The 56,901-nt window shown below is 70.9% G+C and carries 57 protein-coding genes, 1 pseudogene and 2 riboswitches (1 of these 60 only partly in view); of the genes and pseudogenes, 34 read left to right on the forward strand and 24 right to left on the reverse strand.

Annotation, left to right across the window (positions count from 1 at the left end; all coding sequences use genetic code 11):
• Together ACFWQG_RS02795 and ACFWQG_RS02800 are read left to right on the forward strand one after the other, a co-directional pair.
• Positions 1–267: pseudogene (locus tag ACFWQG_RS02795) on the forward strand (glucose-6-phosphate dehydrogenase (coenzyme-F420)); the annotation flags it as partial.
• A gap of 39 nt (positions 268–306) precedes the next feature.
• Positions 307–909, forward strand: a complete 603-nt coding sequence (locus ACFWQG_RS02800) for a suppressor of fused domain protein (protein WP_378506065.1) — start codon at positions 307–309, stop codon at positions 907–909.
• A 12-nt stretch (positions 910–921) separates the two neighbouring features.
• On the opposite strand, the gene ACFWQG_RS02805 is transcribed toward ACFWQG_RS02800, so the two are convergent.
• Complete coding sequence (locus ACFWQG_RS02805; RefSeq protein WP_378506066.1) at positions 922–1,431, reverse strand: nitroreductase/quinone reductase family protein; 510 nt, start codon at positions 1,429–1,431, stop codon at positions 922–924.
• Positions 1,432–1,525: 94 nt separating this feature from the next.
• On the opposite strand from ACFWQG_RS02805, the gene pta reads away from it, so the two are divergent.
• Both pta and ACFWQG_RS02815 read left to right on the forward strand, forming a co-directional pair.
• Positions 1,526–3,625, forward strand: coding sequence for a phosphate acetyltransferase (gene pta / locus ACFWQG_RS02810; RefSeq protein ID WP_378506067.1), 2,100 nt, complete (start codon positions 1,526–1,528; stop codon positions 3,623–3,625).
• A gap of 8 nt (positions 3,626–3,633) precedes the next feature.
• Entirely contained in the window at positions 3,634–4,812 is a 1,179-nt protein-coding gene (locus ACFWQG_RS02815) for an acetate kinase (RefSeq protein WP_378506068.1), read from the forward strand.
• 70 nt (positions 4,813–4,882) lie between these two features.
• On the opposite strand, the gene ACFWQG_RS02820 is transcribed toward ACFWQG_RS02815, so the two are convergent.
• From ACFWQG_RS02820 to ACFWQG_RS02830, 3 genes are read right to left on the reverse strand one after another with little or no spacing between them, the layout of a single operon-like run.
• Positions 4,883–7,159, reverse strand: coding sequence for a tetratricopeptide repeat protein (locus ACFWQG_RS02820; protein ID WP_378506069.1), 2,277 nt, complete (start codon positions 7,157–7,159; stop codon positions 4,883–4,885).
• Positions 7,160–7,167: 8 nt separating this feature from the next.
• Positions 7,168–8,148 (reverse strand): glutamate ABC transporter substrate-binding protein, encoded by a 981-nt coding sequence (locus ACFWQG_RS02825; protein ID WP_378506070.1) that lies wholly within the window; start codon positions 8,146–8,148, stop codon positions 7,168–7,170.
• Positions 8,145–9,476: a hypothetical protein gene (locus ACFWQG_RS02830; RefSeq protein ID WP_378506071.1), complete on the reverse strand. Its 1,332-nt coding sequence runs from the start codon at positions 9,474–9,476 to the stop codon at positions 8,145–8,147. The genes ACFWQG_RS02825 and ACFWQG_RS02830 overlap by 4 nt, the downstream gene beginning before the upstream one ends.
• A 166-nt stretch (positions 9,477–9,642) precedes the next feature.
• Between ACFWQG_RS02830 and ACFWQG_RS02835 the strand changes: the two genes are divergently transcribed.
• The gene (locus ACFWQG_RS02835) at positions 9,643–10,515 is read left to right on the forward strand and encodes an NUDIX domain-containing protein (protein WP_378506072.1); all 873 of its coding nucleotides are present in this window, start codon (positions 9,643–9,645) and stop codon (positions 10,513–10,515) included.
• 85 nt (positions 10,516–10,600) lie between these two features.
• Here ACFWQG_RS02835 and thiE read toward each other — a convergent pair whose 3' ends face one another.
• A complete protein-coding gene (thiE, locus tag ACFWQG_RS02840) occupies positions 10,601–11,311 on the reverse strand; it encodes a thiamine phosphate synthase (protein ID WP_378506073.1) in 711 nt (236 codons plus the stop codon).
• A gap of 26 nt (positions 11,312–11,337) precedes the next feature.
• A riboswitch (TPP riboswitch) is annotated at positions 11,338–11,449 on the forward strand.
• Here thiE and thiO point away from each other — a divergent pair.
• From thiO to ACFWQG_RS02885, 9 genes are all read left to right on the forward strand, one after another.
• Positions 11,438–12,523: a glycine oxidase ThiO gene (gene thiO / locus ACFWQG_RS02845; protein ID WP_378506074.1), complete on the forward strand. Its 1,086-nt coding sequence runs from the start codon at positions 11,438–11,440 to the stop codon at positions 12,521–12,523. (Overlaps the previous riboswitch by 12 nt.)
• Before the next feature lie 4 nt (positions 12,524–12,527).
• The gene (thiS, locus tag ACFWQG_RS02850; protein ID WP_378506075.1) at positions 12,528–12,743 is read left to right on the forward strand and encodes a sulfur carrier protein ThiS; all 216 of its coding nucleotides are present in this window, start codon (positions 12,528–12,530) and stop codon (positions 12,741–12,743) included.
• The gene (locus tag ACFWQG_RS02855; protein WP_378506076.1) at positions 12,736–13,491 is read left to right on the forward strand and encodes a thiazole synthase; all 756 of its coding nucleotides are present in this window, start codon (positions 12,736–12,738) and stop codon (positions 13,489–13,491) included. Before thiS ends, ACFWQG_RS02855 begins: the two co-directional genes overlap by 8 nt.
• Positions 13,492–13,531: 40 nt before the next feature.
• A complete protein-coding gene (gene ppk2, locus ACFWQG_RS02860; protein WP_378506077.1) occupies positions 13,532–14,530 on the forward strand; it encodes a polyphosphate kinase 2 in 999 nt (332 codons plus the stop codon).
• 107 nt (positions 14,531–14,637) lie between these two features.
• Complete coding sequence (locus ACFWQG_RS02865) at positions 14,638–15,573, forward strand: ABC transporter ATP-binding protein (RefSeq protein WP_378506078.1); 936 nt, start codon at positions 14,638–14,640, stop codon at positions 15,571–15,573.
• On the forward strand, positions 15,573–16,367 hold the full coding sequence (locus tag ACFWQG_RS02870) for an ABC transporter permease (RefSeq protein WP_378506079.1): 795 nt from the start codon (positions 15,573–15,575) through the stop codon (positions 16,365–16,367). Before ACFWQG_RS02865 ends, ACFWQG_RS02870 begins: the two co-directional genes overlap by 1 nt.
• A gap of 48 nt (positions 16,368–16,415) precedes the next feature.
• Positions 16,416–17,249, forward strand: coding sequence for an adenylate/guanylate cyclase domain-containing protein (locus tag ACFWQG_RS02875; protein WP_378506080.1), 834 nt, complete (start codon positions 16,416–16,418; stop codon positions 17,247–17,249).
• Between the two features lie 102 nt (positions 17,250–17,351).
• A complete protein-coding gene (locus tag ACFWQG_RS02880; RefSeq protein ID WP_378506081.1) occupies positions 17,352–17,792 on the forward strand; it encodes a PLDc N-terminal domain-containing protein in 441 nt (146 codons plus the stop codon).
• 42 nt (positions 17,793–17,834) lie between these two features.
• Positions 17,835–18,020 (forward strand): hypothetical protein, encoded by a 186-nt coding sequence (locus tag ACFWQG_RS02885; RefSeq protein ID WP_378506082.1) that lies wholly within the window; start codon positions 17,835–17,837, stop codon positions 18,018–18,020.
• Here the strand turns inward: ACFWQG_RS02885 and thiD are convergent.
• A complete protein-coding gene (thiD, locus tag ACFWQG_RS02890) occupies positions 18,008–18,874 on the reverse strand; it encodes a bifunctional hydroxymethylpyrimidine kinase/phosphomethylpyrimidine kinase (RefSeq protein WP_378506083.1) in 867 nt (288 codons plus the stop codon). The two genes, ACFWQG_RS02885 and thiD, sit on opposite strands and share 13 nt — an antisense overlap.
• An 11-nt stretch (positions 18,875–18,885) precedes the next feature.
• Positions 18,886–20,430 (reverse strand): phosphomethylpyrimidine synthase ThiC, encoded by a 1,545-nt coding sequence (thiC, locus tag ACFWQG_RS02895; protein WP_378506084.1) that lies wholly within the window; start codon positions 20,428–20,430, stop codon positions 18,886–18,888.
• Positions 20,422–20,549: riboswitch (TPP riboswitch) on the reverse strand. Its footprint overlaps the gene before it by 9 nt.
• A 132-nt stretch (positions 20,550–20,681) precedes the next feature.
• Here thiC and ACFWQG_RS02900 point away from each other — a divergent pair.
• Together ACFWQG_RS02900 and ACFWQG_RS02905 are read left to right on the forward strand one after the other, a co-directional pair.
• Positions 20,682–21,023: a GNAT family N-acetyltransferase gene (locus ACFWQG_RS02900; RefSeq protein WP_378506085.1), complete on the forward strand. Its 342-nt coding sequence runs from the start codon at positions 20,682–20,684 to the stop codon at positions 21,021–21,023.
• Between the two features lie 106 nt (positions 21,024–21,129).
• The gene (locus tag ACFWQG_RS02905) at positions 21,130–21,504 is read left to right on the forward strand and encodes a GNAT family N-acetyltransferase (RefSeq protein ID WP_378506086.1); all 375 of its coding nucleotides are present in this window, start codon (positions 21,130–21,132) and stop codon (positions 21,502–21,504) included.
• Positions 21,505–21,520: 16 nt separating this feature from the next.
• Here the strand turns inward: ACFWQG_RS02905 and ACFWQG_RS02910 are convergent, their stop codons facing one another.
• From ACFWQG_RS02910 to ACFWQG_RS02925, 4 genes are all read right to left on the reverse strand, one after another.
• Positions 21,521–22,582, reverse strand: a complete 1,062-nt coding sequence (locus ACFWQG_RS02910) for a methyltransferase (RefSeq protein ID WP_378506087.1) — start codon at positions 22,580–22,582, stop codon at positions 21,521–21,523.
• Positions 22,583–22,740: 158 nt separating this feature from the next.
• A complete protein-coding gene (locus tag ACFWQG_RS02915) occupies positions 22,741–23,556 on the reverse strand; it encodes an exodeoxyribonuclease III (protein ID WP_378506088.1) in 816 nt (271 codons plus the stop codon).
• Between the two features lie 85 nt (positions 23,557–23,641).
• Positions 23,642–24,697 (reverse strand): GNAT family N-acetyltransferase, encoded by a 1,056-nt coding sequence (locus ACFWQG_RS02920; RefSeq protein ID WP_378506089.1) that lies wholly within the window; start codon positions 24,695–24,697, stop codon positions 23,642–23,644.
• A complete protein-coding gene (locus tag ACFWQG_RS02925) occupies positions 24,690–25,280 on the reverse strand; it encodes a peptide deformylase (RefSeq protein ID WP_378506090.1) in 591 nt (196 codons plus the stop codon). Before ACFWQG_RS02925 ends, ACFWQG_RS02920 begins: the two co-directional genes overlap by 8 nt.
• Before the next feature lie 232 nt (positions 25,281–25,512).
• Between ACFWQG_RS02925 and ACFWQG_RS02930 the strand changes: the two genes are divergently transcribed.
• The 6 genes from ACFWQG_RS02930 to ACFWQG_RS02955 all read left to right on the forward strand — a co-directional run bounded on the left by ACFWQG_RS02930 (position 25,513) and on the right by ACFWQG_RS02955 (position 30,804).
• A complete protein-coding gene (locus ACFWQG_RS02930; RefSeq protein WP_378506091.1) occupies positions 25,513–25,839 on the forward strand; it encodes a DUF3263 domain-containing protein in 327 nt (108 codons plus the stop codon).
• Between the two features lie 91 nt (positions 25,840–25,930).
• On the forward strand, positions 25,931–26,491 hold the full coding sequence (locus ACFWQG_RS02935) for a LytR C-terminal domain-containing protein (RefSeq protein ID WP_378506092.1): 561 nt from the start codon (positions 25,931–25,933) through the stop codon (positions 26,489–26,491).
• Between the two features lie 109 nt (positions 26,492–26,600).
• Positions 26,601–27,272: a superoxide dismutase family protein gene (locus ACFWQG_RS02940; RefSeq protein WP_378506093.1), complete on the forward strand. Its 672-nt coding sequence runs from the start codon at positions 26,601–26,603 to the stop codon at positions 27,270–27,272.
• Positions 27,273–27,384: 112 nt separating this feature from the next.
• A complete protein-coding gene (locus ACFWQG_RS02945) occupies positions 27,385–28,503 on the forward strand; it encodes a glutamate--cysteine ligase (RefSeq protein ID WP_378506094.1) in 1,119 nt (372 codons plus the stop codon).
• A gap of 92 nt (positions 28,504–28,595) precedes the next feature.
• Entirely contained in the window at positions 28,596–29,846 is a 1,251-nt protein-coding gene (locus tag ACFWQG_RS02950; RefSeq protein WP_378506392.1) for a DUF5933 domain-containing protein, read from the forward strand.
• Positions 29,847–29,985: 139 nt separating this feature from the next.
• Positions 29,986–30,804 carry a DUF559 domain-containing protein gene (locus ACFWQG_RS02955; RefSeq protein ID WP_378506095.1) on the forward strand — a complete coding sequence of 273 codons (819 nt, stop codon included), beginning with the start codon at positions 29,986–29,988 and terminating at the stop codon, positions 30,802–30,804.
• A gap of 55 nt (positions 30,805–30,859) precedes the next feature.
• Here ACFWQG_RS02955 and mnhG read toward each other — a convergent pair whose 3' ends face one another.
• The 8 genes from mnhG to ACFWQG_RS02995 form a co-directional block, all read right to left on the reverse strand.
• Positions 30,860–31,207 (reverse strand): monovalent cation/H(+) antiporter subunit G, encoded by a 348-nt coding sequence (gene mnhG / locus ACFWQG_RS02960; protein ID WP_378506096.1) that lies wholly within the window; start codon positions 31,205–31,207, stop codon positions 30,860–30,862.
• Complete coding sequence (locus ACFWQG_RS02965) at positions 31,204–31,464, reverse strand: monovalent cation/H+ antiporter complex subunit F (protein WP_378506097.1); 261 nt, start codon at positions 31,462–31,464, stop codon at positions 31,204–31,206. The genes mnhG and ACFWQG_RS02965 overlap by 4 nt, the downstream gene beginning before the upstream one ends.
• The gene (locus ACFWQG_RS02970) at positions 31,461–32,018 is read right to left on the reverse strand and encodes a Na+/H+ antiporter subunit E (protein WP_378506098.1); all 558 of its coding nucleotides are present in this window, start codon (positions 32,016–32,018) and stop codon (positions 31,461–31,463) included. The genes ACFWQG_RS02965 and ACFWQG_RS02970 overlap by 4 nt, the downstream gene beginning before the upstream one ends.
• Complete coding sequence (locus tag ACFWQG_RS02975; RefSeq protein WP_378506099.1) at positions 32,015–33,631, reverse strand: Na+/H+ antiporter subunit D; 1,617 nt, start codon at positions 33,629–33,631, stop codon at positions 32,015–32,017. The genes ACFWQG_RS02970 and ACFWQG_RS02975 overlap by 4 nt, the downstream gene beginning before the upstream one ends.
• On the reverse strand, positions 33,628–34,293 hold the full coding sequence (locus ACFWQG_RS02980) for a Na(+)/H(+) antiporter subunit C (RefSeq protein WP_378506100.1): 666 nt from the start codon (positions 34,291–34,293) through the stop codon (positions 33,628–33,630). Before ACFWQG_RS02980 ends, ACFWQG_RS02975 begins: the two co-directional genes overlap by 4 nt.
• On the reverse strand, positions 34,290–37,121 hold the full coding sequence (locus ACFWQG_RS02985; protein ID WP_378506101.1) for a Na+/H+ antiporter subunit A: 2,832 nt from the start codon (positions 37,119–37,121) through the stop codon (positions 34,290–34,292). Before ACFWQG_RS02985 ends, ACFWQG_RS02980 begins: the two co-directional genes overlap by 4 nt.
• Positions 37,122–37,353: 232 nt before the next feature.
• Positions 37,354–38,643, reverse strand: coding sequence for a hypothetical protein (locus tag ACFWQG_RS02990; protein WP_378506102.1), 1,290 nt, complete (start codon positions 38,641–38,643; stop codon positions 37,354–37,356).
• Positions 38,640–39,995, reverse strand: a complete 1,356-nt coding sequence (locus ACFWQG_RS02995; RefSeq protein ID WP_378506103.1) for a hypothetical protein — start codon at positions 39,993–39,995, stop codon at positions 38,640–38,642. Before ACFWQG_RS02995 ends, ACFWQG_RS02990 begins: the two co-directional genes overlap by 4 nt.
• A gap of 96 nt (positions 39,996–40,091) precedes the next feature.
• Here ACFWQG_RS02995 and ACFWQG_RS03000 point away from each other — a divergent pair, with 96 nt between their 5' ends.
• Positions 40,092–40,844 carry an isocitrate lyase/phosphoenolpyruvate mutase family protein gene (locus ACFWQG_RS03000; RefSeq protein WP_378506104.1) on the forward strand — a complete coding sequence of 251 codons (753 nt, stop codon included), beginning with the start codon at positions 40,092–40,094 and terminating at the stop codon, positions 40,842–40,844.
• A 12-nt stretch (positions 40,845–40,856) separates the two neighbouring features.
• Here the strand turns inward: ACFWQG_RS03000 and ACFWQG_RS03005 are convergent, their stop codons facing one another.
• From ACFWQG_RS03005 to ACFWQG_RS03025, 5 genes are all read right to left on the reverse strand, one after another.
• Entirely contained in the window at positions 40,857–43,034 is a 2,178-nt protein-coding gene (locus ACFWQG_RS03005) for an AAA family ATPase (RefSeq protein ID WP_378506105.1), read from the reverse strand.
• Positions 43,035–43,044: 10 nt separating this feature from the next.
• Positions 43,045–44,163, reverse strand: coding sequence for an alpha/beta hydrolase (locus ACFWQG_RS03010; protein ID WP_378506106.1), 1,119 nt, complete (start codon positions 44,161–44,163; stop codon positions 43,045–43,047).
• Between the two features lie 5 nt (positions 44,164–44,168).
• On the reverse strand, positions 44,169–45,038 hold the full coding sequence (locus tag ACFWQG_RS03015) for a CDP-alcohol phosphatidyltransferase family protein (protein ID WP_378506107.1): 870 nt from the start codon (positions 45,036–45,038) through the stop codon (positions 44,169–44,171).
• Positions 45,035–45,748, reverse strand: a complete 714-nt coding sequence (locus ACFWQG_RS03020) for a phosphatidylserine decarboxylase (protein WP_378506108.1) — start codon at positions 45,746–45,748, stop codon at positions 45,035–45,037. Before ACFWQG_RS03020 ends, ACFWQG_RS03015 begins: the two co-directional genes overlap by 4 nt.
• A 119-nt stretch (positions 45,749–45,867) precedes the next feature.
• Entirely contained in the window at positions 45,868–46,338 is a 471-nt protein-coding gene (locus ACFWQG_RS03025) for an SRPBCC family protein (RefSeq protein ID WP_378506109.1), read from the reverse strand.
• A gap of 198 nt (positions 46,339–46,536) precedes the next feature.
• On the opposite strand from ACFWQG_RS03025, the gene ACFWQG_RS03030 reads away from it, so the two are divergent.
• From ACFWQG_RS03030 to ACFWQG_RS03080, 11 genes are all read left to right on the forward strand, one after another.
• On the forward strand, positions 46,537–46,701 hold the full coding sequence (locus tag ACFWQG_RS03030) for a hypothetical protein (protein WP_378506110.1): 165 nt from the start codon (positions 46,537–46,539) through the stop codon (positions 46,699–46,701).
• A 57-nt stretch (positions 46,702–46,758) separates the two neighbouring features.
• Positions 46,759–47,208 carry a helix-turn-helix transcriptional regulator gene (locus tag ACFWQG_RS03035; protein WP_378506111.1) on the forward strand — a complete coding sequence of 150 codons (450 nt, stop codon included), beginning with the start codon at positions 46,759–46,761 and terminating at the stop codon, positions 47,206–47,208.
• Positions 47,209–47,218: 10 nt separating this feature from the next.
• Entirely contained in the window at positions 47,219–47,632 is a 414-nt protein-coding gene (locus tag ACFWQG_RS03040; RefSeq protein ID WP_378506112.1) for a VOC family protein, read from the forward strand.
• The gene (locus tag ACFWQG_RS03045; protein ID WP_378506113.1) at positions 47,629–48,255 is read left to right on the forward strand and encodes a glyoxalase; all 627 of its coding nucleotides are present in this window, start codon (positions 47,629–47,631) and stop codon (positions 48,253–48,255) included. The genes ACFWQG_RS03040 and ACFWQG_RS03045 overlap by 4 nt, the downstream gene beginning before the upstream one ends.
• A gap of 70 nt (positions 48,256–48,325) precedes the next feature.
• A complete protein-coding gene (locus ACFWQG_RS03050; protein ID WP_378506393.1) occupies positions 48,326–50,707 on the forward strand; it encodes an ATP-binding cassette domain-containing protein in 2,382 nt (793 codons plus the stop codon).
• Between the two features lie 120 nt (positions 50,708–50,827).
• Positions 50,828–51,178, forward strand: a complete 351-nt coding sequence (locus ACFWQG_RS03055) for a GntR family transcriptional regulator (protein WP_378506114.1) — start codon at positions 50,828–50,830, stop codon at positions 51,176–51,178.
• Positions 51,175–52,170 carry a DUF1648 domain-containing protein gene (locus tag ACFWQG_RS03060; RefSeq protein ID WP_378506115.1) on the forward strand — a complete coding sequence of 332 codons (996 nt, stop codon included), beginning with the start codon at positions 51,175–51,177 and terminating at the stop codon, positions 52,168–52,170. Before ACFWQG_RS03055 ends, ACFWQG_RS03060 begins: the two co-directional genes overlap by 4 nt.
• A gap of 49 nt (positions 52,171–52,219) precedes the next feature.
• Positions 52,220–52,999 carry an HAD-IIA family hydrolase gene (locus ACFWQG_RS03065; protein ID WP_378506116.1) on the forward strand — a complete coding sequence of 260 codons (780 nt, stop codon included), beginning with the start codon at positions 52,220–52,222 and terminating at the stop codon, positions 52,997–52,999.
• 179 nt (positions 53,000–53,178) lie between these two features.
• Complete coding sequence (locus ACFWQG_RS03070) at positions 53,179–53,718, forward strand: DUF6764 family protein (RefSeq protein ID WP_378506117.1); 540 nt, start codon at positions 53,179–53,181, stop codon at positions 53,716–53,718.
• Between the two features lie 333 nt (positions 53,719–54,051).
• A complete protein-coding gene (gene groL / locus ACFWQG_RS03075) occupies positions 54,052–55,677 on the forward strand; it encodes a chaperonin GroEL (protein ID WP_378506118.1) in 1,626 nt (541 codons plus the stop codon).
• A 286-nt stretch (positions 55,678–55,963) separates the two neighbouring features.
• Positions 55,964–56,901 carry the 5' portion of an alpha/beta hydrolase gene (locus ACFWQG_RS03080; RefSeq protein WP_378506119.1) on the forward strand. It continues 91 nt past the right edge of the window, so 938 of the gene's 1,029 nt are visible here — the first part of the coding sequence; the start codon lies at positions 55,964–55,966; its stop codon lies beyond the right edge, outside the window.

Consider the following 56,901-nt stretch of genomic DNA (forward strand, 5'->3'; position numbering starts at 1 on the left):
TGGGCGCCGTTGTCGTTGACTCCGGAGCAGAAGCATTCGATTGAGGATCCGATCGAGATGGAGGCGGCGGCGGATGCGTTGCCGATTGAGCAGGTCGCGAAGCGGTGGATCGTGGCGTCGGATCCGGATGAGGCGGTCGCGAGGGTGCGGGATTATGTCGATGCCGGGCTGAACCATCTGGTGTTTCATGCGCCCGGGCATGATCAGCGGCGGTTCTTGGAGTTGTTTGAGCGGGATCTGGCGCCGCGGCTGCGCGCCCTGGGCTGACGCCGGTATCGGGCGGGCGGCTCACTAGGCTGACGTGTCATGGATGCCAGCGACGACGTCATGGAAGCCGCCCGCCGACTCGGCGAGGTGTTCGGAGCGTTGCCGCAGGTGCTGCGGTTCCGCGCGGGCGTCGACCCGGAGGCCGACGGCGAGAAGCCGGACGAGGTGTCGATCGCGATCGGTGACGGCTGCCCGGGCCCCGGGTACGCCTCGTACGCCACGCTGGACATGGTCCGATATCCCACCAATGTCACCACCGACGACGGGCGGCCGATCCGCACCGAACTGATCACCGTCGGCCGCGCCGACCACCGCGCCCTCGCCGACGTGCTGGCGCAGTGCGCCTTCGCGGTCGCGTCCGGGTCGTTCCACGTCACCCCGAACACGATCGTGCCCAACGCGGTCCACGAGGCCGACCCGGGCCGCGGCACCAAGCACGTCCTGCTCGTCGTCCCGTTCATCTGGCCCGACCTCGAGATCCTCGTCGACCGCGAGGAGGACGTCACCACCTGGCTGCAGGCGGTGCCGATCACCGACGCCGAACTCGAGTTCGCGTCCCGCAACGGGACGGACGGCCTGTTCGCCCGCCTCGAGTCCGCGGGCGCCGACGTGTCCGACATCGACCGCCCCTCCGTCGTCTAACGACGACCCGGTCTACCGCACGGACAGCGCGAACATCCGCAGATCCCGGTCGGTGCGGCCCCGGTACACCTCGTACGCCCCGGCCAACTCGACGAACGCGGTGTACAGCCGGTCCTTCTCGGCGCCGGTGACCGGGGTCGCCAGCACCTCGATCTCGCGGCCCGCCATCGTCACGCTGGCCTGCGGATCGGCCAGCAGATTGCCCGTCCACGCCGGATGATGTGCCTGCCCGAAGTTGCTGCCCACCACCACGAGCCGATCGCCGTCCCGGAGGTAGAGCAGCGGGCTGGTGCGCCGCAGACCCGACTTGCGTCCGGTCGAGTTGAGCAGCACCGTCGGCAGTCCGATCGGCCCAAGCACCGTGAAGCGGCCACGGCTGCGTTCGAGCAGCGTCCGATCCACGCCGGCCAGGCTGCGGATCATCCACGATCCGAACCGGGTCGACCCGAAAGCGGTGGCCGGACCGCGCAGGATGCTGCTCTCGGACCCCCAGCGGACGTCGGGGAAGGAGGAGTCGCTCATGGATGTCGATTATGCAGCGCCGCCATTCGCCTCGGCCCGCGACGCCGTCCCTGCCGGACCTACGGGACCGACCGCACTGGCTAGGGTGGACGCCATGGCCTCCGCAGCGTCCGCAGTCTCGAGTGTCTACATCGCCTCCCCGGAGGGCGACACGGGGAAGTCGACGATCGCGTTGGGCGTGCTGCAGATGTTGTGCGGGTCGACGGCGCGGGTGGGGGTGTTCCGGCCGATCGCCCGCTCCACCGACGAGCCCGACTACATCCTCGAATTGCTGCTCGACCACACCACCGCCGACCTGACCTACGAGCAGAGCCTCGGCGTCACGTACGAGGCGGTGCACGCCGACCCCGAACTGGCGCTCGCGGAGATCGTCGCCCGGTATCACGAGATGGCGCAGCAGTGCGACGCGGTCGTCATCGTCGGCAGCGACTACACCGATGTGGCGAGCCCAAGCGAACTGGAGTTCAACGCGAGGATCGCCGTCAATCTGGATGCGCCGGTGCTGCTTGCCCTGCGCGGTTCGGGTCGCACCGCCGACGAGGTGTTGCAGCTCGGCCAGATCTGTGCGGCCGAATTGCGGTCCCGCCATGCGCATCTGGTGGGTGTGGTGGTGAACCGTTGCGCACCCGACGACCTCGACGCGGTGCGGGTCGCGCTGGCTCCGCTCGCGGTGCCGGTGTGGAGTCTGCCCGAGATCCCGCTGCTGGTTGCGCCGACGGTCGCCGAACTGCGCCGGGCGATCGGCGGTGAACTCTACAGCGGGGACACCGAATTGCTGCAGCGGGAGGCGCTGCGGGTGATGGTCGGGGGCATGACTGCCGAGCACATCCTCGAGCGGCTCACCGACGGAATGGTCGTGATCGTCCCGGCCGACCGCTCCGATGCTCTGCTTGCTCTCGTCAACGCCCATGAGGCGGAGGGTTTTCCGTCGATCGCCGGGATCATCATGAACGGGGGCCTGCTGCCGCACCCGGCCGTCGCGAAGCTGATGGCGGGATTGCGGCCGAGTCTGCCGATCCTGACCACCGACCTCGGGACCTTCGACACCGCGTCCGCGGCGGCGGTCACCCGGGGGCGGGTGGCCGTCGGATCGCAGCGCAAGGTCGACACCGCGTTGAGCCTGATGGAGCAGCGGGTCGATGCCGCGGACCTGCTGGCCTGGCTGCGGGTGGAGCGGCCCGAGGTGGTCACACCGCAGATGTTCGAGTACCAGCTGATCGAACGGGCGCGCGCCGACCGGCGGCACATCGTGCTCCCGGAGGGTAGCGACGACCGGATCCTGCGGGCCGCGGGACGGGTGCTGCAACGCGGCATCGCCGACCTGACCATCCTCGGGGACGAGACGGCGATCCGTCGTCGGGCCGCAGACCTCGGCGTCGACCTCGACGGCGCCGCGGTCCTCACCCCGTCGGACTGCGAGCACACCGAACGGTTCGCGGTCGAGTACGCGCGGTTGCGGGAGCATAAGGGGATGACCGTCGACCGGGCGCGGGAGGTGATGGCCGACGTCTCGTACTTCGGAACGATGATGGTGCACACCGGAATCGCGGATGGCATGGTGTCCGGCGCCGCGCACACCACCGCGCACACCATCCGCCCCTCGTTCGAGATCATCCGGACCGAACCGGGGGTGTCGACGGTGTCGAGCATCTTCCTGATGTGCCTGGCCGACCGGGTGCTTGCCTACGGCGACTGCGCCGTTGTCCCCGACCCGACGGCCGAACAGCTCGCCGACATCGCGATCTCCTCCGCGCGCACCGCCGCCCGCTTCGGCATCGACCCGCGGATTGCGATGCTGTCCTACTCGACCGGCGATTCCGGCGCCGGGATCGAGGTGGACAAGGTGCGGATGGCGACCGCGCTGGTCCGGGAGCGGCGCCCGGATCTGTTGGTGGAGGGCCCGATCCAGTACGACGCGGCGGTCGAGCCGACCGTGGCGACGGCGAAGCTCCCCGACTCGCAGGTCGCGGGCCGGGCGACGGTGTTTGTGTTCCCCGACCTGAACACCGGGAACAACACGTACAAGGCGGTGCAGCGCAGCGCGGGTGCGGTCGCGGTCGGCCCGGTGCTGCAAGGCCTGAACAAGCCGGTCAACGACCTGTCGCGGGGGGCGCTGGTGCAGGACATCGTCAACACGGTTGCGATCACCGCGATCCAGGCGCAGGGCATCGAGTCGGGGGAGGCACGGTCGTGAAAGGATCGGTGCTGGTAGTCAATTCGGGATCGTCGTCGATCAAGTATCAACTGGTCGACCCGGACGGCGGGGAGGCGATCGCGGCCGGACTTGTCGAACGGATCGGGGAGCCCGACGGGCTGGTCACGCACCACCACCGCGGCACGGACCGGGAACACCGCGGTCCGATCAGCGACCACGCGCACGGACTGCGGCTGGCGTTCGGGATGTTCGCCGAGGCGGGCGTCGATCTGGTGACCGCGGGCATCGCCGCCGTCGGCCACCGAGTGGTGCACGGCGGAGAGGTCTTCCACCGCCCGACGCTCATCACGCCCGACGTGATCGACGAGATCACCCGACTGTCGGAACTCGCCCCGCTGCACAACCCGGCCAACGTGATCGGCATCGAGGGTGCGATGCTGGCGCTGCCGTTCGTGCCGCACGTCGCGGTCTTCGACACCGCGTTCTTCCACACCCTGCCCGCCCGGTCCCGCACCTACGCCCTCGACGCCGAGGTCGCCGCAGCGCACGGTATCCGCCGCTACGGGTTCCACGGCACCTCCCACGAGTACGTGTCGGCGCGGGTGGCGGAGGTGCTCGGTCGCGACCCGGCCGAGCTGAACCAGATCGTGCTGCACCTGGGCAACGGGGCGTCGGCATCGGCGATCGCGGGTGGCCGCGCGATTGACACGTCGATGGGACTCACCCCGCTCGAGGGGCTGGTGATGGGAACCCGCAGCGGCGACATCGACCCCGGCATTCTGATGCACCTGCGCCGCAGCGCCGGGCTGGAGGTCGACGCGATCGACGACCTGCTGAACCGGCGTTCGGGACTCAAGGGACTCAGCGGGGTCAACGACTTCCGGGAGCTGCGGCAGCTGATCGACGCGGGTGACCCGGCCGCGACCCTCGCCTACGACGTCTACATCCACCGGCTCCGTAAGTACGTCGGCGGCTACCTGGCGGTGCTCGGTGGTGCCGATGCGATCACGTTCACCGCCGGGGTCGGGGAGAACGCGGCGGAGGTGCGGGCCGACGCGCTCGCCGGGCTGCAGCGGCTCGGTATCGAGATCGATCCCCGACGGAACGCGGTCCGCGGTCACGACCCCCGCATCATCTCCACCGACGAGTCCGCGGTGACGGTGCTCGTCGTGCCGACCAACGAGGAGCTCGCGATAGCCCGCTTCGCCCGCGACTTCGCGAGATAGGCGCCTCCGGCGCCCGTGAGCGGATTTGGCCCCGGTGCAGGCCATAAGGACTCACGGGTGGCGCAGCCGCCTACCACCAGGTGCGGGGCCGGACCCGGTTCGCGAGGTCGACCAGGGCGTGCCGGTGCGCGGTCCGGGACGTGTTGCGCGCCAACGCCCGTAGCGCGGTCTCGGTGCCGGTGCGCAGACCGTCCTCGGTGAACGGGACGCCGAGCAGCGGTCCCCCGTCCCGGTCGGGGACCTTCCCGGACAGCACCCAGTCGAGGGCGGTGCCGAGGACAACGGCCCGCATCTGTGGTGCCCGCCCCTCGTCGGGGGGCAGCATCTCGACCCGGCGCGCGGCGTCCCGCAGTGCCCCCTCGTCGAGCCGCGCGATCGGCGCCCCGGACAGTCGGGTCAGCGCCGCCGTCATGCGGGCGGTCGTGAACAGGCGTGAGGTCGCCGGGATCTGATCGAGGGCGGCGATCGCGCCTGCGATGTCGCCCTGCTCGGCGAGTTCGCGCGAGAGCCCGAACGCCGCGCTCACCACCCCGCGGTCGCTCCGCCACACCGTGCGGTAGTACTTCTCGGCGAAACTGCGCCACTGCCGCGGATCGTCGGTGTGCCAGTGCTGCAGGATCAGCTCGGCGGTCGCGGCCAGCGCCAGCTTCGGGGCGATCTCGCCGGGCAGGGCGGCGAGGGTGCCGTCGAAACACGTCATCGCCGCCTCATATTCGCCGCGGAGCAGTGCCACCATGCCGCGATACCAGTCGATCCGCCAGTCGTCGCCCCCGGTCTCGGCGACCACGTCGAGCACGGCTGCCGCTGCGTCGTCGTCACCGAGATCGAGGAGGGCCTTCACCTCCGCGTATGCGATCTCCGCGGTGAATCCGGGTGCACCGTCGGCACCGGGGTCGAGGCTGTTCGCGCGGGCCCGTCGGATCGCGTCCAGGGTCTGAGCGGGTTCGGCATGCACCGTCGCCGCGATCAACGGGGAGCTTGGATCGGTCAGATCGATCAGGGGGACGGCCAGTGCGGCAACGACCTCCCGCGCATCGACGGCGACGCCGTGGCGGGCGCCGTCGAGGTAGACGTCCGTTCCGCGGATCGCTAGATCGGTTCCGAAGACCGTCCTGCCGGGGCTGAACCGCTCGGACAGGCCGGGATGCTCGTCGCCGGTCTGCCGGGACAGCACCTCGCGCAGGACGCCGGTCAGCTGGCCCGCGGTCGCCACGGCGTCGCCGAATCGCCGGTCGGGGTCGGTGTCGGTGGCGCGCAACAGGAATCGGTACAGCGACTCGTGCTCGGCGAGCAGGGGAGCGTCATCCGGGGAGGGGATACCGGGCCGGTAGTGCCCGTGCTCGGCCGGCAAGTTCAGGCACAGCACGGCCAGCGTCCGGCCGACCGTGTAGATGTCGCTGGCGACGGTCGGTCCGGTGCGGAGGATCTCGGGTGCCTGGTATCCGGGGGTGCCGTACAGATAGCCGAAATCCTCCAGCGCGGCCACCGCCCCCAGATCGATCAGCTTGACCTGGTCCTCGGTGATCATGATGTTCTCGGGCTTGAGGTCGTTGTACGCCAGTCCGATCGAGTGCAGGTACTCCAGGGCGGGCAGCACCTCAAGGACGTAGGCGATGGCCTGCTCCACCGGGAGCCGTTCGGGGCGCTGCCGGGTCCGCAACGCATCGCGCAGCGAATGTCCGCCGACATACTCCATCACGATGAAGCCGATGGTGCTGCCGTCCGGCTGCGGATGTTCGACGAAGTTGTAGATCTTGACGATCCCCGGGTATTCGACCTCGGCGAGGAACTGGCGTTCGGCGAGCGCGACCGCCTGGGCCTCGGCATCCCCGGCGTGCAGCAGTCCCTTGAGCACCACCCACCGATCGCTGACGTTGCGGTCGACGGCCAGGTAGATCCAGCCGAGCCCGCCGTGTGCGAGACACCCCTGGACCTCGTACTGGGCGGCAACCATGTCCCCCGCGGCCAACCGGGGCGCGAAGTCGAATCCGGCGGTGCAGAAGGGGCAGTGCCCCGCGGTGTCTTCCGGCCCGCCCCGCCCCACCGGCTTGCCGCACTTCCAACAGTACCGCTTGTTCTCGGCGACAACGGGATTCGTCATCACCACGGTGGCGGGGTCGGGCATCGTCACGGCGGGGACCTCGACGAGACCGCCGCCGATGCGGCGACGGGCGCTGCGGGAACGCTGCGATCGGCTGCGTCGTCCGCTGCTTCGCGCCGAGGAGGTCCGGGCCGACGTGCCCCCGGGGGCGGTCTCCGGTCCCGTGCTCGCATCCTGTGGTGCCGCCGCCGCTTGGGTCGGCTGCGCGGCCTGGGTGGGGGGTGCGTCGTCGGGGGAGTCGGTCATCGCGGCGGTCAGTCCTCGTAGTGCGGTGTCGGTGGTGCGGGGGCAGGCCCGATCACGGACAGCCACCGATCGTGGATGCGTTCCCACGTGCCGTCCGTGCGGATCCGCTCCAGGGTGCGATTCACCTGGCGGACCAGGTCCGCGTCGGCCTTGTTGAGGCCGATCCCGTACGGCTCGGAACTGAAGGCGGGGCCGACCAATTCGACGTTCGGGTCCTGGGACGCGAGCCCGGCGAGGATCGCGTCGTCCGAGGTCACCGCGTCGACCTGCCGTTGCTGCAGCAGCACCAGACAGTCCGCCCAGTTCGGCACCGTCAGCACCGTGGCGTCGGGCTGCATCTGCTGGATGCGGTGCAGGTTCGTCGTCCCCGCTGCCGCACACACCCGGCGGCCCGCCAGGTCGGACGCGTCCCGGATCCCCGCCCCCCGCATCGCGAGCACCCGCTGCCCGGCCTGGTAGTACACCGTCGAGAACGCCACCCGGTCCCGTCGCTCGCAGGTGATCGACATCGTCTTGACGACCACGTCCACCAGCCGGCTGTCGAGGGCCGCGATCCGATCCGCCGAGGACAGGATCCGGAACTCGATCCGGTTGGGATCGCCGAACAGGTCGCGCGCGATCTCCCTGGCGATGTCGACGTCGAAACCCTCGATGGTGCCGGTCGCGGGATTGCGGAAGCTGAACAGGTTGCTGCTGGTGTCGAGTCCGACGACCAACCGTCCGCGCGCCCGGATCCGGTCCACCGCGGGGGTCGGCGTGGTCGCGTCCGCCGGCGAGGGGCGCAGGCTCGCGGTCGGGTCGCCGCAGTCCGGCTCGGGTTCGGGCGAGGCGGGTGGCGGTGCGGTCGCCACGCCCGACGGCATCGGTGGCGCCAGGTACGCGGTCGGATGCTCCGGCAGGTCGAACACCGTGTCGGTGGCGCAGCCGGCGACCGCGGCGGCGACCGCACCGACCGCGACCCGGCGGCGCCACCGCGCGCCCCGCGTCACTGGTACTCCCGCAGTCGTGGCCACAGTCCGATCACCACCCCGGTCACCGCGATCACCCCAAGCCCGGCGGTCCCCGGCGCCAACCCGGTCAGCGTCGTCAGTGCGCGGCCGATGCCGTCCCTCAGCTCCGCGCGCGTCGCCGCGATCGCACTCGTCAGTTCGGTGTCGGCCGCCGCATAGTGGGCGGTGGATCCGGCCCCGCCCGCCGCGATCGCAATGGTGACGGCGCCGCGCCAGTTGCCCTCGGCGAGGTGCGTCATCAACTGTGCGTGCGCGCTCGACCAGGCCACCCTGGCGCGGTCCGCGGCCCCGATCCGTGCAGCCACCGGCGGGTCCCGCCGCTCGATGTCGGCGAGGACCGACCCGAGCCGATCGAGGTGCCGCTGGAAGTCGGCGTCGTAGCGCCCGGTGAAGTCGCGCCGCACCAACCCGAGCGTCTCGTCGGCGCGGGCCTGCTGCGTCAGGATGCGGGCCGTCGTCAGCTCGGCGAGCGGCCGCGCGCCGAGGTCGAGCGCGCGGGCGGTGGACGAGGCCGAGACGAATCCGGCGACCACCAGCCAGCCAAGCGACACGGTCACGGCGAGGCAGGCCAGGATCAGGCCGGCGTTCAACCGGCGGCGGGTCCAGCGGGCAAGCAGGTACGACGCCACCACCAACGCGGCAAGCAGCAGCATCAGCAGCGCGATCGCCAGCCACGGCGGGGTCGCGAACTCCGCCTGCAGCGCCACCACGCGCGCGGCCTGCACGGTGTGCAACTGTTCGGCCAGCGGCAGCAGCGTCGTCTGCAGCATCGTCGACGCCTCGCTCAGGTACGCCGACCCCACCGGATGGCCGTCCCGATGGTTGGCGCGTGCCGTCTCGATCAGGCCGGTGTAGACGGGCACGCCGACGGACAGCTTCGTCAGCAGGTCGTGGGCCGTTGTGTCGGTCGGGTCGGTGCCCGCCGCCGCGTCGACGAGGTCGACGCCCGCGTCGGTGATCGCCCGGGTGTAGCGGTCGCGCACGTCGACCGGTTCGATCCCGCCGGAGAGGAACGCCGTCGTCGCGGCGGCGTCCGCGATGGACAGCGAGCTGTAGATGTCCTGGGCGGCGTAGGCGAGCGGCTCGATCTCGGTGTGCAGCACGTCGAGGGTGCGTTGCCGGTCCATCACCTGGGTCGCGGCGACCGTCCCGGACACGATCGCGAGCAGCACCAACCCGATCCCGAGCGCCGTCATCCTGGCGGGGGTGGTGCGCGCCAGGGTCCGCAGTCGCGCAGCCGTGCCGACCGGGGCGCCCGATGCCTCGACGCCTCGCGGCTGCGTCGAGGGGGCCACCCGAACTGTCACACCGCACCCCTTCGCACCTGGCTGGATCCCCCGACAGTGGGCAGCATATAAGCAGTATCCGTGCTTCGGGCCGAGTGACTGGCTAAGTTCGGAGACGGATCGTTCGGTGGGCGCACGATGCGTTCGCGCGGGAATTCCGAGGACACGGAGTAGGTGGGCGAAGTCGATGCGCGGTGACGGCGACGGCTGGGCGACGAGCGACGACGGCAACCGGTACTGGGGCCGGTTCGGCGCCGCTGGCCTGCTGCTGCGCGCTCCGCTGCCCGACGGTGGATCGGCGGTTCTGCTCCAGCACCGGGCGGCGTGGAGTCATCAGGGTGGGACCTGGGCGCTGCCCGGTGGCGCGAGGGACTCGCACGAGAGCACCACCCATGCCGCGGTCCGGGAAGCGGAGGAGGAGGCCGGGATCGGTGCCGCCCAGTTGAGGGTGCGGGCCGAACGGGTCACCGCGCGCGTCGTCGGCGGCGACTGGACGTACACCACGGTGATCGCGGACGCCGAGCACCCGCTGGCGACGGTCCCGAACGGGGAGAGCACCGAACTGCGCTGGGTGCCCGAGGATCGGGTGCCGGACCTGCCGCTGCATCCCGGGTTCGCGGCCAGCTGGGCGGCGCTGCGGGCCGCCCCGGTGCGCCTGCTGCTCGACACCGCGAACGTCGTCGGCTCCCGCCCCGACGGGTGGTGGCGGGACCGCGCGGGCGCCACCGGCAGGCTGCTCGCGGGCATCGCGGCGACCCTGCCGAGGACGATCGAACTCCCCGACGGCGGCTTCGGCTGGCTGCCGCGGGTCGAGGCGGTCCTTGAGGGACGGGCGGCGCAGGTCGCCGCCGTCGACACCCGGGTGCCCGTGCACGTCGCGTCGGGCAGCGGGGACGACACGCTGGCGGAGCTCGCGGGTGGCCCCGCCGCGGTGGGCACGCTCACCGCGGCGCCCGGCGAACTGACCGTCGTCGTCACCGCCGACCGCGGGCTCCGCGACCGGCTGCCCGCCACCGTGCTCCGGCTGTCGCCGTCCACTGTCCTGTCCTGGCTCGACTAAGGTTCCGCGCCCCGCGGGTTCCCTAATGTCACATCGAGTATCGCTAAGTGAGCCAATGTGACATTAGGGAACCCGAGGAGGCGGGTTAGCGGGATGCGGCGGCGTTGCGGTCGAGGGCGTCGCCGAGGGCGCGGGCCGCGGCCTGCGGGTCGCGGGCCTCGGTGATCGCGCGGACCACGCAGATCCGGGTGGCGCCCGCCTCGAGAACCTCCGGCAGCCGCCGCTCGTCGACCCCGCCGATCGCGAACCACGGCAGCGTCGGCTCCGCGGCCGCGACCTCCCGGACCAGCTGGAGGCCCGCGGCGCCCCGGCCCGGCTTGGTCGGGGTCGCCCACACCGGCCCGGTCGCGAAGTAGTCGACGCCCTCCTCGATCGCGGCGAGCTGCGCCTGCGCGCGGCTGCCGGTGGACCGGCCGATCACGACGTCGGGTCCGACGATCCGGCGCGCGTAGTGCACGGGCAGATCGCCCTGCCCGAGGTGCAGAACGTCGGCGCCCGCCGCCAGGGCAAGGTCTGCGCGGTCGTTGACGGCGAGCAGCGCGCCGTGCCTGCGACAGACCGCAGCAAGTTCGGCGAGCGCGGCCAGTTCCTCGCGCGCCTCGATCCGGCCGAACTCCCGTTCCCCGACCGATCCCTTGTCCCGGAGCTGGATGATGTCGACGCCGCCGGACAGCGCCGCGTCGGCGAACTTCGCCAGGTCGCCGCGCTCCCGTCGGGCGTCGGTGCACAGGTACAGGCGCGCGGTCGCGAGACGTTCGCGCGGGGCGGGGCGTTGAGCGGCATGCGAGGTGGGCACGTGGCCAACGGTAGTCTCTGGGGGAACGATTGAGACACGGGAGTCCCGGCGGACGCGGGGCTGAGAGGGGGCGTGCGCGCCCCGACCGTCAGACCTGACCCGGATCATGCCGGCGCAGGGAGTGAGGTGGATGTGGTGAACGGAACCGTTGCGGTGGTCGGCGGCGGCGTGATCGGCCTGTCGATCGCGTGGCGCGCAGCCCGGTCCGGGTGGTCCGTGACGCTCTACGACCCGGCCGTCGGGTCGGGGGCGTCGTGGGTGGCGGGCGGGATGCTGGCCCCGCTGTCCGAGGGCTGGCCCGGCGAGGACGCGGTGCTCGCCGCCGGATCCGCGTCGCTGGACCGGTGGCCCGGCTTCGGCGGGGAACTGGAACGGTCGACGGGCGAGACGCTGTTCACCTCGCAGAGCTCGATGACGGTCGCGTTGGACGCCGCGGACGCCGCGGACCTGCGCACCGTCGCCGACTGGCTCGCCGGGCACGGCCACGACCTCGACCTGCTCACCCGGGCGCAGATCCGGGCCGCGGAACCGTCGCTTGCCCCGGCGATCCGGCTGGCGCTGGTCGCCCCGACCGAGCTCGCGGTCGACAACCGTGCGCTGGTCCGGGCCCTGCGGGCGGCCGCCACCGACGCGGGTGTGACGTTCCGGGCCGACACCGTCACCGACCTGGAGGCCCTGCCCGACGACCAGGTGGTGCTCGCCGCGGGGACCGCGTCCGCCCGGTTGTGGCCGGGGCTGCCGGTGCGCCCGGTGAAGGGGGAGGTGCTCCGGCTGCGGCACCGGCCGGGGGTGGCGCCCGCGCCGAGCCGAACCGTCCGGGCCAGCGTGCACGGTCGCCCCGTCTACCTCGTTCCGCGGGGGGACGGACTGGTGCTCGGCGCGACCCAGCACGAGTCTGGTGACGACACCGCCGTCACCGTTGCCGGGGTGCGGGACCTGATCGCCGACGCGCAGGCCCTGATGCCGAGCATCGGCGAGTACGAACTGCACGAGACGACCGCGGGACTGCGGCCGATGAGCCCCGACAACCTGCCGATTCTCGGCCGCGTCACGGACCGGGTTGTCCTTGCCGCCGGGCACGGCCGCAACGGCATCCTGTTGACGCCGCTGTCCGCGGACGCGGTGGTTGCCGAACTGGACGGGACACCGCTGCCGGAGGCGGTGTCCTGCCTGCCCGACCGTTTCGGCACACTGGTGTCGACGCACGAGTGAGGAAATGACGACCATGGTGAACATCGGCATCACCGTCAACGGCGAGGACCATCAACTGTCCGAGCCGATGACGGTGGCACAGCTTCTCACCCACCTCGACCTGCCCGACCGAGGGGTCGCGGTGGCAGTGGACGGCGCCGTCGTGCCCCGCTCGTCGTGGGATCGGAACGTCGAAAAGGGTTGGGAGATCGAGATCCTGACGGCGGTGCAGGGTGGGTGACCAGCTGACGATCGCCGGCCGCACGTTCGGGTCCCGGCTGATCATGGGGACCGGCGGCGCCGCAAACCTGACGGTGCTCGAGGAGGCACTGGTCGCGTCGGGCACCGAACTGACCACCGTCGCGATGCGCCGGGTGGACGCCGTCGGCCGCACCGGGGTGCTGGACCTGTTGCGGCGGTTGGACATCGCGCCGTTGCCGAACACGGCGGGCTGCCGGGGTGCCACGGAAGCGGTGCTCACCGCGCAACTGGCCAGGGAGGCTCTCGAGACCGACTGGGTCAAGCTCGAGGTGATCGCCGACGATCGCACCCTGCTCCCCGACGCCATCGAACTGGTCAGCGCCGCAGAACAACTCGTCGACGACGGCTTCACGGTGTTGCCGTACACGACCGACGATCCGGTACTCGCGAAGCGGCTGGAGGACGTCGGGTGCGCGGCGGTGATGCCGCTCGGTGCGCCGATCGGCACCGGACTAGGCATCTGCAATCCGCACAACATCGCGATGATCGTCGAGCAGGCCGGGGTTCCGGTCGTCCTGGACGCGGGCATCGGCACGGCCAGCGACGCGGCCCTGGCGATGGAACTCGGCTGCGACGCGGTGCTGCTCGCGACCGCCGTCACCCGGGCGAAGGATCCGGTGTCGATGGCGTCCGCGATGGCATCCGCCGTCACCGCCGGGCACCTCGCACGGCTGGCGGGGCGGATTCCGAAGCGGTTCTGGGCGCAAGCATCCTCCCCCGACCTGTAGATCCCGCCGAGGTCGTCGGTCCGGCGGTAGGCTCGACAGCGTGAGCGAGCAGCACGGGCAGTCGCGCGACGGGCACGCACCGGACGGGGTGTTCGAGCCGGCCGCACCGACGCAGATCGACGTCACCCCGGAGATCGACGAGATCGGCGAGTTGCTGCGCAAGTCGGGGCGGGTCCGGCCCGACGACGGGCCGGAGGCGCCGTGGCGGCACGGCTACCCGTACGACCGGAAGATGACCCGGCGCCAGTACGAGTTCCGTAAACGTGCCCTGCAGATCGAGATGCTCAAACTGCAGGCCTGGGTCAAGGAGAACGACGAGAAGATCGTCATCATCTTCGAGGGCAGGGACGCGGCGGGGAAGGGCGGTGCGATCAAGCGGTTCACCGAGCACCTCAACCCCCGCGGCGCGCGGGTGATGGCCCTCGAGAAGCCCACCGAGCGCGAACGGACGCAGTGGTACTTTCAGCGGTACGTCGCGCACCTGCCGGCGGGCGGGGAGATCGTGCTGATGGACCGGTCCTGGTACAACCGGGCCGGTGTCGAGCGGGTCATGGGTTACTGCACCCCCACCGAGTACCTCGAATTCACCCGCTCAGCACCGGAATTCGAGCGGATGTTGGTCCAATCGGGCATTCACCTGATCAAGTTCTGGTTCTCCGTCGGACGCGAGGAACAGCACGCCCGGTTCGTGGCGCGCAGCACCGACCCGGTCAAGCAGTGGAAGCTCTCGCCGACCGACCTCGCCAGCCTCGATAAGTGGGACGCCTACACCGAGGCCAAGGAGAACATGCTGTTCTACACCGACACCCCGCACGCGCCGTGGACGATCGTCAAGTCCAACGACAAGAAGCGTGCCCGCCTCGAGGCGATGCGGTGGGTGCTGGCGCGGTTCGACTACGCAGGCAAGGACCCGCGCGTCGTCGGAACACCGGATCCGCTGCTGATCGGGCCCCCGCAGTCGGTGTACGACGAGGGCGAGAACCCGGCGGACCGGTTCCCGACGACCCCGGATACCGTTGGCGGGAACGGGTCGCACTGACCCTGACGGCTCGGGGAAAACCCTGACGGCCTGTCAGCCCCACGGATGACACGGCGCGCCACCAGGGAATGATGTGCGCCTCCGGTTTTTCGGGAATGCTGGTGGTCATGATTGAAGTGAGGGGACTGACCAAGACATTCGGGGACGTGCGGGCGGTCGACGACCTGACCTTCACGGTCCGGCCGGGGATCGTCACCGGGTTCCTCGGGCCGAACGGCGCGGGCAAGTCGACGACCATGCGGATGATCCTCGGGTTGGACCGGCCGACCGCGGGCGTGGCACTGATCGACGGCAAGCCGTACCACGATCTGCCGCAGCCGCTCCGGACCGTCGGCGCACTGCTCGACGCCAAGTGGGTGCACCCCAACCGGTCCGCGCGGGCACACCTGCAGTGGATGGCCGCCTCCAACGGGATTCCGTCGTCCCGGGTCGACGAGGTGCTGCGTCTGGTCGGTCTCACCGAGGTCGCCGGGAAGAAGGCGGGCGGGTTCTCGCTCGGCATGGCGCAGCGGCTCGGGTTGGCCGGTGCGCTGCTCGGCGATCCGCAGGTGCTGCTGTTCGACGAGCCGGTCAACGGTCTCGACCCCGAGGGCATCGTCTGGATCCGCAAGTTCATGCAGCGCCTCGCCGGCGAGGGTCGGACGGTCCTCGTCTCGAGCCATTTGCTGTCCGAGATGGCTTTGACCGCAGAGCATCTCGTCGTGATCGGGCGAGGTCGGCTGGTATCCGATTCCCCGGTCAAGGAATTCGTCGACCGGTCCTCGGAGGCGTCGGTGCGGGTGCGCAGCCCGCAGCTCGAGGTGCTGCAGGCGGCCCTCGTCGGGCAGGGCCTGTCCGTGGAGTCCGACGGCGCGGGCCCGGACGGTGATGCCGCGTTGATCGTGCGCGGCGCCACGACCGACACCGTCGGGCAGATCGCCGGCGGGCAGGGCATCGTGCTGCACGAGTTGGCGGCGCAGCGCGGGTCGCTTGAGGACGCATTCATGAAGATGACAGGGGACGACGTGCAGTACCACGCCGACGTGATGGGAGGGACGCTCTGATGGGTGTCGTTGCAGCGGAACGCATCAAGCTCACCTCGACGAAGTCGCCGTGGTGGTGCACCGCCGCGATCGTCGTGTTGGGGCTCGTCCTTGCCGCCGTGATCGGCGTGACGGCGAAGGTGGGGCTCAGCGCATACCACGATCAGGTCGCGACCGGCGAGGACCCCGGCTACGACCCGTTCCTGCCGACCCTCGCGGACTCGGTCGGCGGCGTCAGCGGGTTCGGCGTTCTTATCCTGATGATCATGGCCGCGCTCGCGGTGACCAGTGAGTACCGGTTCGGCCTCATCCGCACCACCTTCCAGGCGGTGCCGAAGCGGGACACGGTGCTGCTCACGAAGGCCGGCCTGATCGGGGTCTTCGGTGCGGTGCTGACCTTCGGGCTGACGTTCGGTGCGTACGCGATCGCGAAGGCCACCGCGGGGAGCGAGGCGGGCGCGCTGCTGACGCTGTCCGGATCCGAATCCTGGCGAGCGATCTACGGGGTGCCGATCTATGCGCTGCTGTGCGTCGCGCTTGCCGTCGCGGTCGGGTCGCTGGTGCGGCAGTCCGCTGGCGCGATCACGCTGCTGTTGCTGTGGCCGCTGCTGATCGAATCGCTGTTCGGACTGTTCGGCAGGGTGGGCCGCGAGATCCAGCCGTTCCTGCCGTTTGCCAATGCGAATCATTTCCTCGGCTCCGACCAGGGCATCGACTGGCACTGGGGTCCGTGGGGGAGCCTCGTCTACTTCGCGGTGTTCGTCGCCGTGGTGTTCGGGGCCGCGCTGTTCGTCGTCAACAAGCGCGACGCGTAGGCGCTGCGCCGCAGGCTCCTGTCTGTGACGGGTGGTTACACTTTGCCGGTGACCGAGGAGCCTGCGGCCGGGCAGTCCGGCGACGGTGCGCGCCGCGTCGCGTCCGCGCTGGCCTGGCTGCGCGCGGTGGACAGCGCACCCGCCGTGGTCGACACGGTCCGGCGGGTCCGGCGCGCCCTGCCCGGCGATGCCAGCTTCGGGGACCCGCTCTCCACCGCGGGACCGGGCGGGGTGCGGGCGGTTGCCCGGGTCGCCGACCGGCTGCGGGGCGAACGGCCCGGCGCCGCCCGCGAGGCCGGGTTCGGCGCGCTGCAACTGTGGCAGGCGGTGCTCGAACGCACCGGTCACGGCCGGGGCACGCGGGAGATGACGCTCGTCTTCACCGACCTCGTCGGCTACTCCGACTTCGCGCTCGCCGCGGGCGACGAGGCGACGATCGACCTGCTCCGCGAGGTGGCCCGCGCGATCGAACCTCCCGTCGTCGAGCGCGGCGGACTCGTCGTCAAGCGGATGGGCGACGGGATGATGGCCGTGTTCGCCCGCCCCGACCGCGCCATCGAAGCCGTGTTCGCCGCCCGATCGGCGTTGGGCGGGGTGGAGTGCCACGGCCACCGCCCCCGGATGCGGGTCGGCGTGCACACCGGCATTCCTCGCCAGGTCGGCGCCGACTGGCTCGGGGTCGACGTCAACATCGCCGCCAGGGTGATGCAGGCAGGCGCCGACGGCCACGTGATGGCCTCCGCGGCGACCGTCGACGCGCTCGGCTCCGAGCGGCTTGCCGAGCTGGGCCTGCTTGCTCGACCGTTCCGTCGTGGACTGTTCTCGTCCGCGCCGCGGGGCGTGCCCGCGGACCTGCGGATGTACACAGTTCAGCGGGACTGACCCCGCGGTCGTCCGCCGCGGCCCGTAACGCGCCGGGGCCCGGCGTGGATGAAACTCCTGGGTCCGGTTTGTCCGGAGGAGGAACGTGGGAAGGGGCGGCGCGTGCCGTATCTCGGGTTGATCGTGATGGTGCTGTGGGTGGGGTGCCTCGTCGACGTGATCTGCGCAGACGAGCACCGGGTCCGGCACCTCCCGAAGATCCTGTGGCTGATCGTCGTGATCCTGGTGCCGCTGCTCGGATCCGTGCTGTGGCTGCTACTCGGGCGTCCACAGGGCGGCGTCGGTGTGCAGGCCCCGGCCCGGGTCACCGGCTTCCCGGAGTACGACCGGCCCGGTCGGCAGGCGGGCGTCAGCAGTGAGTCCGACGAGGAGTTCTTGCGGCGCTGCCGCGAACGAGCCGAGGAGCAGCGCCGCGTCGCGAAGGAGCAGCAGCGGCGCAGTGCCAACGAGCGGCACCGCCGCAGTGCCAACGAGCGGCACCGCCGCGGTGACGACGAGCGGCACCGCCGCGGTGACGAGGCCGACGGCGATCAGGCCGAATGACCGGCCATTGCGACCGCCGCTGTCCGCGCGGACACTGATGGTATGGCTGATCGGGAACAGCGGACGCCCCTGTACGGGATGGTGCTCATCCTGGCCGCAATGTTCGGCGCGTTCGCGGTGAACTACTACGAAGTCGGTCCCTACTGGTTCCGCATAGCGGTCTACATCGTCGCGGCGGCGGTGATCCTCGTCGCGGCCGTGATGACCTTCCGGGACTACTCGCACTGACCTTCCGCAGCGCCCGGATGCAGCCGCCACAGCGGGGAGACGGGGCCGTGTCCCGCCCCGAGGTCGTAGGACGCCGCGAGGCAGCGGGTCACCCACTGCTTCCCGAACGCGACGGCCTCGGGCATCGATCGGCCGTGCGCGAGCGCGCATGCGACCGCGGCGGCGAGGGTGTCCCCGCCGCCGTGGTCGTTGCCGGTGTCGATCCGCGGGCCGGTGAACTGGTGGAACGTTTCGCCGTCGAAGAGCAGGTCGGTCGATTCCGTTGAGGTACGCAGGTGACCGCCCTTGACCAGCGCCCACTGCGCGCCGAGCCCGTGCAGCGCCTCCGCTGCCCGGCGAGCCGACGCGTCGTCGACGACCTCGATGCCGGTGATCAGCCGGACCTCGTCGAGGTTCGGCGTGACCAGCGACGCGATCGGGATCAGCGTGTGCCGCACCGCGTCGAGGGCCTCCGCGTGCAGCAGTGGGTCGCCGTGCATCGATGCGCACACCGGGTCCACCACCAGCGGCACCGGCCTGCCCTTGCCGATCCCGACCTCGCCGCACACCTGCGCGACCGACTCGATGATCGCGGTGGACGCCAGCATCCCCGTCTTCGCGGCGCTCACCCCGATGTCGCCGACCACCGACCGCACCTGATCGGCCACGATCTGCGGCGGGATCTCGTGAAAACCGCTCACCCCCACCGAGTTCTGCACCGTCACCGCGGCGACGGCGACGCAGGCGTGCACACCGAGCAGCGCCATCGTGCGGGAGTCGGCCTGAATGCCAGCGCCGCCGCCGGAATCGGTACCGGCGATGGTGAGGGCACGGACGGGGGTCTGTCCGTCGGGGGTCAGCGGCAGCAGGTTCACGAGCAAGGAGCCTATCGACCCGCCGGAACGGTGGGCAGGTACACCTGGCGGACGTCGGCGGAGATCCGCATCGAGCAGAACTTCGGCCCGCACATCGAACAGAAGTGTGCAGATTTCGCTGGCTCGGCGGGCAACGTCTCGTCGTGATACTCCCGGGCGGTGTCCGGGTCGAGCGACAGCGCGAACTGATCGTGCCAGCGGAACTCGAACCGGGCCGTCGACAGTGCGTCGTCGCGTTCCTGCGCCCGCGGGTGCCCCTTGGCCAGGTCGGCGGCGTGCGCGGCGATCTTGTAGGTGATGACGCCGACCTTCACGTCGTCCCGGTTCGGCAGCCCCAGATGCTCCTTCGGGGTCACGTAGCAGAGCATCGCGGTCCCGGCCTGCGCGATCATCGCCGCGCCGATCGCGGAGGTGATGTGGTCGTAGGCGGGCGCGATGTCGGTGGCGAGCGGGCCGAGGGTGTAGAACGGTGCCTCCTCGCACAGCTCCTCCTCGAGGCGGACGTTCTCCACGATCTTGTGCATCGGCACGTGCCCCGGGCCCTCGATCATCACCTGCACGCCATGGGATTTCGCGATTGCGGTCAGTTCGCCGAGGGTGCGGAGCTCGGCGAACTGCGCCGCGTCGTTGGCGTCCGCGATGGATCCGGGGCGCAGCCCGTCGCCGAGCGAGAAGGTGACGTCGTAGCGGGCGAGGATCTCGCACAGCTCCGCGAAGTGGGTGTACAGGAACGACTCCCGGTGGTGCGCGAGGCACCAGGCGGCCATGATCGACCCGCCGCGCGAGACGATGCCGGTGACCCGCTTCACGGTCAGCGGGACGTGCCGCAGCAGCACCCCGGCGTGCACCGTCATGTAGTCCACGCCCTGCTCGCACTGCTCGATCACGGTGTCGCGGTACAGCTCCCAGGTCAGTGCTGCCGGGTCGCCGCCAACCTTCTCCAGCGCCTGGTAGAGCGGCACCGTCCCGACCGGGACGGGGGAGTTGCGCAGGATCCACTCCCTGGTCTCGTGGATGTTCCTGCCGGTGGACAGGTCCATGATGGTGTCGGCGCCCCAGCGGGTGGCCCACACCATCTTCTCGACCTCCTCGGCGATCGACGAGGTGACCGCCGAGTTGCCGATGTTCGCGTTGATCTTCACCCCGAATCGCTTGCCGATCACCATCGGTTCGAGCTCGGGGTGATTGCGGTTGGCCGGGATCACCGCCCGACCGGCGGCGACCTCGTCGCGCACCACCTCCGGCGACACGCCCTCGCGGGCGGCGCAGTAGCGCATCTCGGCGGTGACGACGCCCGCGCGCGCCCAGCCCAGTTGGGTGCTGGCCCCGGCAGGCCGCGGCCAGCCCGACCGCACCGGCGGCAGGCCCGCCTCAAGGTCGATTCGCGCGTCGTCCTCGGTGTACGGGCCGGACGTGTCGTACAGGTCCAGATGATCGCCGGTGGTCAGGTGCACGCGGCGCACCGGCACCGACAGCCCGTCGACGTCCAGGTACCGCTTGCTGCTGCCCGCGATCGGTCCCGTGGTGACGGCCGTGGTGACAGAGGTGTCCCTCATTCGAATACTCCCTACGCCGGCATTACCCGGTCAGGTTCATACGGTCGACGGCCCTCATCGCTCGCGAAGGAGCTAGCCGTCCTCTCAGCCCGCTGGTGCGAGCCCCCGTGGGTGTTCAGTTGTCGCCGGAGACCCTAGCCCAGTTTCGCCCGATCCCTGTTGCGCACCCGCCAGCCGACCTATAGTGGCGTGGATCACATTTCTGTTACGGGCAGGCTGCCCGGCGCTTCACCCAGAAGGAGACAGGACCGATGCTCGCGGACAAGGCGACGGCCGAGGTGACGAACAATGCCGCTCAGAGCCGTTTCGAGCTGTGGCTCAACGGCGACCTCGTCGGCATTCTGGGCTACTACGACCTCGAGTCGAACGATGGAGCCGCCAGGGGCCGACGGCGGTCGACGGCGCCGGTCGTCTCCTTCCTGCACACCGTGATCGTCGAGGACTTCGGGCACCGGGGGCTCGCCGCGCTGATGGTCCGGCGGGCGCTCGACGCGGCCCGCGGGTACGGATGGAAGATCCGGCCCGTGTGCACCTACCTGCAGCGATTCGTCGCCGCGAACCCCGAGTACCGCGACATTCTGGTCCCGGTGTGAGCGCCGGGCGGCGATTCGGCCACGATTCGACGAAGGATGGGCGACAACTTGTCGACGGGGCCCGTCCCGGGCAGCGGCCCGGCCCGGATGCTGCTTGCATGGCGGCATGTTCAAGCGGAACCAGCACCGGACGGCGGCGGTGACCGCCGTCGCGGCCCGCGCCGACGCGGCGCGGGCTCAGGTTGAGGACAACCCCGCGCACTCGCGCTTCGACCTGTGGGTCGACGGCGAACTGGTGGGCATCCTCGGATACCGCCGCCTGGACGGCGTCGACTGCGCACCGGCGGACGGCGCCGCTGTCGCGTTGATGCACACGGTGGTCAAGGAGGAGCACGGCGGCCGCGGATGGGCGGCGGTGCTGGTCCGGGAGGTGCTTGAGGAGGCGCGGGTGCGCGGATGGCGGGTGCACCCGGTCTGCACCTACGTGCGACGCTATCTCGGCACCCACACCGAGTACCTGCCGCTGCTCGACGACGCCTGACGCGACGACGTCGCGGTCAGCCGTCGCGGGCCGCGAGCCGCCAGAGGGACACGACCTCTGCCGCCCGGACGGCCGCCAGCGGATCTTCGGGACCCCGGCTGCGTTGGCCGCGACCGCCGGACGCCCGCGGGTGCCGCGGGTGGACATCGCTGCGGCCGAGCACGATCAGTCCGGACCGATCGAACAGGTCGGTCAGCTGGGTGCGGGTGCGCAGGCCGAGACGCTCCGCAAGATCGGAGAGCACCAGCCATCCCTGCCCGCCCGCGGTGAGGTGGCCCGGCAGTCCGCGGACGAACTCGGCGAGCATCTGGCCCTTGCGGTCGAAGACCCCCAACTCGATCGACGACGTCGGCGCGGCAGGCACCCACGGCGGATTGCACACCACCAGGTCGGCGCGCCCGTCCGGATATCCGTCGGTGTGGACGATCTGCACCCGGTCCGCCAGCCCGAGACGGTCGATGTTGTCGGTGGCGCAGGCGACCGCGCGCGGTGCGATGTCGGTCGCGATCACCCGCTCGGCGCCGCGTCGGGCGAGCAGTGCGGCAAGCACTCCGGTGCCGGTGCCGATGTCGAACGCCGTGCCGACGCGTGCCGGGAACTCCGCCTCCGCGACCAGGTCGACGTACTCGTTCCGGGTCGGTGCGAACACCCCGTAGTGGGGGTGGATGCGGGCATCGAGCGCCGGGATCTGCACGCCCCGCCGCCGCCACTCGTGTGCACCGACGACCCCCAGCAGTTCCTGCAGGGACACCAGGCTGGCCTCCGAGGCGTCGCCGTACGCCTCGCGGCACGCCAGCCGGATATCGGGTGCCCGCCTCAGGTCGATGGCGTAGTCCGGGCCGAGTTCGATGACGATCATGCTCAGGATCCGGGTGCGGTGCGCCCTGGCCTGCCGGTGTCGGTGGAAGGTCAGCGTGAGGTCCGGGCCCGCCTGCACTCGCAGCCGATCAAGCCGCCGCTTCAGCGCATCGAGCAGTTGCCGGGCGCCAGGAAAGTCGCCTCGCCACAGCATGGCGGTGCCCTCGGACGCGAGCCGCATCGCGTCGTCGGCGCGGAGTTCATCCCCGGCGATGACCACCGTCTTCGGCGGCTTGAGGTCGCCGTTGGTGCGCCAGCGGGCCGATCGGTGTTGACCGTTCTCGACCCAGGCGGCGTCTATCCGGTCGGGTTGGTCATTGGCGGTCTCGACGGTGGACTCCTGAGGGAAGGGGGTGCGGCGGACGGACGAGCGCGAACCTAATCCAGGTCGACGATCACCGGGGCGTGATCGCTCGCGCCCTTGCCCTTGCGTTCCTCCCGGTCGATCGACGCATCGGTGACGCGGGCTGCCAGCGCGGGGGAGGCGTACTGGAAATCGATCCGCATGCCCTGCCGCTTCGGGAACCGCAGCTGCGTGTAGTCCCAGTAGGTGTACACCCCGGGCCCGGGGGTGTGCGGCCGGGTCACCTCGGCGAACCCGACCTCCTCGAACGCGGCGAACGCGTCCCGCTCCGGGCGCGAGGTGTGCGTCTTGCCCTCGAACAGCGCCGGATCCCACACGTCCTCGTCGGTCGGCGCGACGTTCCAGTCGCCGACCAGCGCGATCTGCGCGTTCGGGTCGTCGGCCAGCCACTTCGCCGCATCGTCGCGCAGGGTCGCGAGCCAGTCCAGCTTGTACGTGTAGTGCGGGTCCGACAGCTCGCGGCCATTCGGCACGTACAGGCTCCACACCCGCACGCCGCCGCAGGTCGCGCCGATCGCGCGGGCCTCGACGACCGGCGGGACGACGTCGAGGCTGTCCGGGGCCTGCTTCGCGAATCCGGGCTGGCCCTCGAAGCCGACCTGAATGTCGTCGAGGCCGACGCGGGACACGATCGCGACCCCGTTCCACTGGCTAAGGCCGACGTGCGCGACCTGGTAGCCGAGTTCGGTGAACCGTTCGGTCGGGAACTGGTCGTCCCGGCACTTGGTCTCCTGCATGGCGAGCACGTCGACGTCGGTCCTGGTCAGCCAGTCCACGATCCGGTCGGTCCTGGCCCGAACGGAGTTCACATTCCACGTCGCCAATCGCATGCCCGCAGCGTAGTGCGCTGCTCCGACAGCCCGCCCCGCCGGGTGAAGGGCACCTGCGCCCCGCCGGACCGGCTGAAGGTGCCCTTCACCCGGACCGGGCGGGCGCGGTGGCGTAGCGGTAGCGGTGGTGATCGATCAGCCCGAGGGTCCGGTACAACTCGAGGGCGCCGGGATTGTCGGCCCGGACCTGGACGTAGGCGTGCGTCGCGCCGTGGTCGCGGCCCCAGCGGATCATTTCCGCGCACACCAGCATCCCCAGCCCGCGCCTGCGGTGCGCCGGTGCGACCTCGACCGCGGTCAGCCCCACCCAGCGCCTGCCGTCCGGTGCCTCGGTGATCGCGGCCCGGGCGATGCCGAGTGGTTCCGACCCCGCGGCGCCGAGGACCCCGAATCCGAGTTCGCCGTCACGGACCGCGGTCAGCACCGCAACCTCCCGGTCCGACACCCCCGTTCCGGGTCGGCGCAGCGACCGCCAGCCCGCCCCCGGCGCCGGATCGACCGTCACCATCGACTCGCCGTCCGGCAACGTCAGATTGGTGATGTCCGCCGCCATCACCTGAACCTCCGCCGACACGGTCCAGCCGTCGGGGGCCGCCCCGAGGCGGTCCGGCAGCAGCAGCGTCAGCGGCAGTCGCCGCTCCGCGTACCAGGCGTGCAGCCGGTCCAGGGTGTCACCGGAGTGCAGGTCACCGATCCGGTGCGCCCGACCGAGCGGGGCGGCGGAGTTCGCGCGGCCGGTGATCCCCGCGCCCGCCCGTGCCAGCCAGCCGTCGATCCAGGACTGGTCGGTCCCCGGCCAGCCGTCCGCCGCCGCGAGTTCGAGCGCCCGGATCTCGCGGGTCGCGACCGGGCGCGCCCCGATCTCCTTCAGCGCGACGACCTGGCCGCGCTCGACCTGCGCGACCCGACCGTCCTGGGCGCGCACCACGACCGCGGGCGTCAGCGCGACGAGTTCGCCGATCATGTCGGTCAGCGGCTGCGGATAGCCGGGCGGCAGCTTGTAGCGCAGCACCACCCGGCTGCCGAGGCGGGGCGCGGTCCTGGCCCGGTGCGGCACCGTTTCGGGACCGGGGGTGCCGCCCCCACCCGGCACGGGCGGCGGGCGGTGGTGCCTGCCGCTGCCCGCCGGGTCGTCAGTCATCGTGACCGAACGGGTCCTCGACCGTGCCGGGCGTCCAGGACAGGCCGGGGACACCCCAGCCGGACCGCTTGATGATCTTCTTCGCGGCGCGGGCGTTCCGCCCGATCAGCACATCCGTGTAGAGGAAGCCGTCCAGGTGCCCGACCTCGTGCTGCAGCATCCGGGCGAAGAAGCCGGTGCCCTCGATCGTCACCGGATCGCCGTTCACGTCGACCCCGGTCACCTTCGCCCAGTTCGCGCGGCCGGTGGGGAACTGCTCACCCGGGACGGACAGGCAGCCCTCCTCGTCGTCGTCGGGGTCCGGCATCGACTCGGGGATCTCCGAGGTCTCCAGCACCGGATTGACCACCTCGCCGCGACGCCGCTCCCCGTCCGGGTTCACGTCGTAGTCCGGGCAGTCGTACACGAACACCCGCAGGCCGACGCCCACCTGATTGGCGGCAAGGCCGACGCCGTTCGCGGCGTCCATCGTGTCGTACATGTCGGCGACGAGCTCGGCGATCTCGGACAGCGGCTGCGTCACCGGCGCAGTCGGCTGATGGAGAACCGGGTCACCGACGATCACGATAGGAAGAATTGCCATGCGACCGAGAATAGTGGTGGCGATCGGTGCGCCCTGTTGCCGGATGCCGCCGGGCCCCGCATCGCGACGCGCCAGCACCGCGAACCGGGGAACGGGTGCGGTCACCGTGGTTCAATAGCCGTCGGAAGTACAGGGTTGTCATTCGTCGCCGGATCGGTGCACCCGGATCTGTCGGTGGGGAGCTTTAGCCTTCGCTGATGGATGGGGCGAGAGTTCGACGTTGAGGAGTGAGATGGACGGCGCAGTCGCGCGTAGCCGGAATTCGCAGCCCACCGACCAGCCGGAGAGCGCCGGGGTCGGAGCGGACGGACTCACCCGCCGCGATCACGACATTCTGACCTTCGAACGCCAGTGGTGGAAGTACGCGGGCGCGAAGGAGGATGCCATCAAGGAACTGTTCGACATGTCGGCGACCCGCTACTACCAGGTGCTCAACGCGCTCGTTGACCGGCCGGAGGCCCTTGCCGCGGATCCGATGCTGGTCAAACGGCTGCGTCGGCTGCGCGCGAGCAGGCAGAAGGCGCGCGCCGCCCGCCGCCTCGGTTTCGACGTCACCTAGCCATGTCGCCCGATCCTCGTGGTGCGGCCCGCGCGATCGGCCCGCGTGCCCAGATGACGCAGATGGGGCCCCGACCCGTATGGTCGAACCCGTGAGCACCCCGCAGCCGGCACCGTCGGGACCCCCACTACGCGCACTCGCGATGGTTCTCATCGCCCTGGCCATCGCGTTCGCGGGCATCGGAGCGTTGACCCTGTCGAACTCCGGGTCGGACACCCGCTCGTCCGAGGTGCTGCCCAGCGTGGCCCCGGTCACGGGGGCGCCGAACGCGCCTGCGGCGTCGGCTCGGGCAACGACACCGGCGCCCGTCTCGCCGACCACCCTCGCTCCGGTCGCCGCTGCGGCGACGCCGACCACCGCCGCCGTCGACCGGTCGGCGGTCCCGGTGCGGGTCTTCAACAACAGCACCGTCAGCGGTCTTGCCGCGCAGACCGCGGGCACCCTCGAGTCGGAGGGCTGGACGGTGGCCGAGACCGGCAACTACAGCAGCGGCAACGTCGCGAAGACGACCGCCTATTACAGCGCGAACTCGGCGGCGGAGCGGCAGGCGGCGCAGCAGATCGCCGCGGATCTCGGCATCACCGCCGAACAGCGGTTCGGCGGGATCGCGACGGCGTCCCCCGGCGTGATCGTCATCGTCACCTCCCAGTAGACGAGGGGCGGAGCCGCTCAACTATGCGGCGTCGTAGACCACCGGTCGGCCGGTTCGCCCGGCTGGCTATGATCAGTGCACTTCCAGCCCATCTCGAAGGAGCGGTTTGATGGCCTTGCTTACCCGACGCGATTCGCAGACGACCCGGTCACGCCGCGTGTCCCTGCGCGTCGTCGCCCCGATGGTTGCGATCGCGGCCGTTGGCCTCACCGCCTGCAGCCCGCCGAACGAGGTGGCGAGCGACGTTCAGGGCACCACCCCTGCCGTGTGGACCGGCGCGCCCGCACCCGAGGGTGACGCAGGCGAGGGCCACGGCGCCGAGCATGCCGACCGGCTCAACACCGTGCTCAAGGGTGCGGACGGCAAGGCGGCCGGGACCGCGACGTTCGTCGGCTCCGGTGAGAACGTGGTCGTGACCGTCGCGGCGAACGGCCTCGAGCCCGGCTTCCACGGCCTGCACATTCACTCGGTCGGCAGCTGCGAGGGCGACTTCGTCTCCGCCGGTGGGCACCTGCAGGTCGAGGGCCACGGCGGCAACCCGGCCAGCGGCGACCTGCCGTCGCTGTTCGTGCGTGCGGACGGTACCGCGAACCTGACGACCACCACCGACGCGTTCACGATCGAGGATCTGCAGAACCACGGTGAGGGCACCGCGATCGTCGTGCACGCCGGTGCCGACAACTTCGCGAACATCCCGACCCGGTACGCCCCCGCGCCGGATCAGGCCACCCTGGACACCGGCGACGCTGGCGCCCGCGTCGCCTGCGGTGTGATCAAGTAACACCACCGCGCAGCGGAACCCGAGCTCGACCACCCGCCGCGATCGGAGACCTCGGCCACAGGCCGGTTTCCGGTCGCGGCGTCGTCGTCGGGACTGTGGTTGGATTCGGGCTGTGGCAGTCCATTTCGCCGGTTCGCCCCGGCCCACGATCGGCGTCGAGTGGGAGGTCGCGCTGGTCGACCCGGACACCCGCGACCTGTCCAACAGCGCCGCGCAGGTCCTGGCCGCCGCCGCGGACCTCGCGGACGCGCCGCGGTTGCACAAGGAGTTCCTGCGCAACACCGTGGAACTCGTCACCGGGATCTGCGACACCACCGCGGAGGCGATGGCGGACCTGCAGGAGACGATGACGCTGCTGCGCCGGGCGGCGCACCGCGAGAACGTCGAGCTGATGTGCGCGGGCACCCACCCGTTCGCGCAGTGGTCCACCCAGCAGGTCACGCCCAATCCGCACTACGACGAGATGATCGAGCGGACCCAGTGGTGGGGTCGGCAGATGCTGATCTGGGGGGTGCACGTCCACGTCGGGGTGTCGTCGGCGCACAAGGTGTTCCCGATCATCAACGCGCTGCTGGTCAAGTATCCGCACCTGCTCGCGTTGTCGGCGTCGTCGCCGATGTGGGCGGGCGTCGACACCGGATACGCCAGCAACCGGGCCCTGATGTTTCAGCAGCTCCCGACCGCCGGGCTGCCGTTCCAGTTCGAGACGTGGGCGCAGTTCGAGGGCTTCGTCCACGACCAGATGAAGACCGGGGTGATCGAGCGGCTCGGTGCCCTGCACTGGGACATCCGGCCCGCCCCGCAGTGGGGCACGATCGAGGTCCGGGTCTGCGACGGCGTCTCCACCCGCGGTGAGTTGGAGTCCCTGGTTGCGCTGATCCACTGCCTGGTCGTCCACTTCGACCGGCAGCTGGAGGCGGGCATCGAGCTGCCGGGGATGCCGCCCTGGCATGTGCAGGAGAACAAGTGGCGGGCCGCGCGGTACGGCCTCGACGCCGAGATCATCCTGGACGCCGCCAGCAACGAACGCCTCGTCACCGACGACCTCGACGATCTGCTCGAGCAGCTCGCGCCGCTCGCGGTGGAACTCGGCTGCGCGGACGAATTGGCCAGGGTCGCGGACATCCCGCGACGGGGGGCGTCCTATCAGCGGCAGCGGGCGGTCGCGGCGGGCAACGGTGGCGATCTGACCGCCGTCGTGGACGCACTCGTCACCGAACTGGAGCGTTAAAGCGCAGTTCACGCACCGTTTACTATGTACGGGTGCTGACTGACAACTCGACCGCCAGTGCGGCGTGGCGGGCGGGTGGACGGCGGGTCCTCGTGCCCGCCGCGGTGGCCACCGTCGTGGTGGCAATGCTGGTGCTGCAGGTCGTCGCGACCCGATCCGGGTTCGAGGGGCCGGTGCAGTCACTCGCCAGGGACTTCGTCGGCACCCCCAAGTCGATGTCGGTGCCGTGGGCCGGGCTGGCGCTTGGCCTCGTCGGGTTGACGAACCGGCAGCGCGTTGCCGCGGTCGCGGCGGCCGTCGGCATCGACCTGGTGTTCCTCGCGGGTCGGCTGCTGCAGGGCGGGCCGTTCGCGGTCGGGAACGGCCCCACCTGGGTGTTGACCCTGATCGCCGTGGTCGCGGCGGTGCGGTGGACCGGTGAGCGCAGGCGCGGCGTGCTGCTCGGCGTCGGGTTCGGGGCCCTGCTGATCGTCGCGACGAAGATCGGTGACGTCTGGTTGCAGATCACGGTGATGACGCGCCCCGCCGTCCTCGACGAGTACCTCGAGCTCGCCGACCGCGCGTTCGGCAGCCCGTCGTGGGTGATGGGTCAGGTCGTCGACGCGCTCGGTCCCGTCGGGTACGGCGTCCTGCACTGGGTGTACATCGAGCTGCCCGTCGCGGCGATCGTCGTCGCGCTCTGGCAGCTGCGGGCAGGTTGGGCGGGGCACCACCTGGTCCGGACGTTCCTCGCGATCGGCCTGATCGGCCCGGTGTTCTACCTGCTGTTCCCCGTCGTCGGACCCGACTTCGCGTTCGGCACCGCCGGGCAGGGCGCCCAGCTCGGCGACTACTGGCCCACCGTCATCCCGACCGGCACCGACCCGGCGGCGTTCGTGTTCACCGGGGACGCGCCCCGCAACTGCATGCCGAGCCTGCACACCGCGTGGGCGTTGGCGATCTTCGTGCATTCGCGCCGGGGGCCGACGTGGCTGCGGTGGGGCGGCACCTTCTGGCTGGTGTGCACCCTGATGGCGACGCTCGGCTTCGGCTACCACTACGCCGTCGACCTGGTCGCCGGGGTCGTGCTGTGCCTGACCATCGAGGCGGCCCTGCGCGAACCGGAACGCGGCTGGGGCTGGTTCCGGGTCCGGCTCGTCGTCGGCGGCACGGTCGCGTTCGCCGCGCTGCTCGGCGGCTACCGCTACCTGGCCGTGCCGATCGCGGCGGCCCCGTACCTGTCGGTGCCGCTGATCCTCGGGGTGATGGGTGCGGTCGTCGTCGCCTTCCACGCCACCTTCTTCGCGGCACCGGGGTCGGCGTTGGGTCGCTGGGGTGGACGGCCGCGCCTGGTCGTGAGTTAGTCGTCGTCGCGAATTAGTTGTTCTACTGTCGATTTCGGTCACTACCGCCTGAAAAGGACTAACTCGCGGTTAGGGTCCGGGGATGGTGCGTGATCCGAGACCTGTCGGACCGATTCGCCGGTCCCGGCTCCTCGAGGGCATGACGCCCTGGCAGGTCGAGCGCGACTACCGGGCGGTGCTGACCGGGGTATACATCCGCGCGGACCAGCCGCTCGACTTCGCACAGCGGTCGCGGGCGCTGGGGGTCACCTATCCGCAGGGCGTGCTGGCCGGGTGGTCGGCGGCCGCGCTCCACGGCTACCGGTACGTGCCCGAGGATGTGGAACCGGAGATCGTCCTGCCTACACCTGCGCGCAGGAGGGCGGGCGTCCGGCTCCGCTACGACACCCTGCTGTCCGGCGAATCGGAGGAGGTGCTCGGCTATGCGTTGACGTCGCACCTGCGGGCCGCGTACGACCTCGGGCGGCGGCTGCCGTTCGACGCCGCGATCGAGGCGGTCGATGGACTGTGCAACATCGGTCGGCGCGACCCGAAGGATCTGCTGGTGATGGTCGAGCAGCATCGGGGCGACCGGGGGCTCAAACAGCTCAGGCGCGTCGTGGACTTCGCTGACGGCGGCGCCGAATCACCGTGGGAGACGCGGACGCGGCTGCTGGTCGTCCGCGCGGGATTCATGAAACCGGACACCCAGGTCCTGCTGACAGACGAGCGGGCCCGGCTGGTCGCGCGTGTCGACATGGCGTGGCCGCAGTACCGCGTCGTGCTCGAGTACGACGGCGACCACCACCGCGAGCGGGGCCGGTACTCGCGCGATGTCCGGCGCCGCAACAGCGTCCGGCGGCTCGGCTGGGATGTGGTGGTCGCGACGAAGGAGTTGGTGGTGCACTATCCCGACGAGCTGCTCGAACGGGTCGCGGACGCGTTGCGTGCGGGCGGCGTGACAGAACTGCCACGGTGAGGTCCGCGAGTTGGTCGTTCTCGGGTCGATGCCGCGTCGAACAACGGTAAAACGACTAACTCGCGGGGGGATTCTGTTCCCGGTCGAGGTCGCCGACGATGCCGAGCCCGTCCCGACCCCGCTGCTCGCGGTAGGCGACGCGGCCGACGACGTGCGCGATGACCGGCGCGGTGACGAGGGTGAACAGCCCGACCAGCACCAGCATCCAGATGTCGACGTTGCCGCGCAGCCGGACGACGCACCCGAACAGCACCAGGAGCATGCCGATGACCTGGGGTTTGGTCGCCGGGTGCATGCGGGAGAGGGTGTCGGCGAAGCGGACGATGCCCAGCGCCGCGGTCATCGCGAGCAGCGCACCGAGCAGGATCGCGATCGCGGCGAGGACGTCGAGTGCGGCGCTCACTGGTCGTCACGCACCCGGAAACGGGCCACCGACACCGAGCCGATGAAGCCGACCAGCGACAGCGCGACGATCGCCGGGACCAGGGTGGTGTCCATGCTGTACGCCGCCCACAGCGCGAGACCGCAGATCGCGACCGCGACCAGGGTGTCCATCGCGACGAGGCGGTCCAGGGTGTGCGGGCCCGCGAGGAGCCGGTACGAGGTGAGCACGGCGGCGATCGACATCATCACGCCTGCGATCACGATCACGGTCGTCATCGGGGGCTCCTTTCGGTGGCGTTGTCGTCGGGCAGCGGGGCGGGTGTCCACTCGGTGTCCCGCTCGAAGGCCTGGATGAACAGGCGGTCCAGCTGCCGGACGGTTCGGTGGAAGTGGCGCACCGCCTTGTCGGTGCCGATGTCGAGCACGTGCACGTACACGACGCGCTTGACGCGGTCGACCTCGAGCACCAGGGTGCCGGGGATCAGGTTCAGCACGTCCACGCACAGCGTCAGCACGAGGTCGGACTTGATGCCGAGCCTGCACCGCAACACCCCGGTCACCGGCAGCGGCCCCGGCCGCACCGACAGCCACGCGACCTGCACGCTCGACTGCGCGGCGTAGCCGAGCGCGAGGCCGATCAGCTTGACCACCGACCACAGGTGGATCCGCCCCTGCACCGGCACCCTCGGCAGCGGCAGCAGCACCGTGATCAGGGTGGCGACGACCACCCCGCCGAGAATGTTGGCTGCGGACACGTTGCCCCACAGCAGCACCCACACGAGGACCAGCCACACCAACGACGCCGCCCGCAGCGCCAGCGCCCGCGTCATCGGTCGCCCCCGGACGCCGTCGCCTGCTCGTGGTGGCCGGGCCCGAGGACCGCCTCGATGTAGATGGACCGGTCCTGCAGGTCCGCGGCTGCCCGGTCGGTGACCGCGATGATCTGACCGGCGAACACCGTCAGGGCGATCCCGACACCGACCAGCGCGATCGTCGGTGCCAGCATCAGCGCGGGCATCCGCCCGACGTCCTCGCGGTCGACGAACGCGATGTCTTCCTCGGACTCGTCGATCAGGGCGGACGGGCTGACGTCCGCGAGGTCACCCTCCGGGGCGTCGGCGCGGGCCCGCCAGAAGGCCTTCGTCCATACCCGGGCGACGACGTACAGGGTCAGCAGGCTGGTGACGGTGCCGCCGGCGACGAGGATCCACGACAGCACGCTCGGGTGCGCGGCACCGGCCTGCAGCAGCGCGATCTTGCCGATGAATCCGGAGAACGGGGGGATGCCGCCGAGGTTGAGGGCCGGGATCAGGAACACGATCGCCAGCACCGGGCTTGCCGCGGCGAGACCGCCGAGCCGCCGCAGCGACGACGATCCTGCCTGCCGTTCGATCAGGCCGACGACCAGGAACAGTGTGGTCTGCACGATGATGTGGTGCGCAACGTAGTAGATGGCGCCGGACAGGCCCTGCTCGGTGGACAGTGCGATGCCGAACACCATGTAGCCGATGTGGCTGATCAGCGTGAACGACAGCAGTCGCTTGATGTCGGACTGGGCGATCGCACCGAGGATGCCGACGATCATCGTCAGCAGCCCGCACACCAGCAGGACGTCGTCGAGCTCGCCCTGCGGGAACAGCAGCGTGTGCGCCCGGATGATCGCGTACACGCCGACCTTGGTGAGCAGGCCGGCGAACACCGCGGTGACCGGGGCGGGCGCGGTCGGGTAGGAGTCCGGTAGCCAGGTGGACAGCGGGAACACCGCCGCCTTGATCCCGAACGCGACGAGCAGCACCCCGAAGATCGCCATCCGTGTCCCGGCGGGAATGTCGTCGAGCCGGACCGCCATCTGGGCCAGGTTGAGGGTGCCGGTCGCGCCGTACGCGAGGGCGATGCCGATCAGGAAGATCAGCGACGACACCATCGACACCATCACGTAGGAGACGCCCGCGCGGACCCGGTCGGCGCTGGCACCGAGGGTGAGCAGCACGAACGATGCCGCAAGCAGCACCTCGAACCCGACGTACAGGTTGAACAGGTCGCCGGCGAGGAACGCGTTGGAGATGCCCGCGGCGAGCGCGAGGTAGGTGGGCAGGAAGATCGACACCGGCTGGCGTTCGGTGCCGTCGTGGATGCCCTGCCCTACCGCGAAGGCCATGACGGCGAGCAGCACGGTGTAGGAGACGACGAGCATGGTCGCGGACAGCCGGTCCACGACGAGGGTGATGCCGATCGGGGAGTCCCACCCGCCGACCTGCAGCGCGGAGATGCCGTCCCGGTCGGCGAGGTAGAGCAGCGCAACGGACACCGCGAGCCCGGCGGTGAGCGCCGCGATGGTGATGGCGCGCTGGAACCGGGGCCGGCGGCCGCCGACGAGGGTGACGGCCGCGGCCAGCATCGGCACCAGCACCGGCAGCGGGGTGAGGTTCTGGACCAGCGTCATCGGCGGTCACCGCCGGTGGGCAGCGGGTCGCGTGGATCGTCGTCGCCGTCCGGGTCGGACGTGTTGTCGCTGTCCGGGTCGGACTTGTTGTTGCCGTCCGGGTCGGACATGGTGTCACCGTTCGGGTCGAACTCGTCGAAGTCGCCCTCACGCAGGTCCTCGTACACCTCGAGGTCCTCGAGGTTCTTGAGCTGTTCCAGGGGGATGGGATTGCCCTTGTCGTCGAAGGCGTCGCCGCTGAACGTGGAGTCGCCGGTGATCGGGTCGTCGGAGCGGTCGTGGTCGGGGGCCTCGGCCGGGCTGCGGCGGGTCTTGACCTTGGTGTCCTCGACGTCGTCCTCGACCGCGTCCTTGGTGTTGATCTTGTAGGACCGGTACGCCAGGGCCAGCACGAACGCGGCGATGCCCATCGTGATCACGATCGCGGTCAGGATCATCGCCTGCGCCAGCGGGTCGGCCATCGTGTCGTACACGTCGTTGGACCGGCCGACGATCGGGGCGCTGCCGGGCGGGCCGCCCATCGTGAGGATCAGCAGGTTGACGCCGTTGCCGAAGAGCAGCAGGCCGAGCAGCATCTTCGTGATGGACCGCTCGAGCAGCAGATAGACGCCGGTCGCGATCAGGACGCCGATGACGAGGAGGAACCCGATGTTCACGCTCATCGCGCTGCCACCTCCTCCGGCCGGGTCTCGACTTCGGAGTCGAGTCGCGCCCCGAGGCTGCGCAGCACGTCGAGGACGAGCCCGACGACGATCAGGTACACCCCGAGGTCGAAGAACAGCGCGGTGACCAGTTTGATGTCGCCGAGCAGCGGCAGCGTCACTTCGATCGTCGCGGACGACAGCACGGGTGCGCCGAGGAACAGTGAGGTCAGCGCGGTTCCCGCGGCGAAGATCAGGCCGAGGCCGAGGATCTTGCCCGCGTCGATCGGCACGGTTTCACCGAGTTCGTAGCGGCCGCCGGCAAGGTAGCGCAGGACCAGTGCGAGCCCGGCCGTCAGGCCGCCCGCGAAGCCGCCGCCGGGGGCGTTGTGGCCGGAGAAGAAGAAGTACACCGACAGCACCATCATCGTCGGGAAGATCATCCGGGTGGTGACCTCGAGGATCAGCGACCGGTGTCGGGGGTCGATCAGGTCGCCGCCCCGCAGCCACGTCGTCTCCGAGGCCGGGGACTCGAACTCGGGAACGTCCGCGACCCGCGGCGCGCTGCCGAATCGGCGGTTGCGGAACACCAGCGAGGCGACGCCGGTCGCGGCGACCAGCAGCACGCAGATCTCGCCGAGGGTGTCCCAGGCGCGGATGTCGACGAGCAGCACGTTGACGACGTTCTTGCCGTTGCCGACGTGGTAGGCGAGGTCCGGCATGTGCACGGAGATCGGTTCGGTGCTGCGGGCGCTCATCGCGAAGGCGCCGAGCGCGGTCACCATCGCGCCGACCGCCGCGCCGAGCAGCGCCCGCCCCGGCTTGAACCCGACGGACTGGCGTTCGTCGGTTTCGGCGGGCAGCTTGCGCAGCACCAGCACGAAGATCACCAGGGTCAGCGTCTCGACCAGGAACTGGGTCAGCGCGAGGTCGGGGGCGCCGTCGAGGGCGAAGATGACGCCGCAGCCGTAGCCGGTGACGCCGACCAGGATGACGGCGGCGAGCCGGTTGCGCATCACCGTCGCGGCCAGCGCGGCCGCGATCATGATGAGGCCGACGGCGAACTGGATCGGCGACTCCCACAACCGCAGCCGGGTCGTGGTGTCGGTGCCGAGCACCAGCAGGATTGTCGGCAGCAGCACCAGCGTGATCAGGATGGTGGCCTGGGTCAGTGGCAGCGAACCACGCTGGGTGGTGCCGGTCAGGCGCAGCGAGACGGTGTCCATGCCGCGCAGCGTCGCGTCGTAGACCCGTTCGGCGTTGCCGAGCGGGGCGTGCTCGAATCGCAGCCTGCTGACCCGACGGTGCATCAGGTACACCCCGACGCCGCCCGCGACGACCAGCACGGTCAGCCACAGCGCGAGCCCGAACCCGTGCCACAGCGCGAGGTGGTAGTGCTGGCTGCCGGGCAGGCTGTTCGCGTACGCGCTGAGCAGGGCGTCCATCACCGGCGAGATCAGGCCCGTGACCAGCCCGGCCGCCGCCAGCACCGTCGGAACCGCAAGGAACAGCAGACCGGGCCGGTGCATGGCCGCGACCGCGGGGCTCGGGTGGGTGAGCTGCTTGCGGCCGAACGCGCCCCAGATGAAGCGGATGCTGTAGGCGACGGTGAGGATCGACCCGGCAACGATGCCCGCCAGTTCGATCCAGCGGACGGTCGGATTGAGCACCGACGCGGTGGCGATCGCCTCGAGGGCGCCCTCCTTGCCGACGAACCCGAAGAACGGGGGCAGCCCGGCCATGCTGGCCGCGGCCGCGATCGCGACGAGGCATAGCACCGGCGCGGCCCTGCCGAGGTGCGCGAGCTTGCGGATGTCGCGGGTGCCGGTGGTGTGGTCGATGATGCCGACGACCATGAACAGGGCGGCCTTGAACATGGCGTGCGCGACGACCAGCGCCATCCCCGCGAGGGCGGCGTCGCGGGTGCCGGTGCCGACCAGGACGGTGAGGAAGCCGAGCTGGCTGACGGTGCCGAAGGCGAGGATCAGTTTGAGGTCGAACGCCCGCATCGCCCGCCAGCCGCCGAGCAGCATGGTGCCGAGGCCGAGCGTCATCACGGTGACCCGCCACGGTCCGGAGTCGGCGAACCCCGGTGCCAGCCTGGCGATCAGGTAGATGCCCGCCTTCACCATCGCGGCGGCGTGCAGGTAGGCGCTGACCGGGGTGGGTGCGGCCATCGCTCCGGGCAGCCAGAAATGCATCGGGATGATCGCGGACTTCGACAGCGCGCCGATCAGCACCAGCACTACGCCGACCGCGGGGAGCCAGCCGCCGGGCGGGTTCTCCAGCAGCACCGAGATCTGGTAGCTGCCGCCGACCTGACCGAGGATGATGAAGCCGACCAGCATCGCGAGGCCGCCCGCGGTGGTCACCAGCAGGGCCTGGGTGGCGGCCCGTCGGCTCGACGCGCGTTCGGCGTAGTGACCGACCAGCAGGAACGACAGGATCGTCGTCAGTTCCCAGAACGTGTAGAGGATGAGCATGTTGTCGCTGGTGACCAGGCCGAACATGGCGCCGGCGAACGCGACCATCTCGGCGGCGAAGATGCCGAGCCGGGTCTCGTCGTTCTGGAAGTACCGCGAGCAGTAGATCAGCACGAGGGTGCCGATGCCGAGGATCAGCGCGGACATGATCGCGGCGAGGGAGTCGAACCGCATGTCGATGTCCATCGACAGGCCCGGAGCCCAGCTGATGTGCAGCGACTGTTCGGTGTTCCAGTTCGCGATCACCCACACCAGTGACCCGGCGGGCACCAGCGACAGCGGCAGAAATGCGTTGCGCCCCATTGTTCGCACGGCAGCTGGCGCCAGAACGGCGGCGATTGCGTGGGCGAACAATATAGCGAGCAAGGGCACTCCGTCGGGGGTCGTTGCCGTGCGGCGGCGGGGTGTCGATACGCCCGGGAGTATCCGGGCGGTGATGTCCAGTTTAGGGCACGCCAGCTTTCTTCCTGCAGGCGGCTCCGCCTACCCCACGAAGCATTGAACGGGGGTTCATGTGCCATCCGCCGTCCGGAACTGGCACATGAACCCCCGTTCAATGCATGGGGCGGGGCGGGAGGCGCGGGGCGAGGCGGCGGTGTCAGCGATCCTCGGTGCGCTGCCGCAGTGCCCCCACCGCGGCGACGAGGGTCAGCGTGACCAGCGTCATCGCCAGGGCCACCGCGGGCAGGTCCGGCGGCGCGGTCGCCAGCGCACCCCGCGGCAGCTCGGTGAACGGGGACTGCGCCCCCAGCAGCCCCGACTCCGATGCCTGCCCGGCGACCGTCAGCGCGCTCGGCACGAACAGCACCGCGAGGCCGGCCACCGTCGCCCCCGACCTCGCGCCGACGCAGGAGCCGACCGCATACCCGGCGACCGGGGCGAGCGCGAACGAGCGGAGCACGTCGCCCAGCCCATCCGCGACGTCCGGCAGCACGCCGATCAGGCACACCGCCGCCAACAGGGTCAGCCCGACCACGACGCCCGGCCACCGCACGCCGGCCACCACGCCCACCGTCACCCCGACCGCCAGGATCGCGACCCCGACCCAGGTGAGGTCGGACGTGCCGGGCAGCGTGCCCGCGGCCGCGGCGACGATCGCGGTGGTCGTGAGCAGCAGTGTCCCGTCCTGCCCATCGAGCAGGAACGCGGCCCCGATCACGACCGTGACGAACGCCCCGAGCAGCACCCAGGTCACGGTGCGATTGTCCTGTGTCGCACCGATCGCCGCGTTCGTCACCAGGGCGGCGAGCACGACGGCGAGGGTGACGGTTCCGCCCCGCGTCGACGGCCGCGCGGCGCGCCCGCCGCCGAGCAGCAGCGCGAACAGCGTTGCGACCGCCGCGGGCAGCACCAGCCACCACGGCGCCGGATCGACGGCGTTGCCCGCGTCGGTGAGCGGCGCGTACGCGGTCCAGCCGACCGTCATCGGGAGATCGAGCCGTGCGGTGGCATAGGGCACGAGCAGGAACGCGGCAAGCGCACCCCCGGTCACCGCCACCTCCTCGGCCCGGCCGGTGGCGGCGACCACCGCACCGCCGAGCGCAAGGCCCGCGCCGATGCCCGCGACGTAGGTCGCCGCGATCAGCCACTCCACCTGTCGCGCATCGCTGTTCACCACCAGCACCGCGACCGACAGGCCGAGCCCGAGCAGCGCCGCCAGCCGCGCGGTGCGGACCGAGCCGCGCCGCGACAACGCCCCGGCGGCCGCGACCGCCACCAGCAGTCCGACCGCGGCGGCGAGCGACCGGCTGGTCAGCAACGCCCGGATCTGCCCCTCCGATCCGGCAACCCCGAAGGTTGCCGCCAGCGGGGTCATCAACGCCCAGCCCGCCGCGGCCGCGGTCAGCAGCGCGGCCAGGAAGGCGACGGTGCTCCGCGCGGTCGTCACCGGACCGCCCGGACGCCGCGAACGCCCCACGCGCAGAACGCGACCGCGACCGCGAGGGCGATGCCCGCCATCCGATCGTCGTAGCTACTGATCGCAAAGAAGGCGTCGAGGTCCTCCGAATACGCTCGTGACATCTCGACGCCACGCAGCGGTTCGTAGGCGCCGTCGAAGATGACATTCGGGGAGTGCGGCACGATCACCGTCGCCGCCGCGTGGAACACGGTGGACGCGAACGGGATCGCCAGCCCGACGGCGGCGACCGCCGCCGACCCGGGCAGGGCGGATGCCAGCGCCCAGCCCGCGCCGACCCCGACCACCGCGAGCCGCACCAGCAGCAGCGGTCCCTGGGCGCCGAGGTCCGGCCAGATCGCGCCGACCACCGGAACCGCCGCTGCCACCGCCAGTCCCGCGATCGGGGCCGGACGGCGGACCGCGACCGCGACGCCGACGGCGACCGCGACGGCGGCCACCGCGACCACGGCGGCGGACGGGACGTCGCGGAACGGGTTGCGCAGATCGACGAGGACCGGCATCGCGGCCGCCGCGACGCCGGTCGCCGCGAGCACGATCGCCCCGTCACCGGACCGGGTTCGGCGGGCGATCAGCCGGGCGCATACCTCGGTTGCGACCAGAACCACCACCATCGCGACCGCGATCACCACCCACTGCCGGAGCCGGGTGTCGTTGCCGCCCTGCCCGATCCAGGCGATCTGCAGCCGGTTGACCGCCGCGAGCACCACGACGGTCAGCAGCGCGGCACCGGCCTCGGGGCCGGTGATCCGGGGGATCCGGGACGACACGTTCGCGGTGGCCGCGGCGGCCGCCGCCAGCGCGAGGGTCACCCCGATCAGCCACCACGCGGGCTCGCCGAGGGTCGAGGTGCTCTCCCGTGCCGCCGCGGCACCCCACGCGGACACCGACAGAAAGCCCGCGAGCCCGCCAGCGGCGACCGCGCGCTGCGCGCCCCGGTGACCCCACCCGGCGGCGACCGCGGCGCCGAGCAGCGCCCCGGCGGCGAGACACTTGACGGTGTGCAGCGCGATCAGCCCGTCGACCCCCGCGACGCCGGGCACCGCGAGGCGGACGCCGAGCAGGACCGCGACGCAGGCCGCCGCGACCGCCCACCCGATCCGCCTCGACCCGTTCCGCGCCAGCGCAGCACAGGTTGCGGCCGCGACCACCACGGCGACGGCGATCGCGGTCGGTTGCGCGCTCAGCCACCGGTCGAGTTCGCGCCCCGAGGTGTGGACCGCCCACCTCCCGCCGGGCGGATCGGTGAGCACGAACGCCGCCAGGTAGCCGCCGAATAGTCCGGCGAGCGCGGGGACAGCGGCGCGGGGCGTGACAGGCATTGCCCGACGCTAACCGAACACGTGCCCGGATGCGCCGAGTGTGGGGCCCGGGCGTGCCACGATGTGCGCACCACAACACGAGGCGAGGAACGCACCATGGAATCGATCACCGAGAAGGCCACCACGCTCCTCGGGCTGCACCGGCCCGGGGAGCCGGTGATCCTTCCGACCGTCTGGGATGCGTGGTCGGCGAAGCTCGCCGTCGAGGCCGGTTTCGCGGCCCTCACCGTCGGTTCGCATCCGGTGGCCGACTCCCTCGGTCGCGCCGACAACGAGGGCATGAGCTTCACCGAACTGCTCACCCGTGTCGCCCAGATCACCGCGGCGGTCGACCTTCCGGTCTCGGTGGACATCGAGTCCGGTTACGGCCAGACGCCGGAGACCCTGATCAACGGTCTCGTCGAGGCCGGGGCGGTCGGGCTCAACATCGAGGACACCGTGCACGGTGAGGGCGGCAGGCTGCGGGAGGCGCAGGAGCACGCCGATGTTGTCGGGGGCCTGCGCCGCGCCGCGGACGCGGTCGGGGTGCATGTGGTGATCAACGCCCGCACCGACCTGTTTCTGCGGCGGGTCGGTGACGAGTCGGATCGGGTGCAGCGGGCCATTGCCCGGCTGACCCTCGCCGCGGAGGCGGGCGCGGATTGCCTGTACCCGGTGGGCTTCCACACCGACGAGGTGCATCGCGAGCTGACGGCGGCGCTGCCGCTGCCGGTCAATGCGATCGCCGACCCCGCCAGCGGCGAGAGGGCGAGCTATGCGGCGCTCGGCGTCGGACGGGTCAGCTTCGGCCCGCTGCTTCAGGCTGCGCTTGCGGTGCGCGCCAACGAGATTCTGGCGGGTTGGCGCTGACCGGCCCCGCTATCAGCGGCCCTCGGCGTAGGCGGCGAGGTGGGCGACCTGATCGGGGTCGAGGGACGGGCGGACGGTTGCGCGGGCGGTGGCCACGTCGTCGGAGGTGACGTCGGCGGCGTCCACGTTGCGGCGCATCGCGGACAGCGCCGCCTCACGCAGCAGCGCGGAGCAGTCGGCGGCGGAGTAGCCGTCCAGGTCGGCGGCGAGTGCTTCGAGGTCGACGTCGGCGGCCAGCGGGACGGAACGTCCTGCCGTGCGCAGGATCTCGAGCCGGGCCTCGGCGTCCGGCGGCGGAACGAACACCAGCTTCTCCAACCGTCCGGGCCGCAGCAGCGCCGGGTCGATCAGGTCCGGCCGGTTGGTGGCACCGACCACGACGACGTCGCGGAGCGGCTCCACCCCGTCGAGTTCGGTGAGCAGCGCCGCGACGACCCGGTCGGTGACCCCCGAGTCGGTGGACTGCCCGCGCCGCGGGGCCAGCGCGTCCACCTCATCGAGGAAGATCATCGACGGTGCCGAGTCCCGTGCCCGCTGGAACAGTTCGCGCACCGCCCGCTCCGATGCGCCGACCCACTTGTCCATCAGCTCCGCGCCCTTGACCGCATGCACCGACAGCTGACCGGAACTGGCAAGCGCCCGAACCAGATACGTCTTTCCGCAGCCGGGAGGTCCGTACAGCAGTACGCCGCGCGGCGGATCGACGCCGAGGCGCGCGAACGAATCGGGGTGCTGCAATGGCCACAGCACGGCCTCGGTCAGCGCCTGCTTGGTCTCCACCATGTCCCCGACGTCGTCGAGGGTGACCGACCCGACCGCCAACTCCTCGGTCCCGGACCGGGACAGCGGCCGGATCACGTCGAGCGCGCCGAGCAGGTCGGCGTGTTCGAGTCGCGGGTCGGTGCGGTCGGCGCTGGCGCGTGCGGCCGCCCGCATCGCCGCCTCCCGTACCAGTGCCGCGAGGTCGGCGGCAACGAATCCCGGGGCGCGGGAGGCGATCACGTCGAGGTCGAGGGTCGCGGTCGGCACCCGGCGGAGCAGCAGCTCGAGCAGTGATCGGCGGGTGCCTGCGTCCGGGAGTGGGATGGTCAGTTCGCGGTCGCAGACGTCCTGCCCGCGGGCCCGGCCGTCGAGGGCGTCGGGGTGGGCGGTGGTGGCGACGAACGCGACCCCCGGGGTGTCCACCGCGCGCCGCAGCTCGTCGAGGATCAGCGTCGACACCGGATCCGGCTCGGCGGGCAGCAGCGCATCCAGGTCGGTGATCAGCAGCACGCCACGGTCGTGGCGGAGGTGCGCGACGGCGTCGGCGACGCGCTGCAGCCGCGCGGCGGAGTCGAGTGCGCCGACGGTGGGTCCGTCCAGCTCGACCACGCCGCGCCCGGCGAGCACAGCCCGCGCCAATGTCGCCTTCCCTACCCCGGCGGGCCCGGTGACGAGGACGCCGAGATGGGCCGACGCACCGAGGGTGTGCAGCAGTTCCGGCTCGTCGAGTGCGAGGGTGAGCCATTCCGCGAGCTTGGCTGCCTGTGCGGCGACCCCGACCAGGTCGCGCACCGGCACCGCGTCCGTGCGGCGCACCTCCGGCTCCCGGACCGCCCGCGGTTCGGCGTCGGGTGACGCGGCGGCGCGGTGGGTTTCGCCCCAGCCGACGGCCGAGTTGGGTTGCACGCTCACCGGTCCGGCCGGGTCGACGGCCGTCACCGTCAGCAATTCGGATGTCCAGGTCACCCCGAAGGTGCGGGACAGCGACTGGGTCGCCACGGTGGTGGAGGTGCCGGGGCCGAGGTCGCGGGGCAGCAGGGACACGGTGTCCCCGACGGTGACGACCTTCCCCAGCAAGGCCTGCCGCAGCGTGGTGTCGGAGATCGAGCGGGTTGCCAGCGCGGATCCGCTGACGGTGACGGTGCGGGCGCCGTACACGGTTTCTGGTGAAATCACCACCCGCGCATCTTCTTTCACTCGCGCATTCGACAGGGTGACGTCGTCGAGGAGGGCGGTGCCGGTGGGGGTTCCGGACGGCGCGAGCGCGACAACGGCGGCGGTCCGGCGGCCGCCGACGACCGCGATCCCGTCCCATTCCCGCAGTCCCAGCGCGGCAAGGGCCTCGGGGTGCAGGCGCACCACCCCGCGGCGGGCGTCGGCGGCGGACGTGTTCAGTCGGGCGGTGAGGGCGAGTTCCGGGGACGTCACGGAACCCACCCTAGTTGTGATCGGTGGGGAACCGCGCCGACCAGTCGTGCAGCGCCGCGCTGAACTCCAGCGACTGCGGGAGCGGCACGATCATGTCCAGCGGGCCGGGCGGGAGCGGGCCCAGCTCGTCGAGCAGGTGATTGGCATTGGTGAAATGCGCGAAATGCAGGTCGGTGTGGCCCAATTCGTCGCGGATCGGCCCCACCTGCGCGCAGTTGACGTTCAGGTCCTTGTCGGAACACGTCAGCAGGACCGGGGTGCTGTCGGGGACGGCGGCGGCCAACCGCACCGGGTCGAGCGCGTCGGCTTCGGCGAGGAATTTCGCGTTCGAGCGGACCAGGCCGATGCTCGCGAGCAGCGGATCCGGTCGGGCGGGCAGGGTGCCGGACTCGCGCAGGCCCGCGATGGTGTCGCGGAGCGTGGCGCGGGCGGCGTCGGCGTCGGCGACCGACATCTGGCCGATCCGGACGGCCTGATCGAGTTGGGTGTTCAGTTGCGCGGTGAGCAGGTCCAGGTAGCGCATCGGGAGCGGGGCAAGCAGCCCGAGGCCGCCGTGCCCGATGCCGCGCTCGGCGAGGGCGAGCGCCGTGAAGGCGCCCTCGCTGTGCCCGACCAGGATCAGCCGGTCCGTCGGAACGCCGGTGCGCTCGGCCAGCACCCGGGCGGCGGCCGCCGCGTGATCGACCTGCGCGGTAAAGCCGAACTCGGCGAGGCGTTCGGGCGGCAACCCGGCGAGGCCGGTGGCGCCGCTGCCGAGCTTGTCGAAACGCAGACTCGGGATGCCCTGCGCGGCCAGGTCGTCGGCTATCCGGCCGATCGTGTTCGCGGTCAGGCCCGGCTGGTTGCCGTTCCGGTCGGTCGGGCCGCTGCCCGGCAGCAGCAGGACCGCCGCACCCGTGCGCGGGTGCGCCGGTGCGCGGAGGCTGCCGTGCAGCACGAGGCCGCCCGCCTCGAAGGTGACTTCGGTGTCGGTGCCGGACGGGGCAACCGACGATCCGGCAACCGGAATCGGCCCGCGGACCGGGAGCGCCGAGGCCGTGGCGGGCAGGCCAACCGAGCCGATCGCCACCGCAGCGGGAAGGCCCGCGGCGAACATCCGTCGCATCGCCCGTCGCATCGTCGTCGTCATCTCTCTCATTTCGATCGCGGCCTGCGGAGCCCGAGGCGTTGCGCCGAACGCTTCGGCCGGTGACCGTCGGGTGCTCGTCGGATCGCGCGCCGCTCCGCGGGTTTGACGTCCCAGACCTCGGGTCGGGCGGCGACCCACCGCTTGGATCGGACCGCGAACGGGATGTGCACCAGGTACGCGAAGACGAGAACGATCAGCAGCACGTACGGGTAGGTGATCAGGGCGGCGCCGATCAGGGCGACCAGGATCAGCAGCACCGCCGCCATCCGCCGCGGAACGGAGAAGGTCTTCATCGCCAGCGTCGGGATCCGGCTGACGATCAGGACCGCCGACAGCACCGTCCACACCGACACCGGCCAGAACGACGACCACCAGCCGTCCCCCCACGCCTCATACGCGGCGATCGGGGTCAGGGCGATCAGGGCCCCGGCCGGGGCGGGCACACCGACGAAGAACTCGTTCGTGTACGACGGCGCGGACTCGTCGTCGAGAAGGGTGTTGAAGCGGGCCAGTCGCAGCACGATGCTCACCGCGTAGACCAGCGCCACCATCCAGCCCGCGTTGCTGCCGTCCAGCAGCGTCACGTACAGCACCAGTGCCGGTGCAACGCCGAACGAGATGGCGTCGGCGAGGGAGTCGAGCTCCGCGCCGATCTTCGTCGTCGCGTCGAGGAGGCGTGCGATCCGGCCGTCGAGCGAGTCGAGGACGGCGGCGACGCCGATCATCCCCAGCGCGACCCCGAGCTGGCCGCCGAGCGCGAACTTCACCGCGGACAGGCCGCTGCACAAGGCCAGGATCGTCAGCGTGCTCGGCAGCAGCAGCAGCCCGCTGGTTGCGACGCGGCGGGTGTTCGTCACGACCTCCGGCTGGCTCACGGGAGCTGCGCGAGCACGGTCTCGGCGCCGACGGCGCGCTGTCCCCTCTCCACCATCAGCGTGGTGCCGACGGGGAAGTAGGTGTCGACGCGGGAACCGAACCGGATCAGGCCGTACGTGTCACCGATCGGCAGTCGGTCGCCGACCTCGGCCTGGCAGACGATGCGCCGCGCAAGCAACCCGGCGATCTGCACGACCGCGACATCATGTCCGGACGGCGTCCGCAGCAGCATCGAGTTGCGCTCGTTGGCGTCGCTGGCCTCGGCCAGATCGGCGGACAGGAACTTTCCCGGCCGGTGCACGACCCGAAGGACCTCACCCGCGACGGGGCTCCGCTGCACGTGCACGTCGAGCACCGACAGGAAGATGCTGACCCGCGGCACCGGCTGATCGCCCATCGCCAGTTCCGCGGGCGGGACGGCGGTGTCGACGAGCGCCACCTCGCCGTCCGCGGGGGAGACCACCACGTTCGGCCGGTTCGGCGGCACCCGATGCGGGTGCCGGAAGAACGCGGCGCTCGCGCCGGCGGCGAGCAGGCCGGTGCGACGCAGCCACGGGCGACGGCGGCCGAGCACGGCAACGCCGAGCGGGGCGAGGACGAACGGCAACCCGGCGGGGTGCAGGGGTGGGATCGTGGTCCGGACCAGGTCGACGATGTGGGCGAGCCCGGTCGGCTGCGGAGTGCCAATGGGCATGGGTCGGCGGGCCACGAGATCCTCTTCGGTCGGGGACGGTGCGGGCGGCCGCGGGCTCGCCGCCCGCGGGCACTGCACAGGCTAGCCGAGTGGGGCCCGGTCGCCCCACCCCGAAAGCCGGCCTGGGCCCCCGGTCACCCGGCGTGCGCGGTCGCGGACTCCACCTCGCTCTTGATCCGGGCCAGTGTGGTGTTCATTCCCGACACCATCTCGACCTCGAAGTCCGCGGTCCCGCCCATGAATTTGTCGACGAGGAACGCGGAGACCTTGCTGGTCCCGGTCGGGGCCTCGCGGCGTTCGGTGACGCGGGTGCCGCGCTCGGTCGGGGTGAGCTCGTAGCTCCAGATGGTGCGGTTCTCCGCCACCCGCCAGGCGATGGCCGTGTTCGGGTCGAACCGGATGACCTTGCTGCTCGTCGGCCAGACGAGCAGGCCCTTCTTGTTCACGTTGACCGTCCTGGTGCCGGTGCGCACCGGCCCGCCGAAGACCTTCATCACCTTGCACTGCGGGCTCCACCTGCCCATGCGCTCGAGGTCGGAGATCACCCGCCAGACCGCGTCCGGTGCGGCGTCGATCTCGATGGTGGCTTCGAGGGTGTTCGTCACGGGGCTCTCCGGTTCGTTCGAAGTGTGTGGTACCGACGGTTACAGATGAGTCGGCTACCTATGATTCGTCGGCAGGTCGGGTTCGTCAAGGTCTCGCATCGCGCCTGCGGTAATGACTTGCCGGTGGACGGCGATGAACAGGGTATCCAGCCCATCGCCCGCCGCCCCCGTGGTCGGCACCCGCACCCGGAGCCTGCCGTGAAGATCCCCGTCGTTCGTCGCCCCGCCCATCGCGACCCGGTCCCGATGCTGCCGATCGGGCACGGCCTCGGCAGGCGGCCGTCCTGGCCGAGCGAGCGGCTCGAACGGCTGCTCACCCCGCACGAGGTCGACGACCTCGCCCGCGGCCACTTCACCCGCTGACGGGCCGGGTCGCGTCGCCGGGCCCGGCGGGCCCCCGGCCGTGGCACGATCGGTCGAATGACCGGATCGACCGACGAGGCCGCAACCGCCCAGCGGCTGCGCGACCTTGCCCGACTGCGACGCGTCCGGGACCGGATGGACCGCGACTACGCGCACCCGCTCGACGTCGAGGCCCTCGCCCGCGGCGTGCACATGTCCGCAGGGCACCTCAGCAGGCAGTTCCGGAAGGAGTACGGCGAATCCCCGTACTCCTACCTGATGACCCGGCGCATCGAACGCGCGATGGCCCTGCTGCGCCGCGGCGACCTCAGCGTCACCGAGGTCTGCTTCGCGGTCGGCTGTTCCTCGCTGGGCACGTTCAGCACCCGCTTCGCCGAACTCGTCGGCGTCCCGCCGAGCGTGTACCGGGACCAGCAGCGGTCCGACGCGGAGATGCAGTCGTGTGTCACCAAGCAGGTCACCAGACCGGTCAGGAATCGAGAAGCGCGGCCCGCCGCGCGGCCCTAGCGTGATGGACATGAACCTCACCATTCACTCGGCCTTCCTTCCCCACGACGACCGCGACGCCGCACTGGCGTTCTACCGCGACCTCCTCGGCTTCGAGGTCCGCAAGGAGGTCGGCTACAACGGGCTGTACTGGATCACCATCGGGCACCCGGACCAACCCGACACCTCCCTCGTCCTGCACCCGCCCGCCGCCGACCCCGGCATCACCGAGGACGAGCGCCGCACGATCACCGAGATGATGGCGAAGGGGACCTACGCGATCCTCACCCTCGCCACCCCCGACCTCGACCGGACGTTCGCGAAGCTGGAGTCCAGCGGCGCGGACATCGTGCAGGAACCGATCGAGCAGCCGTACGGCATCCGCGACTGCGCCGTCCGCGACCCCGCGGGCAACCTGCTGCGCATCAACGAGGTGACCCGATGAGCACCGCAGGGTCGACGATGGTGACCTCGGTGCTCCTCGGCGCCGCCGACGTCGCGGCCGCGGAGACGTTCTACCGCGGTCTCGGGCTCGGGTCCCGGATCGGCGTGCGCGCCGAGCAGGAGCCGTCCACCGGGTTCCGCGGCTACACGCTCTCGCTGGTGGTGTCCCAGCCCGGCAACGTCGACGCGTATGTCGCGGCCGCCCTCGCCGGGGGTGCGACCGAACTGAAGCCGGCTAGGAAGAGCCTGTGGGGGTACGGCGGCGCAGTGCAGGCCCCGGACGGCGCGATCTGGACGATCGCGAGTTCGTCGAAGAAGGACACCGGACCGGCGGTCCGACAGTTCGACGAGCTGGTCCTGCTGCTCGGGGTCGCGGACGTCAAGGCGAGCAAGCAGTTCTACGTCGACCGTGGGCTCGTCGTGCAGAAGAGCTTCGGCCGCAAGTACGTTCAGTTCGAGGCCGCGCCCGACGGCGTCACCCTCGCGCTGAACGGGCGTGCGGCGTTGGCGAAGAACGCGGGCGTGTCCCCCGAGGGCACCGGCTCGCACCGCATCGCGGTCCGCGGCACCGCGGGCCCCTGCACCGATCCGGACGGCTTCCGGTGGGAGACGGCGCCCGTATAAAGGGTTCGGACAGGCACGGAGACCACGGCCGCGACGGCGGCACCGTTCGACGGATGGAGACCACGTGAGCATGGCACCGACGACAACGCAGCCGGCCGGGCTGCCCGCCGCCGACAGCCACGACCTGATCCGCGTGCACGGTGCGCGGGAGAACAATCTCAAGAACGTCAGCGTCGACCTCCCTAAGCGGCGGCTGACGGTGTTCACCGGCGTCTCGGGGTCCGGCAAGAGTTCACTGGTGTTCGCGACGATCGCCGCCGAATCGCAGCGGATGATCAACGAGACCTACAGCGCGTTCGTGCAGGGCTTCATGCCGACGCTCGCGCGGCCCGACGTCGACGTGCTCGAGGGCCTGACGACGGCGATCATCGTCGACCAGGAGCGGATGGGCGCGAACCCGCGCTCGACGGTCGGCACCGCCACCGACGCGAACGCGATGCTGCGGATCCTGTTCAGCCGAATCGGCACGCCGCACATCGGCTCGCAGCAGGCGTTCTCGTTCAACGTCGCGTCGATCAGCGGTGCCGGGGCGGTCACCGTCGAAAAGGGCGGACTGGAGATCAAGGAGCGCAGAAGTTTCAGTGTCACCGGCGGGATGTGCCCGCGCTGCGAGGGCATGGGCACGGTCTCCGACTTCGACCTGACCGCGCTGTACGACGCCGACAAATCGCTGAACGAGGGCGCGCTGACGATCCCCGGCTACAGCATGGACGGCTGGTACGGCCGGATCTTCCGCGGCTGCGGATTCTTCGACCCCGACAAGCCGATTGCCAGGTTCACCAAGAAGCAGCTCGGCGACCTGCTGTACAAGGAACCAACCAAGGTCAAGGTCGAGGGCGTCAACGTCACCTACGAGGGCCTGATCCCGAAGATTCAGAAGTCGTTCCTGTCCAAGGACCGTGAGGCGATGCAGCCGCACATCCGGGCGTTCGTCGACCGTGCGATCACCTTCCAGACTTGCCCGGACTGCGCGGGAACCCGGCTCAGCGAGCTGGCCCGGTCGTCGAAGATCGCCGGCCTCAGCATCGCCGACGTGTGCGCGATGCAGATCAGCGACCTCGCCGAGTGGGTCGGCGGGCTGGACGAGGACACGGTGGCGCCGCTGCTGACGGCGCTGCGTCGCACGCTCGACTCGTTCGTCGAGATCGGCCTCGGTTACCTCAGCCTCGACCGCCCGGCGGGCACCCTGTCCGGGGGAGAGGCGCAGCGCACCAAGCTGATCCGGCATCTCGGGTCCTCGCTCACCGATGTCACCTATGTCTTCGACGAACCGACGATCGGTCTGCACCCGCACGACATCGCGCGGATGAACAACCTGCTGTTGCAGCTGCGCGACAAGGGAAACACCGTGCTCGTCGTCGAGCACAAGCCGGAGGCGATCGCGATCGCCGACCACGTCGTCGACCTCGGCCCGCGCGCGGGCACCGACGGCGGCGAGATCGTGTTCGAGGGCACCGTCGGCGAGCTCCGCGCCAGCGGCACCCTCACCGGACGGCATCTCGACGACCGCGCCTCACTCAAGCCTGCGGTGCGCACCGCCGCAGGCGCACTCGAGGTTCGCGGCGCCGACGCGCACAACCTGCGGGACGTGGACGTCGACCTCCCGTTGGGTGTGCTCGTCGTGGTGACCGGCGTCGCGGGCTCCGGCAAGAGTTCGCTGATCACGGGGTCGGTCGCGGGCCGGGACGGCGTGGTGTCCATCGATCAGGGCGCGATCAAGGGCTCGCGGCGCAGCAATCCCGCCACGTACACCGGGCTGCTCGATCCGATCCGGAAGGCGTTCGCGAAGGCCAACGGCGTCAAGCCGGGCCTGTTCAGCGCGAACTCCGACGGTGCGTGCCCGAACTGCAACGGCGCCGGGGTGATCTACTCGGACCTCGCGATGATGGGCGGCGTCTCGGCTCCGTGTGAGGTGTGCGAGGGGAAGCGGTTCCAGGCCGAGGTTCTCGAGTACACGTTCGGCGGCAGGGACATCAGCGAGGTGCTGACCATGTCGGCCGCCGAGGCCGAGGCGTTCTTCGGCAGCGGTGACGCGAAGCTTCCGGCGGCGCACCGGATCCTGGCCAGGCTCGTCGACGTTGGCCTCGGTTACGTGAAGATCGGTCAGCCGCTGACCACCCTGTCCGGCGGTGAGCGGCAACGCCTCAAGCTCGCCACCCACATGGGGGAGAAGGGTGACGTCCTCATCCTCGACGAGCCGACGACCGGCCTGCACCTCGCCGACGTGGAGAACCTCCTCGGCCTGCTCGACCGGCTGGTGGACTCCGGCAAGTCGGTGATCGTCATCGAGCACCATCAGGCGGTGATGGCGCACGCCGACTGGATCATCGACCTCGGTCCGGGTGCGGGCCACGACGGTGGTCGGGTGGTCTTCGAGGGTGCGCCCGCGGACCTGGTCGCCGCGCGCTCGACCCTCACCGGCACGCACCTCGCGGAGTACGTCGGCGCCTGATCCTCCACCGAACGGGCGGTTGTCGGGGCATCGGTCGAGAGCCCGTCCCGACAACCGCCCGTTCGGCCGTGCACGGTCGGGCAACTTGTTCTATTGGAGATAGAACAATACGATGAAGTCGTGCTCATCCGAATCGACCCCGCGTCGCCGGCGCCGCTGTTCGAGCAGGTGGCGGCCAGCGTGCGTCGGGCCATCGCCGACGGCGGAGTCGCGCCCGGCGATCGCCTGCCCGGCGCACGAGACCTCGCCGCCTCCCTCGACCTCAACGTGCACACCGTGCTGCGGGGCTATCAGCTGCTGCGCGAGGAGGGGTTGATCGAACTCCGGCGCGGGCGGGGTGCGGTCGTCGTCGCGGACGGCGGCCGCCGCGGCAGGCTGCAGGAGGTGGTGCGGGACCTCGTCGTCGAGGCGCGCCGACTCGGCGTGAGCACGGATGAACTCGTGACCCTCGTGACGAAGGAGATGGGATGACCGACTCGATGGAAACACCCCGGGTGTCGTGGCCGCGGGCCCTCGTCGCCGCACTGGCGGCGCCGCTGCTGGTCGGTGCGGTCGCGGTCGTGCTGTTCGGTGCCTGGTCCGCGGACCTGCCGGACCCGCTCGCCGTGCACTTCGGGCCGGGCGGCGACGCGGACGGCTTCGCCTCGCCCGGCGCGGCGCGCTGGTCGGTGCTCCTCGGCCCGGCCACCGCGGCCGTCCTGGTGACGGTGCTGGTCCTGATCACCCGCCGCGATCTGCGCACCGCGCGGACGGGCGTCGCGGCCGCGGCCGGGATCGGGTCGTTCGTCGCCGCGGTTCCGCTGCTGATGGCCGCCCCGCAGCGGGGCGTCGCCGACGCGGCCGACGTCACCGTTCCCGTCTGGGGACTCGTCGCCGCGGCCGTGATCGGCGCGATCGCCGCCCTGCTCGGTGCCCGTGCGGTGCCGTCCCCCGGCCCGGCGCGGGCGAGCGACGCGCCGCCCGCGGACGCTCCGCGGATTCCGCTCGCGGACCGCGAGCGGGTCGCCTGGTCGGGATCCGCGTCGATGCCCCGGTGGGTCGGGGTGGGCGTGGGGGTCGTTCCCGTCGTTGTCGCGGGCGCATTGCTGGCCACCGGCGGCGCGAGCGCGCTCCTGGTGCTCGTTGTCGCCGTGATCTCCGCGGCCCTGATGGCACTCGTTCTGGCGCCGGTCCGGGTCGGCATCGACCATCGCGGGCTGACCGCGCGCGGACTCGTCCCGGTTCGAGCGATCACGATCCCGCTCGGTGAGGTGGCCGAGGCGCGGGCCGTCACCGTCCGGGTGCTGAACGGGTTCGGCGGCTACGGCTACCGGATCGGGCCGCGCGGTGTCGGGCTGATCGCCCGCCCGGGGGAGGCGCTGCAGGTCACCCGGGGCGACGGGTCACGGTTCACCGTCACCGTCGACGACGCGGCCGGCGCGGCCGCCGCGCTCAATGCCCTCGCCGCCCGCGGGCGCGTCTGACGCGGGGCGCGTCCGCCGCTCGCCGCCCGGCCCGGCGCATACTTGATCGGTGAGCGTCGACGGGGTCCTGTTCGACATCGACGGAGTGCTCGTCACCTCGTGGCGAGCACTGCCCGGTGCCCGGGCGACCCTGGATGCGCTGCGCGCCCGCGGACTGCCCCGGGCCTTCCTCACCAACACCACCTCCCGTACCCGCCGCGAGATCGCCGCCGCGTTGCTGTCCTGCGGCATGGAGGTCGACACCGGGGAGATCGTCACCGCGGCCGTGCTGACCGCCGAGTATCTGCGGTCCACCTACCGGGACGCCCGCTGCCTGCTGATCAACCATGGCGACATCGCGGAGGACCTGACCGGGATCACCCTCGTCGACGAGCATCCGGACGTGGTGGTGCTCGGCAGCGCGGGCCCGGAGTTCGATCACCTGACGTTGAGTCGGGTGGCCGAGATGATGCAGCGCGCGGTCCCGGTCGTCGCGATGCAGAGCGGGCTCACCTGGGCCACCGCGGACGGGCTCCGCATCGACACCGGTGCCTACCTGCCGGGGCTCGAGGCCGCAGGCGGTGCGCGGGTCACCGTGATCGGCAAACCCGCCCCGACTGGGTTCACCACCGCGGCAGCGCTGATGGGCACCGAACCCGAACACGCCATGATGATCGGCGACGACCTGGTGGGCGACGTGCTCGCCGCGCAGTACGTCGGATATGTCGGGGTGCTGGTCCGGACCGGGAAGTTCCGGCCTGCCGTCCTTGACTCGCCGCCGGTCCTTCCCGACCATGTCATCGATTCGGTGGCGGACCTGCCCGACCTGCTCGACCGGCTCGATCCATGAGTGGCGACCGGCCATCGCCCGGGGGAGATGTCCGTTCTGTCGGACCTGCGCCTGCCCCGGGAAATCGGCAGGGCCGGACCGGCAAACCGGCCGCGAATCGTCACCGACGATGGGCTTGCGAAACCCGGGGGCCGAGCGCCCGGTTGTTCGGTACGGTCGACCCCATCCCATCCCACTTCATGCCGCCGAGGAGTTTCGTGCGCACTGCGTTCCGCCCCCGTTCCCTGACCCTGTTCGGCACCCGATTCGCCCGCGTTGGCGCGTCGATCGCGACGGGTGTCGCCGTGATCGGCGGCCTCGCCGTCGCGGGCGGCGGGGTCGCGTCCGCGGCCCGCGTCGACTGCGTGTCCCCGCCGTCGGCCGACGACATTCGCGTGATTGGTGACGCGAGTTGCGGCGCGACCGCAACGGTCGGTGGCACCGCGACGGCGGGCGCGACGGACAGCGGCACCGCGGTCAGCGTCGCCGAGGTCGGCGGCGCGAACACGTTCGCGACCGGTTTCGGGGTCGCGCTCAGCACGACGAAGGGCCCGGGCCAGGCGCACGCCTTCGCGATCGGTGGCGGCATCGCGAAGGCGGGGGGCGGCAACGGCAACACCACGTTCGCGCTGGCCGGCTGGGGCTCCGGTGCCACCGCAACACCGGACGGCGTGGACTGCATGGGCCCGCTGTCGTTCGCGGTGAACCTCAATACCGGCGCGGTGTGCCTGATTCGCTGAAGCACGGTGATCCGCTGATTCCGCGGAGCAATCGGGGCGTGTCGGCCGGGTCCGGAGGGGCCCGTGCTGGCGCGCCCCGCGCACGTGGAGGGGGTCGTGAGTCCTTGCACTCGCCTCGGGTGAGTGCTAAAAATGCACTTGGCACTCGCAACACGTGAGTGCCAGGTCGGGGCGGTGAGGCCGGGATCCATCGACACCCTCGGTCGTCCGTCGCGGGCACCGAACCTGGCCGAGTGAACGGGGCGAACGCATGCGCTCGCCCTGCGCGCCAATGAGGCGACCCGACGAGCGGTCGCCTTGTGTGTCACCCCCAATCCGGAGGATCACTTCGCAATGGCCAAGATCATCGCGTTCGACGAAGAGGCCCGTCGCGGCCTTGAGCGTGGCCTCAACAGCCTCGCCGACGCCGTCAAGGTGACGCTGGGACCCAAGGGTCGCAACGTCGTGCTCGAGAAGAAGTGGGGCGCCCCCACGATCACCAACGACGGCGTGTCCATCGCCAAGGAGATCGAGCTCGAGGACCCCTACGAGAAGATCGGCGCCGAGCTGGTCAAGGAGGTCGCCAAGAAGACCGACGACGTCGCTGGCGACGGCACCACCACCGCCACCGTCCTCGCTCAGGCGCTCGTCCGTGAGGGTCTGCGCAACGTCGCGGCAGGCGCCAACCCGCTTGGCCTCAAGCGCGGCATCGAGAAGGCCGTCGAGGCCGTCACCGCCAAGCTGCTCGACACCGCCAAGGAGGTCGAGGGCAAGGAGCAGATCGCCGCGACCGCAGGCATCTCCGCGGGCGACGCGTCCATCGGTGAGCTGATCGCCGAGGCCATGGACAAGGTCGGCAAGGAAGGCGTCATCACCGTCGAGGAGTCCAACTCCTTCGGCCTGCAGCTCGAGCTCACCGAGGGCATGCGCTTCGACAAGGGCTACATCTCGCTGTACTTCGCGACCGACGCCGAGCGTCAGGAAGCGGTCCTCGAGGATCCGTACATCCTGCTGGTCAGCTCCAAGATCTCGACGGTCAAGGACCTGCTGCCGCTGCTGGAGAAGGTCATCCAGGCAGGCAAGCCGCTGCTGATCATCGCCGAGGACGTCGAGGGCGAGGCCCTGTCGACCCTGGTCGTCAACAAGATCCGCGGCACCTTCAAGTCCGTCGCCGTCAAGGCTCCCGGCTTCGGTGACCGCCGCAAGGCGCAGCTCGCCGACATCGCCATCCTCACCGGTGGCGAGGTCGTCAGCGAAGAGGTCGGCCTGTCCCTGGAGACCGCGGGCATCGAGCTGCTCGGCCGCGCCCGCAAGGTCGTCGTCACCAAGGACGAGACCACCATCGTCGAGGGTGCAGGCGACGCCGACGCCATCGCCGGTCGCGTCAACCAGATCCGCGCCGAGATCGAGGCGTCGGATTCGGACTACGACCGCGAGAAGCTGCAGGAGCGCCTCGCGAAGCTGGCCGGTGGCGTCGCCGTCATCAAGGCCGGTGCCGCGACCGAGGTCGAGCTCAAGGAGCGCAAGCACCGCATCGAGGACGCCGTCCGCAACGCGAAGGCCGCCGTCGAGGAGGGCATCGTCGCCGGTGGTGGCGTCGCGCTGCTGCAGGCCGCTCCGGTCCTGGACGACCTGAAGCTCGAGGGCGACGAGGCCACCGGTGCCAACATCGTCAAGGTGGCCCTGGAGGCCCCGCTCAAGCAGATCGCGTTCAACGCAGGCCTCGAGCCCGGCGTCGTCGCGGAGAAGGTTCGTAACCTGCCCGCAGGCAGCGGCCTGAACGCCGCCACCGGCGAGTACGAGGACCTGCTCGTCGCGGGCATCAACGACCCGGTCAAGGTCACCCGCTCGGCGCTGCAGAACGCGGCGTCCATCGCGGCGCTGTTCCTGACCACCGAGGCCGTCGTTGCCGACAAGCCGGAGAAGGCCGCCGCTCCGATGGGCGACCCGACCGGTGGAATGGGCGGCATGGACTTCTGAGTCCGACGCACGCTCGGGGCGGCCCGGCCGCCCCACCCGGTTGACCGAGGCCGATCCACCGTCCGGTGGGTCGGCCTCGTCCGTCCGGTCACCGCGGCGTCGTCGATCCGACGGGTGATGTTCATCCGATACTTCGACGATTCCGTGGACAACGGGTGCGCACTCGGCCACACTGTCCGGGCGTACACACGTCTCGAGGCCCCATTCGGTAACGATGGGGCCCCGGTACTGTATATATACGCGAACGCACCGCTAACGAACGTAGACGACACACCAAGGTGGGAAGATGCCCAAGTTTCGTGGATCCGCACGTCGGATCGGCCGCCTCGCGGCCGCGACGGCCGCGCTGACCGTCCTGCCCCTGCTCGGCGTCGGCGCCGTCGCCAACGCCGACGAGGTCCCGAGCGCGGTCGCACCGAACGGATCCAAGCTCGAGCGCATCGACGGCTCCGGACGCCAGATCACGGCCTACGTGCACTCGGTGTCCATGGACAAGACCATCCCGCTGAAGATTCAGCTGCCCGCGGACATGAACTCCGAGCGCCCCACCCTGTACCTGCTCAACGGTGCTGGCGGCGGCGAGGACTCCGCGACCTGGCAGCGTCGCACCGACGTCGCCTCGTTCTTCGCCGACAAGAACGTCAACGTCGTCACCCCGGTCGGCGGCGCGTTCAGCTACTACACCGACTGGATCAAGGACGACCCGGAGCTCGGCCGCAACAAGTGGACGACGTTCCTCACCCAGGAGCTGCCGCCGATCATCGACGCGGCGTTCAAGGGCAACGGCACCAACTCGCTCGCCGCGATCTCGATGACCGGCACCAGCGTGCTGAACCTCGCGATCCAGGCCCCCGGCGTGTACAAGAGTGTCGCGGGCTACAGCGGCTGCGCCGAGACCACCACCCCGGCGGGTAAGGCGTACATCAAGCTGGTCGTCGAGTCCCGCGGCGGCGGCGACACCGAGAACATGTGGGGCCCGGACGGTAGCCCGGAGTGGATCGCCAACGACCCGGTCGTCAACGCGGAGAAGCTGCGCGGCACCGAGATCTACATGTCCACCGGCAACGGCCTGCCCGGCCCGCACGACACCCTGGAGGCGACCGGCGGCACCGGAGCACTGGCGAACCAGGTGATCGTCGGCGGCGTGATCGAGGGCGCCACCCTGCTGTGCACGAACAACCTGTTCAAGCGGCTCAATGACCTGAACATCCCGGCCACCTTCGA

Origin of the sequence: Rhodococcus sp. NPDC058532 (genome assembly GCF_042719255.1) — a bacterium.
Taxonomy (GTDB): domain Bacteria; phylum Actinomycetota; class Actinomycetes; order Mycobacteriales; family Mycobacteriaceae; genus Rhodococcus_G.

Coding starts and splice junctions, on each gene's coding strand:
- pta (WP_378506067.1), top strand. CDS start 1,526: ATGGCCTCCGCAGCGTCCGCAGTCTCGAGTGTCTACATCGCCTCCCCG.
- ACFWQG_RS03060 (WP_378506115.1), top strand. CDS start 51,175: ATGACCGACTCGATGGAAACACCCCGGGTGTCGTGGCCGCGGGCCCTC.
- ACFWQG_RS02835 (WP_378506072.1), top strand. CDS start 9,643: ATGCGCGGTGACGGCGACGGCTGGGCGACGAGCGACGACGGCAACCGG.
- ACFWQG_RS02975 (WP_378506099.1), bottom strand. CDS start 33,631: ATGACGCTGGTCCAGAACCTCACCCCGCTGCCGGTGCTGGTGCCGATG.
- ACFWQG_RS02925 (WP_378506090.1), bottom strand. CDS start 25,280: ATGGCAATTCTTCCTATCGTGATCGTCGGTGACCCGGTTCTCCATCAG.
- ACFWQG_RS02900 (WP_378506085.1), top strand. CDS start 20,682: ATGCTCGCGGACAAGGCGACGGCCGAGGTGACGAACAATGCCGCTCAG.
- ACFWQG_RS02820 (WP_378506069.1), bottom strand. CDS start 7,159: ATGACCGACTCCCCCGACGACGCACCCCCCACCCAGGCCGCGCAGCCG.
- ACFWQG_RS02995 (WP_378506103.1), bottom strand. CDS start 39,995: ATGCCTGTCACGCCCCGCGCCGCTGTCCCCGCGCTCGCCGGACTATTC.
- ACFWQG_RS03010 (WP_378506106.1), bottom strand. CDS start 44,163: ATGACGACGACGATGCGACGGGCGATGCGACGGATGTTCGCCGCGGGC.
- thiC (WP_378506084.1), bottom strand. CDS start 20,430: ATGAGGGACACCTCTGTCACCACGGCCGTCACCACGGGACCGATCGCG.
- ACFWQG_RS03035 (WP_378506111.1), top strand. CDS start 46,759: ATGACCGGATCGACCGACGAGGCCGCAACCGCCCAGCGGCTGCGCGAC.
- ACFWQG_RS02800 (WP_378506065.1), top strand. CDS start 307: ATGGATGCCAGCGACGACGTCATGGAAGCCGCCCGCCGACTCGGCGAG.
- ACFWQG_RS02870 (WP_378506079.1), top strand. CDS start 15,573: ATGGGTGTCGTTGCAGCGGAACGCATCAAGCTCACCTCGACGAAGTCG.
- ACFWQG_RS03045 (WP_378506113.1), top strand. CDS start 47,629: ATGAGCACCGCAGGGTCGACGATGGTGACCTCGGTGCTCCTCGGCGCC.
- ACFWQG_RS02965 (WP_378506097.1), bottom strand. CDS start 31,464: ATGACGACCGTGATCGTGATCGCAGGCGTGATGATGTCGATCGCCGCC.
- thiS (WP_378506075.1), top strand. CDS start 12,528: ATGACGACCATGGTGAACATCGGCATCACCGTCAACGGCGAGGACCAT.
- ACFWQG_RS02885 (WP_378506082.1), top strand. CDS start 17,835: ATGGCTGATCGGGAACAGCGGACGCCCCTGTACGGGATGGTGCTCATC.
- ACFWQG_RS02955 (WP_378506095.1), top strand. CDS start 29,986: ATGACGCCCTGGCAGGTCGAGCGCGACTACCGGGCGGTGCTGACCGGG.
- ACFWQG_RS03040 (WP_378506112.1), top strand. CDS start 47,219: ATGAACCTCACCATTCACTCGGCCTTCCTTCCCCACGACGACCGCGAC.
- groL (WP_378506118.1), top strand. CDS start 54,052: ATGGCCAAGATCATCGCGTTCGACGAAGAGGCCCGTCGCGGCCTTGAG.
- ACFWQG_RS02805 (WP_378506066.1), bottom strand. CDS start 1,431: ATGAGCGACTCCTCCTTCCCCGACGTCCGCTGGGGGTCCGAGAGCAGC.
- ACFWQG_RS03050 (WP_378506393.1), top strand. CDS start 48,326: ATGGCACCGACGACAACGCAGCCGGCCGGGCTGCCCGCCGCCGACAGC.
- ACFWQG_RS02905 (WP_378506086.1), top strand. CDS start 21,130: ATGTTCAAGCGGAACCAGCACCGGACGGCGGCGGTGACCGCCGTCGCG.
- ACFWQG_RS02930 (WP_378506091.1), top strand. CDS start 25,513: ATGGACGGCGCAGTCGCGCGTAGCCGGAATTCGCAGCCCACCGACCAG.
- ACFWQG_RS02970 (WP_378506098.1), bottom strand. CDS start 32,018: ATGACGCGGGCGCTGGCGCTGCGGGCGGCGTCGTTGGTGTGGCTGGTC.
- ACFWQG_RS03070 (WP_378506117.1), top strand. CDS start 53,179: ATGCCGCCGAGGAGTTTCGTGCGCACTGCGTTCCGCCCCCGTTCCCTG.
- ACFWQG_RS02915 (WP_378506088.1), bottom strand. CDS start 23,556: ATGCGATTGGCGACGTGGAATGTGAACTCCGTTCGGGCCAGGACCGAC.
- ACFWQG_RS02940 (WP_378506093.1), top strand. CDS start 26,601: ATGGCCTTGCTTACCCGACGCGATTCGCAGACGACCCGGTCACGCCGC.
- ACFWQG_RS02920 (WP_378506089.1), bottom strand. CDS start 24,697: ATGACTGACGACCCGGCGGGCAGCGGCAGGCACCACCGCCCGCCGCCC.
- ACFWQG_RS03000 (WP_378506104.1), top strand. CDS start 40,092: ATGGAATCGATCACCGAGAAGGCCACCACGCTCCTCGGGCTGCACCGG.
- ACFWQG_RS02980 (WP_378506100.1), bottom strand. CDS start 34,293: ATGAGCGTGAACATCGGGTTCCTCCTCGTCATCGGCGTCCTGATCGCG.
- ACFWQG_RS02865 (WP_378506078.1), top strand. CDS start 14,638: ATGATTGAAGTGAGGGGACTGACCAAGACATTCGGGGACGTGCGGGCG.